This window comes from Scleromatobacter humisilvae (assembly GCF_023231945.1).
GTDB lineage: Bacteria > Pseudomonadota > Gammaproteobacteria > Burkholderiales > Burkholderiaceae_C > Scleromatobacter > Scleromatobacter humisilvae.
This window is the reverse complement of record NZ_JAJLJH010000002.1, coordinates 734873-792543: the sequence shown is the minus strand read 5'-3', so window position 1 is coordinate 792543 and position 57671 is coordinate 734873. Positions and strand designations below refer to the sequence as shown.

42 protein-coding genes (2 of these 42 running past the window's edge) are annotated in these 57671 nt (G+C 69.6%); 31 read left to right on the top strand and 11 right to left on the bottom strand.

The window, feature by feature from the left end:
• The 4 genes from LPC04_RS12765 to LPC04_RS12750 all read left to right on the top strand — a co-directional run.
• Positions 1-1522: the 3' portion of an O-linked N-acetylglucosamine transferase, SPINDLY family protein gene (locus LPC04_RS12765; RefSeq protein ID WP_275682602.1), read on the top strand. The gene continues 494 nt to the left of window position 1, outside the view; the window shows 1522 of its 2016 coding nt (coding positions 495-2016); the start codon falls outside the window, past its left edge; it ends in the stop codon at positions 1520-1522.
• A 5-nt stretch (positions 1523-1527) separates the two neighbouring features.
• Positions 1528-2793, top strand: coding sequence for an O-fucosyltransferase family protein (locus tag LPC04_RS12760; protein WP_275682601.1), 1266 nt, complete (start codon positions 1528-1530; stop codon positions 2791-2793).
• Positions 2794-2803: 10 nt separating this feature from the next.
• On the top strand, positions 2804-4672 hold the full coding sequence (locus tag LPC04_RS12755) for a glycosyltransferase family 4 protein (protein WP_275682600.1): 1869 nt from the start codon (positions 2804-2806) through the stop codon (positions 4670-4672).
• A gap of 268 nt (positions 4673-4940) precedes the next feature.
• Positions 4941-5879, top strand: a complete 939-nt coding sequence (locus LPC04_RS12750) for a transposase (protein ID WP_275682599.1) — start codon at positions 4941-4943, stop codon at positions 5877-5879.
• 127 nt (positions 5880-6006) lie between these two features.
• On the opposite strand, the gene LPC04_RS12745 is transcribed toward LPC04_RS12750, so the two are convergent.
• The 5 genes from LPC04_RS12745 to LPC04_RS12725 form a co-directional block, all read right to left on the bottom strand.
• A complete protein-coding gene (locus LPC04_RS12745) occupies positions 6007-10383 on the bottom strand; it encodes a beta strand repeat-containing protein (protein WP_275682598.1) in 4377 nt (1458 codons plus the stop codon).
• A 55-nt stretch (positions 10384-10438) separates the two neighbouring features.
• Entirely contained in the window at positions 10439-22426 is an 11988-nt protein-coding gene (locus tag LPC04_RS12740; RefSeq protein WP_275682597.1) for a hypothetical protein, read from the bottom strand.
• A gap of 2 nt (positions 22427-22428) precedes the next feature.
• Positions 22429-22581 (bottom strand): hypothetical protein, encoded by a 153-nt coding sequence (locus LPC04_RS12735; protein ID WP_275682596.1) that lies wholly within the window; start codon positions 22579-22581, stop codon positions 22429-22431.
• 276 nt (positions 22582-22857) lie between these two features.
• Positions 22858-24414, bottom strand: coding sequence for an NAD(P)H-hydrate dehydratase (locus tag LPC04_RS12730; RefSeq protein ID WP_275682595.1), 1557 nt, complete (start codon positions 24412-24414; stop codon positions 22858-22860).
• A 10-nt stretch (positions 24415-24424) separates the two neighbouring features.
• Positions 24425-25702 carry an NAD(P)/FAD-dependent oxidoreductase gene (locus LPC04_RS12725; RefSeq protein WP_275682594.1) on the bottom strand — a complete coding sequence of 426 codons (1278 nt, stop codon included), beginning with the start codon at positions 25700-25702 and terminating at the stop codon, positions 24425-24427.
• A 298-nt stretch (positions 25703-26000) separates the two neighbouring features.
• Here LPC04_RS12725 and rpsB point away from each other — a divergent pair, with 298 nt between their 5' ends.
• The 17 genes from rpsB (at position 26001) to LPC04_RS12640 (ending at position 41647) form a co-directional block, all read left to right on the top strand.
• A complete protein-coding gene (gene rpsB / locus LPC04_RS12720; protein WP_275682593.1) occupies positions 26001-26747 on the top strand; it encodes a 30S ribosomal protein S2 in 747 nt (248 codons plus the stop codon).
• Between the two features lie 126 nt (positions 26748-26873).
• Positions 26874-27749, top strand: coding sequence for a translation elongation factor Ts (gene tsf / locus LPC04_RS12715; RefSeq protein WP_275682592.1), 876 nt, complete (start codon positions 26874-26876; stop codon positions 27747-27749).
• Positions 27750-27849: 100 nt separating this feature from the next.
• The gene (gene pyrH, locus LPC04_RS12710) at positions 27850-28560 is read left to right on the top strand and encodes a UMP kinase (RefSeq protein WP_275682591.1); all 711 of its coding nucleotides are present in this window, start codon (positions 27850-27852) and stop codon (positions 28558-28560) included.
• 74 nt (positions 28561-28634) lie between these two features.
• Entirely contained in the window at positions 28635-29195 is a 561-nt protein-coding gene (gene frr / locus LPC04_RS12705; RefSeq protein WP_275682590.1) for a ribosome recycling factor, read from the top strand.
• Between the two features lie 8 nt (positions 29196-29203).
• Positions 29204-29974 (top strand): polyprenyl diphosphate synthase, encoded by a 771-nt coding sequence (uppS, locus tag LPC04_RS12700; RefSeq protein WP_275682589.1) that lies wholly within the window; start codon positions 29204-29206, stop codon positions 29972-29974.
• Entirely contained in the window at positions 29964-30800 is an 837-nt protein-coding gene (locus LPC04_RS12695) for a phosphatidate cytidylyltransferase (protein WP_275682588.1), read from the top strand. The genes uppS and LPC04_RS12695 overlap by 11 nt, the downstream gene beginning before the upstream one ends.
• Before the next feature lie 8 nt (positions 30801-30808).
• Complete coding sequence (gene ispC / locus LPC04_RS12690) at positions 30809-32014, top strand: 1-deoxy-D-xylulose-5-phosphate reductoisomerase (protein WP_275682587.1); 1206 nt, start codon at positions 30809-30811, stop codon at positions 32012-32014.
• A complete protein-coding gene (gene rseP, locus LPC04_RS12685; RefSeq protein ID WP_275682586.1) occupies positions 32014-33402 on the top strand; it encodes an RIP metalloprotease RseP in 1389 nt (462 codons plus the stop codon). Before ispC ends, rseP begins: the two co-directional genes overlap by 1 nt.
• 10 nt (positions 33403-33412) lie before the next feature.
• Positions 33413-35719 (top strand): outer membrane protein assembly factor BamA, encoded by a 2307-nt coding sequence (bamA, locus tag LPC04_RS12680; protein WP_420854716.1) that lies wholly within the window; start codon positions 33413-33415, stop codon positions 35717-35719.
• A gap of 14 nt (positions 35720-35733) precedes the next feature.
• Positions 35734-36240 carry an OmpH/Skp family outer membrane protein gene (locus tag LPC04_RS12675; protein ID WP_275682585.1) on the top strand — a complete coding sequence of 169 codons (507 nt, stop codon included), beginning with the start codon at positions 35734-35736 and terminating at the stop codon, positions 36238-36240.
• Positions 36241-36332: 92 nt separating this feature from the next.
• Complete coding sequence (lpxD, locus tag LPC04_RS12670; RefSeq protein ID WP_275682584.1) at positions 36333-37367, top strand: UDP-3-O-(3-hydroxymyristoyl)glucosamine N-acyltransferase; 1035 nt, start codon at positions 36333-36335, stop codon at positions 37365-37367.
• Between the two features lie 10 nt (positions 37368-37377).
• Positions 37378-37821 (top strand): 3-hydroxyacyl-ACP dehydratase FabZ, encoded by a 444-nt coding sequence (gene fabZ, locus LPC04_RS12665; RefSeq protein WP_275682670.1) that lies wholly within the window; start codon positions 37378-37380, stop codon positions 37819-37821.
• A gap of 13 nt (positions 37822-37834) precedes the next feature.
• Entirely contained in the window at positions 37835-38623 is a 789-nt protein-coding gene (gene lpxA, locus LPC04_RS12660) for an acyl-ACP--UDP-N-acetylglucosamine O-acyltransferase (RefSeq protein ID WP_275682583.1), read from the top strand.
• Between the two features lie 10 nt (positions 38624-38633).
• Positions 38634-39809, top strand: coding sequence for a lipid-A-disaccharide synthase (gene lpxB, locus LPC04_RS12655; RefSeq protein WP_275682582.1), 1176 nt, complete (start codon positions 38634-38636; stop codon positions 39807-39809).
• Positions 39781-40422 carry a ribonuclease HII gene (rnhB, locus tag LPC04_RS12650; protein WP_275682581.1) on the top strand — a complete coding sequence of 214 codons (642 nt, stop codon included), beginning with the start codon at positions 39781-39783 and terminating at the stop codon, positions 40420-40422. The genes lpxB and rnhB overlap by 29 nt, the downstream gene beginning before the upstream one ends.
• Positions 40419-41198 carry a TrmH family RNA methyltransferase gene (locus LPC04_RS12645; protein ID WP_275682580.1) on the top strand — a complete coding sequence of 260 codons (780 nt, stop codon included), beginning with the start codon at positions 40419-40421 and terminating at the stop codon, positions 41196-41198. The genes rnhB and LPC04_RS12645 overlap by 4 nt, the downstream gene beginning before the upstream one ends.
• Positions 41199-41206: 8 nt before the next feature.
• Positions 41207-41647, top strand: a complete 441-nt coding sequence (locus LPC04_RS12640; RefSeq protein WP_275682579.1) for a hypothetical protein — start codon at positions 41207-41209, stop codon at positions 41645-41647.
• Positions 41648-41654: 7 nt separating this feature from the next.
• Here the strand turns inward: LPC04_RS12640 and LPC04_RS12635 are convergent, their stop codons facing one another.
• Entirely contained in the window at positions 41655-41987 is a 333-nt protein-coding gene (locus tag LPC04_RS12635) for a hypothetical protein (RefSeq protein WP_338055440.1), read from the bottom strand.
• 27 nt (positions 41988-42014) lie between these two features.
• Here LPC04_RS12635 and LPC04_RS12630 point away from each other — a divergent pair, with 27 nt between their 5' ends.
• Entirely contained in the window at positions 42015-42695 is a 681-nt protein-coding gene (locus LPC04_RS12630) for a DUF6683 family protein (protein ID WP_275682578.1), read from the top strand.
• A gap of 213 nt (positions 42696-42908) precedes the next feature.
• Here the strand turns inward: LPC04_RS12630 and ppsR are convergent, their stop codons facing one another.
• On the bottom strand, positions 42909-43733 hold the full coding sequence (gene ppsR / locus LPC04_RS12625) for a posphoenolpyruvate synthetase regulatory kinase/phosphorylase PpsR (protein ID WP_275682577.1): 825 nt from the start codon (positions 43731-43733) through the stop codon (positions 42909-42911).
• Positions 43734-43984: 251 nt separating this feature from the next.
• On the opposite strand from ppsR, the gene ppsA reads away from it, so the two are divergent.
• The 8 genes from ppsA to LPC04_RS12585 all read left to right on the top strand — a co-directional run bounded on the left by ppsA (position 43985) and on the right by LPC04_RS12585 (position 50775).
• Positions 43985-46384: a phosphoenolpyruvate synthase gene (gene ppsA, locus LPC04_RS12620; protein ID WP_275682576.1), complete on the top strand. Its 2400-nt coding sequence runs from the start codon at positions 43985-43987 to the stop codon at positions 46382-46384.
• 298 nt (positions 46385-46682) lie between these two features.
• Positions 46683-47051 (top strand): 30S ribosomal protein S6, encoded by a 369-nt coding sequence (gene rpsF / locus LPC04_RS12615; RefSeq protein ID WP_275682575.1) that lies wholly within the window; start codon positions 46683-46685, stop codon positions 47049-47051.
• A gap of 32 nt (positions 47052-47083) precedes the next feature.
• Positions 47084-47368, top strand: coding sequence for a primosomal replication protein N (gene priB / locus LPC04_RS12610; RefSeq protein WP_275682574.1), 285 nt, complete (start codon positions 47084-47086; stop codon positions 47366-47368).
• Positions 47369-47420: 52 nt separating this feature from the next.
• Entirely contained in the window at positions 47421-47705 is a 285-nt protein-coding gene (gene rpsR / locus LPC04_RS12605; protein WP_275682573.1) for a 30S ribosomal protein S18, read from the top strand.
• 13 nt (positions 47706-47718) lie between these two features.
• On the top strand, positions 47719-48171 hold the full coding sequence (rplI, locus tag LPC04_RS12600) for a 50S ribosomal protein L9 (protein WP_275682572.1): 453 nt from the start codon (positions 47719-47721) through the stop codon (positions 48169-48171).
• A gap of 164 nt (positions 48172-48335) precedes the next feature.
• Positions 48336-49751 carry a replicative DNA helicase gene (dnaB, locus tag LPC04_RS12595; protein WP_275682571.1) on the top strand — a complete coding sequence of 472 codons (1416 nt, stop codon included), beginning with the start codon at positions 48336-48338 and terminating at the stop codon, positions 49749-49751.
• 190 nt (positions 49752-49941) lie between these two features.
• Complete coding sequence (locus LPC04_RS12590) at positions 49942-50529, top strand: H-NS histone family protein (protein WP_275682570.1); 588 nt, start codon at positions 49942-49944, stop codon at positions 50527-50529.
• A gap of 114 nt (positions 50530-50643) precedes the next feature.
• Positions 50644-50775, top strand: coding sequence for a hypothetical protein (locus LPC04_RS12585; protein WP_275682569.1), 132 nt, complete (start codon positions 50644-50646; stop codon positions 50773-50775).
• 2 nt (positions 50776-50777) lie between these two features.
• Here the strand turns inward: LPC04_RS12585 and treA are convergent, their stop codons facing one another.
• Positions 50778-52412, bottom strand: a complete 1635-nt coding sequence (gene treA, locus LPC04_RS12580) for an alpha,alpha-trehalase TreA (RefSeq protein WP_275682568.1) — start codon at positions 52410-52412, stop codon at positions 50778-50780.
• 41 nt (positions 52413-52453) lie between these two features.
• Positions 52454-53326 (bottom strand): MIP/aquaporin family protein, encoded by an 873-nt coding sequence (locus LPC04_RS12575; protein WP_275682567.1) that lies wholly within the window; start codon positions 53324-53326, stop codon positions 52454-52456.
• 335 nt (positions 53327-53661) lie between these two features.
• On the opposite strand from LPC04_RS12575, the gene LPC04_RS12570 reads away from it, so the two are divergent.
• A complete protein-coding gene (locus LPC04_RS12570; protein ID WP_275682668.1) occupies positions 53662-54765 on the top strand; it encodes a PA0069 family radical SAM protein in 1104 nt (367 codons plus the stop codon).
• Positions 54766-54817: 52 nt separating this feature from the next.
• On the opposite strand, the gene LPC04_RS12565 is transcribed toward LPC04_RS12570, so the two are convergent.
• Positions 54818-56560: a response regulator gene (locus tag LPC04_RS12565; protein ID WP_275682566.1), complete on the bottom strand. Its 1743-nt coding sequence runs from the start codon at positions 56558-56560 to the stop codon at positions 54818-54820.
• Positions 56561-56701: 141 nt separating this feature from the next.
• Positions 56702-57671: the 3' portion of a molecular chaperone DnaJ gene (dnaJ, locus tag LPC04_RS12560; protein ID WP_275682565.1), read on the bottom strand. 170 nt of this gene lie beyond the right edge of the window; only the last 970 of its 1140 coding nucleotides appear in the window; its start codon lies off the right edge, out of view; the stop codon is at positions 56702-56704.

The following is a 57671-nucleotide window of genomic DNA, read 5'->3' as shown; positions in this document are numbered from 1 at the left end:
CCACGCGGCGATCGACCGCTTCAACCGCGCGCTGGCGCTCAAGCCCGATCACCTGAACGCGATGTCCAACCTCGCGATCATGCTGACCGAGTTCAAGCGCCCGCAGGAAGCCGTGGCGATGTTCGAGCGCCTGCTGCAGCTCAAGCCCGACTTCGACTACGGCGTCGGCTCGATCTGCTACGAGCGCATGCACCAGTGCGACTGGTCGCACTTCGACTCCGACGTCGCCAAGATCCTCGACGGCATCGAGGCCGGCAAGCCGATCGCCAAGTCGCTGGGCGTGATGTCCATCACCGACGACGCCGCCGTCCACCACAAGTGCGCCGAGATCTTCGCGCAGCACCGCTACGCGCCGCGCACGGCGCCGCTGTGGACGGGCCAGCGCTACAAGCACGACCGCATCCGCATCGCCTACGTCTCGCCCGACCTGCGCGAGCACCCGGTGGGCCACCTGATGGCCGGCATCTTCGAGCGCCACGACCGCACGCGCTTCGAGACCATCGCGATCTCGATCGGCGCCAACGACTCGAGCCGCCTGCGCCAGCGCATGGTCGATACCTTCGACCACTTCATCGACGCGCGTCTCATGGAGAGCGCCAAGATCGCGAAGCTCATGCGCGACATGGAAGTGGACGTGGCGATCGACCTCGCCGGATTCACGGCGGATTCGCGGAGTGAAGTGTTCGGCATGCGCCCGGCGCCCGTGCAGGTCAACTACCTCGGCTATCCCGGCACCATGGGCACGCAGTACATGGACTACATCGTGGCCGACCGCCACGTGATCCCGCCCGAGCACGCGCGGCACTACAACGAGAAGGTCGTCTACCTGCCGGACGCCTACCTGCCCGCGGCCTCCGGCCTGAAGATCTCGGATCACACGCCCTCGCGCGCCGAGTGCGGCCTGCCGGAAGAGGGCGTCGTGTTCTGCTCGTTCAACCACGACTACAAGATCGCCCCGCACGTGTTCAACGTGTGGATGAACCTGCTGCGCGAGGTGCCCGGGTCGGTGCTGTGGCTGATGTCGCGCAGCCCGCTGTCGCAGGAGAACCTGCGCAAGGAGGCTGCCGCGCGCGGCGTCGATCCGAACCGCCTCGTGTTCGCCCAGCGTGTGCCGCGCGTGGAGGATCACCTCGCGCGCTATCGCCAGGCCGACCTGTTCCTCGACACCCATCCGTACAACGCCCACACCACCTGCGCCGACGCGCTGATGGCGGGCCTGCCGGTCGTCACCTGCATGGGCGGCGCGTTCCCGTCGCGCGTCGCGGGCAGCCTGCTCCACGCGGCCGGCATCCCCGAGCTGGTCACCGGCTCGCTGGCCGACTACGAGGCGCTCGCGCTGGCGCTGGCGCGCGATCCGCAACGCCTGGCCGGCCTGAAGGCGCACCTGCGCGCCACGCAGTCGACCAGCGCGCTGTGCGATGCCGACGCGTTCACGCGCAACCTCGAGGCGATCTACACCGCGATGTGGCGCAAGACGCAGCTGGGCGGCGCGACCGACGCGCTGAGCGGGGCCGCGCTGTGAACGCGGTGGTCGACGCTCCCGCTGTCTCGCCCGCCGTCGCCGCCAACGACGCGCTCGCGCGCGGCAACCTGCAGCTGGCCGACTATCTCTGCCGCGAAGCCTTGCGCGAGAACCCGCAGGACGCCCTCGCGATGAGCCTGCTGGGCCACATGGCCTCGGGCCTGCGCCGCTACCAGCTGGCCGACGCGTGGTTCACGCGCGCGCTGTCGCTGCGTCCGGACTCGGGCGAGATCGGCGCCTGGCGCGACCGCGCACGCGAGATGGCGCAGGCCGCCCGCGCGCTCGCCGCGTCGACCGCGCCCAAGGCGCTCGCGCGTCCCAGGTACCTGCTGATCAAGGCCTGGGGCTACGGCTTCTGGTCGGACATGGACCACGTCGTCGGCCAGCTGCTGCTCGCCGAACTCACCGGGCGCACGCCCGTCGTGCACTGGGGCGCCAACACGCTGTTCGGCGCCGAGGGTGTCGCCAACGCGTTCGAGCTGTTCTTCCGCCCGGTCTCCGGCGCGACGCAGGACGGCCTCGCCGCCTGGGGCCAGTCGTTCTTCCCGGCCAAGTGGACGGCCGCGACGCTGCGCGACGAGAACGTCAACAAGTTCCAGGGCCCGGGCTCGCGCACCTCCGCGCTGCACCTGCTGGCGCGCGACGAGGACGTGGTCGTCAGCGACTTCCACGGCAAGGTCGTCGACCTGATCGGCTGGATCGAGCCCGACAGCCCCTGGCACGGCCTCGACTATCCGACGATCTACCGCCGCCTCTACGCCAAGTACGTCCAGCTGCAGCCCGCGCTGCAGGCGCGCGTCGACGCATTCGCCAACGAGCGCATGGCCGGCCGCCGCTGGGTCGCCGTGCACGTGCGCGGCAGCGACAAGATCACCGAGCTGCGCGACCTCGAGCTGGTCAACGCGCAATACCAGCACCGCATCGACCGCATGCTGCAGGCCGATCCGGCCATGGGCATCTTCCTGCTGACCGACAGCGAGCACTTCGCGCGCGAATACCGCCAGAAGTATGGCGAGCGCGTGCTGGCCGCCGACGTCGCGCGCAGCTCCGACGCCACCGGCGTGCACTACGCCGGCCACGAAGGCCGCAAGCTGGGCGAGGAGGTCGTCATGGACGCCCACCTCGCCGCGCGCTGCGACGCCTTCCTCGGCAACGGCGCGTCCAACGTGTCGACGGCGATCCGCCATCTGAAGGACTGGGCGCCGGGCTCCTACGAGCTGATCGGCAACGACTTCCTGACGATGCCCAACCTGATGCTGCACCGCTGGTGAGGGAGCGCGCATGACCCCGAACGCTTCTCCCATCGTCATCGACGGCGTCTTCTTCCAGATCGGCCGCTCCGGCATCGCGCGCGTGTGGCAGTCGCTGCTCGGGCTGTGGGCCGGCACGCCATTCGGCGATCGCCTCGTCGTGATGGATCGCGCGCGCACCGCGCCGCGCGTGGCGGGCATCCGCTTCCACGACGCGCCCGGCCTCAACTACAACGACCTCGAAGGCGACCGCCGCGTCGTGCAGGACGTCTGCGACGAGGTCGGCGCGGCGCTGTTCATGTCGACGTACTACAGCTACCCCAAGTCCACGCCGTCGATGGCGATGGTCTACGACATGATCCCCGAGGTGATGGGCTACGACCTCGGCACGCCGATGTGGCGCCAGAAGCGCGAGGCGCTGGCCTATGCGTCCAGCTACACGGCAATCTCGCACAGCACCGCGCGCGACCTGGCGCGCTTCGCGGGCAAGGCGGTCGACGTGCGCGTCGACTACACCGGCAGCGACTTCGCGCCCGTCAGTGCCGAGGAAGTGGCCGACTTCCGCAGGCGCCACGGCATCGTGCGTCCGTATTTCATGACCTCGGGCAGCCGCGCCGACTACAAGAACGCCGCGCTGTTCTTCTCGGCCTTCGCCCGCTTCGGCGACGCGCGCAAGGACTATGCGATCGTCTGCACCGGCGGCGGCCAGCTCGACCCTGCGAGCCAGGCGGCCGCGGGCGAGGCCAGCGTGCACCTCGCGATCTTCGACGACCACGACCTGCGCTGCGCCTACGCCGGCGCGCTGGCGCTGGTGTACCCGTCCCGGTATGAGGGCTTCGGCCTGCCCGTGCTCGAGGCGATGGCGTGCGAGTGCCCCGCCATCACCTCCAACGCGTCCTCGCTGCCCGAAGTCGGCGGCGACGCGGTGCTCTACATCGAACTCGGCGCGAACGAGGAAGCGCAGACCTTCGAGCTGCTGCAGCAGGTGCAGCGCCCCGAGGTCCGCGCGAGCCTGATCGAGCGCGGCCGCGTGCAGGCGCGCAAGTTCAGCTGGCAGACGATGGCCGACGGCGTCGCCTCGGCGCTGCAGGCCGCGGCCGACGCGCGTCCCGCGCCCGCGCCGCGCGTGACGGCGGCGGCAGTCGCTGCCGACGATCAACTGCTGACGCTCGGCAAGCTGCGCTGCCGCCTGCCGGCCACCCATCCGCTGCCGGGGCTGCAACGCGAGCATCCGCTGTTCGGCCGCCTGCCTTCCGCGCTCGGTGCGGTGCTGGACGACGGCGACGGCGTGGTGATCGCCGGTGCGGGCTTCGGATCGACGCTGGCGCAACTCGCCGACGCCCGGCCTGCCCTGAACCTGCTGGGCATCGAGCGCGACGCGAAGCGCTTCGCCTACCTGCGCACGAACGCAGCCGTCTTGCGCGATGGCAGCGTCCAGTTGCTGCATGCCGAACTCGGCTCTTCCGCATTGCCGGGGGTCGACGTGGCACTGCGCGAGATCGCCTCGCGGCCAGGCATGGATCGCGTGCGGCTTGTCGTGTCGACGGCGGGGGCGGGTGGCCCGTCGTTGCTCGAAGGAGCTGCGGGGCTGTGCGCGTCGGCGCGTCCGATGCTGTACTTCAGTTGCCAGCTCGGCGGCGATGCTCAGGCTGCCGATTCCTGGCGCCAGCGGCTGCGCGCGCTGTGGGCCTGCGGGTATGCGGGCTTCTGGGTGTTCGACAACTTCGGCAACCCGATCTGCGAGGTTTCCCAGCCGCGCGTGCTCGATCAGCTGCTCGACTCGTTGCTGCGGCAGAACCAGCGCAAGGCGTCGCGCACGCTCTATTACTACGACGTGCTGGCGTTCGGCGAGCGTGATGCCGCACCGGCGGCGTCGGCTGTCGATCTGCATACGCGCTGACCGCGGCGGCTCCTGCCTGCAGCGCTCGAGGGCCTTGCTTCGCACAGGCGCGGGGTCAAAGCGCGGGGTCAACAAGGGCGGGGTCAGGTCTTGCCTTTTGCCCCCAAAAATCGCTGCTCCCAAGGGCGGGGTCAGGTCTTGCCTTTTGCCTCCGGGTTGGGGTCAGGTCTTGCCTTTTGCCCCCAAAAATCGCTGCTCCTGACGATTGGCGCGGATATCTCGCCATTTGGCTCCCAGGAGCCTGCACGCGCGGCCCTACGCTCGTGCAATGGCCAGACCGTTGCGCATTGATTTTCCGGGTGGCGTGTATCACGTCACGTCACGAGGCGACCGCAAGGAGCCGATCTTCAGGGATGACCGCGACCGCGATCGCCTGATCGCCGTGCTGGCGCAGGCTCTGGAGCGATTCGATGCGACGGTGTTGGCCTACTGCCTGATGGGCAATCACTACCACCTCGTGGTGCAAACAAGGCGGGGCAACCTGTCGAGGCTGATGCGCCACGTCAACGGCGTCTACGCACAGGCGTTCAATCGACGCCACGGCCTGGTCGGCCACCTGTTCCAAGGGCGCTTCACGTCGATCCATGTCGATCGCGATGCCTACCTGCTGGAAGTCTGCCGCTACACGGAACTCAATCCGGTGCGTGCGCAAATGGTGGACGGCGCGGCCGACTGGCGTTGGTCGAGCCATCGGGCCCACTGCGGTCTCGAACAGTCGCCGTCGTGGCTGGACACCCGTGCGTTGCACGCGCAGTTGCTCGGTCGCGATGCCTTGTCGGGGACCGAGCGTCATCTCGCGGCAAGACGCTACGCTCGGTTTGTCTCCGAGGGACGGGGCGTGCCGCTGTGGGAGCGCGAACTGCGTCAGGTCGTCTATCTGGGCGATGAAGACTTCGTCGAAACAGTGCAGGCGCGGGTGCGTCCCGCCGTGTTGCGCGAACGCGAGATCCCTTTTGCGCAGCGGCACGCGCCGAAACGCGCGCTCAGGCAGGCCGCCTCGACCGATTCCCGCGACGAGTCGATCCGCCGCGCCTATGTCAAGGACGGGATGACCATGACGGAGATCGCAAAGGCGGTCGGCCTGTCCGTGTCACGCGTCAGTCGCCTGATGGCGCGGGGTGAGCGCGTAGCGGCTGCTCCTGACGGCTGCGGATCGATTCCTGTCCTGCGGGCTCAGCGAAACAAGCAGGCAAAAGGCAAGACCTGACCCCAGCCTGGGGGCAAAAGGCAAGACCTGACCCCAAGCAGGGAATGACCCCAATCGGGGATGCGCCTCTCGCAACGTGGATCTGGCGACTGCGCCTTGCTTCGCGCAGGATGACGTCGTCCGCCGGTCAGAGCAACGGCGCGTTCCGCCGAGCCTCGTCCTCATCCTGCAGTCGAGCGTGCGCCAACGCTTGATGCGCCATCGCCACCGAGGCATGGTCAGCCGTCGAGTGCACAGGCGAGACGTGCGCAGTCTCGCTCCCAGGCAACAGCTCGGTCGCAGGCGCCGCCAGCAGGTCGTGCAAGGCCGGCGGTGCGCTTGCGGCCGTGGCCGCGGCCGACGTGTCCTTGGCGAACCAGACGTCCGCCATCGCATGCGTCGTGCCATCGGCCGTCGTGTACGACGACGTCAGCCCCAGCAGGTTGCCGTTGTTGGTGGCCGTGCCCGCCAGCCCGTGCAGGTCCAGCGATACGATGCCCAGTTGCGCGAGCGACTTCAGCTCGCCCGGATCGCTCACCCCATTGTGGTTCGCGTCGACCCACACGACGAGATCCTTGAAGTGCGCGTCCTTGGCGTCCAGCACGCCGTCGCCGTTGCTGTCGTAGGCCGCCATCGCCGCATAGCCGTTGGCCGCGCGCTGCCCGTTCGGCAGGGTCATGCCGATGCCGAACAGCTCGCTGCCGTTATCGATCCTGCCGTTGTGGTTGAGGTCGATCGCGAGCAGGCCGTCGGTGGTCGACGTCCAGCCATGTTGCGCGTTGCTGCCGGTCGCCGCGATGTCGAACGCCGTGCCGTGCGCGGCCGAGGTCGTGCTGATGCCGTCGCCGTTGAGGTCCAGCACCACCGGCGTCGCGGCGAACAGGGCGTTGATCTGCGAGGTCGACATCGCGCCCAGCTGGTCGCCCGTGAACGCGGCGGCCTGGTCTGCGCTCATCGCGCTGATGTCGGTGGTCGTCAGCACTTGCACCTGTTCGGTCGACATCGCCACGATGTTGTCGGTGCTCAGCGCGTGCGCCTGCGCGGTCGTCAGCGCCGCGATGTCGACCGTGCCGAGATGGCTGAACTGGTCGACGGTGAGCGCGGAGAACTGGGTCGAGGTCAGCGCCGCGAACTGGGCCGAGTTCAGGCCGTTGAGGACGTCGCTGCTGAACGCCTCGATCTGCGTCGTCGTGAAGGCGGCGATCTGCGCCGTGCCGAACGCGCTGAACTCCGAGCTCGTCAACCAGGTCACCTGGTCGGTGCTCAGCGCCGAAATCGCGGACGTGTTGAAGGCGTGCAGGTCGGCGGTGCTCAACGCCATCAGGTCGTCGGCCGACAGCGACGTGACCTGGCTGCTGCTGATTGCCGACACCTGCGTCGTCGTCATCGCCGCGACCTCGTTGACCGTGAGTGCCGCGATCGCGTCGGGGCTCAGCGCGGCCACCTGCGCGGTGGTCAGCACGCCGAAGTCCGCGGACGACAGCGCCACGATCTGGTCGGTGCTCAGCGCGGCGATGACGTCGGTGGTGAGCGAGCCGAACTGGCGCGTGGTGAACGCGGCCAGGTGCACGTCGTCCAGGCCGGTCACCTGCGTCGACGTCAGCGCGTGGATCTCGGTGGTCGTCAGCGCCGCGACCTGTGCCATCGACAGCGCGTCGAGCTGCGCCGCGACCAGCGCCTGCACGCCCGCGGTGCCCAGCGCGACGACCTCGCTGGTCGTCAGCATCGCGATCTGGTCGGTCGACAACGCCCCGAGCTGGCTGGCCGTCAGCGCCGCGAACTGCGTCGTCGTCAGTTGGCCGATCTCGGTCGACGTCAGCGCCTCGACGCCGGCGACGTCCAGCGCGCGCAACGCCGCGGTGCTCAACGCGCGCAGGTCGAGCGAACTCAGGCCGGCGAGCTGGGCGGGCGTCAGCGCGACGGCCTCGGTCGTCGTCAGCGCCGCGATCTGCGCGGTCGTGAACGCGTTCAGCTGCGTCGACGACAGCGCCGCAAGCTCGCCCGTCGTCAGGCCGGCCACCTGCGCGGTGGTCATCGCGGCGAGCTGCCTCGTCGACAACGCGATGAACTGGCCGGCGCTCAGCGCGTCGAGCGCGGCCACGCCCAGCGCGCGCACGCTGCTGGTGTTCAGCGCCGCGAGCTGCGCGTTCGACAGCGCGGCCACCTCGTCCGTCGACAGCGCCGCGACCTGCACCGAGCGCATGGCCGCGATGTCGGCGGTGCTCAACACCTGGATGCCCGCCGAGCCGAAACCCAGGATCGCGCTGGTCGACAGCGCCGCGATGTCGGCGGGCGGCAGCGCCGCGATCTGCGCCAGCGAGAAGCTCGCGATCTGCGCCGAGGTCAGCGCGCCGATCTGCGTGGTGGTGAGCGCCGAGAACTGCGTCGGCGTCAGCGCGTCGAGCTGCGCGGGCAGCAGGTTGGACAGCTGCAGCGTCGACAGCGACGCGATGGCGGCGGTCGACAGCACCGCCAGCGCGTCGGTCGTCAGCGCGTCGAACTGCGTCGTCGTCAGGCCGCGCAGCTGCGCCGTCGTCATCGAGCCGACGTCGGCGGTCGACAGCGCGGCGACCTGGTCGGCGCTCAGCGACGCGATCGCCGTCGTCGACAGCGCCGCGAACTGGCTGGTCGTCAGCGCCGCGATCTGGTCGCTGCCCAGGACCGTGACCTGCGCGCTGCCGAGCCCGGCGACCTGCGTCGTCGTCAACGCGGCGAGCTGCGTCGTCGACAGTCCCGCGAACTGGTCGGTCGCCAGCGCATCGAGCGTGGCGGTGCGCAGCGCGGCGAGATCGGCGGTCGACAGCGCGGCCAGCTGGTCGGCGCTCAGCACGCCGGCGTCGGCCGTCGTCAGCGCCGCGGCCTGCGCGGTGGTCAGCGCGGCGATGTCGTCCGTGGACAGGCTCATCGCCTGCGTCGTCGTCAGCGCCGCGACCTGCGTCGAGGTCAGCGCCGCGAACTGGCTGGTCGACAACGCGGCCAGCGTGTCGACCGACAGCCCGGCCACCTGCGTCGTGGTCAGCGCCGGGATGCTGGCCGTCGAGATCGCGGCGAGCTCGTCGGTGGTCAGCGCCGCGAACTGCGCCGTCGACAGCGCGCGCAGCTGCGTGCTGGAGAGCGCGCCCACGACGTCGGTCTCGAGCGCGCCGATCTGGTCCGTCGTCAGCGCGCCGATCTGGCGCGTGGTCAGCGCCAGGATCTGCGAGGACGACAGCGCGTCGAGCGTGTTCACGGCCAGCGCGGCGACCTGCGCGGTCGTCAGCGCCGCGACCTGCGCCGTCGTCAACGCCGCCAACGACACTGCCGACAGCCCGTCCAGCTCCTGCGACGGCAGCGCCGCGATCACGCTGGTGGTCAGCGCGCGCAGGTCCGTGGTCGTGAGGCTGTCCAGCTGGTCGGCGCTCAGCGCCAGCGCCTGCGTCGAGGTCAGCGCCGCGACCTGGGCGGTGCGCAGGCCCTGCAGCTCGGCGGTCGTCAGGGACGCAACCTGCAGCGTGCTCAGCGCGTGGATGTCGGTCGTCGACAGCCCCGCGACGCCGCTGCTGCCCAGGCTGGAGATCAGCTCGGTGCTCAACGCGGCGACCTGCGTCGTCGTCAACGCGGCCACCTGCTGCGAGCTCAATGCGTGGAAGTCAGTGGTGCTCAGCGCGCCGACCTGGTCGGTGGTGAGCGAGGCGATCTGGCGCGTGGTCAGCGCGCCGACCTGCGCTGTCGTCAGCGCCATCACGTCGTCGGCCGACAGCGCCGCGACCTGCACGGTGCTCAACGCATGCACCTGCGTCGTCGTCAGCGCGGCGATCTCATCGGTGGTCAGGATCGCGATCTGCGCGGTGGCGAGCGACGCGACCTGCGCCGTCGTCAGCGCGGCGATTTCGGCACTCACCAGCGCCTGCCACTGGTCGCTGGTGAGCGCGGCCAGGTCGGCCGTCGACAGCAGCTGGACCTGCGCGCTGGTGAGCGCCGCCACGTCGTCGGTGGTCAGCGCGGCGACCTGGTCGGTCGTCAGCGCCGCGAGCTGGCTGCTGGAAAGCGCGTGCACCTGCGCCGTCATCAGGCCCTGCAGGCCGGTCGTCGTGAGCGCGACGACGTCGGCCGTCGTCAACGCCACGACCTGCGCCGTCGTCAGCGCGGCCACCTGGTCGCTGCTCAGCGCGGCGGCCTGGTCCGTGTGCATCGCGTGGATGTCCGCAGTGCGCACGCTGGCGATCTGCTGCGGCGTCAGCGCCGCGATCTCGGCCGGCAGCAGCTGGACGAACTGGCTCGTCGAGAGCACGTTCAGCTGCTCGCTGGAGAACCCGATCAGCGCCGCCGTGTCGAAGAACACCATGTCCGCCGCCGCGATCGAACGCAGCTGCGCATCGGTGAGCGCGGCCACGTCCGCCGACGTCAGCGCGGCGATCTCCATTGAATGCAGCGCGCCGGTGACGGTGGTGGCCGTCGTGTCGGTCGATGCATGGGCGTGATGGGTCCAGCGGTCGAACGCGCGACCGATGACGGGACCCAGCAACAGCCGCGAGAAGAAGCTCATGTCGGTGGCGGCTGGGCCGGCCCTCGCGCTTGCTTCGGGCCGGCCTCGCCGTCGATCAGATCAGCGGGTTGCTGTTGTGGTTGCGATGGCGTTCCTCTTCTTCCAGCAGGCGCTGGTCGACCAGGCCGGCCGCGTGGCTCGTGCTCGCGTGCGTCGTCGAGACCGCTGCGTTCTCCACGTGACCCGGCAACAGGTCGGTGGCGGGCGCGGCGAGCAGGTCGCTCAGGTGCGGGATGGCCGTGGTCGCGGTCGTCGAGGTGGTGGACGTGTCGCTCTTGGTGAGGTTGACGTCCGCCATCTCGTGGGTCGCGCCGGAAGCCGTCGTGTAGCTGGACGTCAGGCCGATCGAGTTGCCGTTCTCGGTCGCGTGGCTCGCCGTCGCGTGCAGGTCGAGCGACGTGATGCCCAGCTGCGTCAGCGACTTCATCTCGCCGGCCTCGACCTTGCCGTCGCCGTTCGCGTCGACCCACACCTGCAGCTGCTTGAAGATCGCGTCGTGCGAATCGATCCTGCCGTCGTGGTTGGTGTCGTACTGCGACAGGGCGGCGTAGCCGTTGGCCGCGCGGGTGCCGTCCGGCATCAGCATGCCGGTGCCGAACATCTCGTTGCCGGTGATCTGGCCGTTGTGGTTCTTGTCGAGGACGAGGAAGCCCTCGGTCGAACCCGTCGTCCACGCCGTCTGCTGCGCGGTGCCCGTGTTGGCGACGTCGAAGTTGACGCCCGCGGCCGCCGTCGTCGTGTGGATGCCGGCGCCGGTCAGGTCGAGCACGATCGGGTCGGCCGTGATCAGCGCGTTCACCTGCGCATCCGTCATCGACGGGATGTCGCTGCTGAACGCGTTGGCCTGGGTCGAGGTCAGCGAGTGCAGGTCGGTCGTGGTGAACGACTGGATCGTGTCCGTCACGAAGGCGGCGATCTGGTCGGTCGACAGCGCGTGCATCTGCGCGGTCGTGAACGCCACGATTTCCGTCGTCGTCAGGTGCGCGAGCTGGTCGGTCGTGAACGCGGCGATGTGGGCCGTGCTCAGGGCGGCGAACTCGGCGCTCGTGAAGGCCGCGGCCTCCGCGGTCGTCAGCGCGGCGATGTGATCCGTCGTGAAGGCCGCGACGTGCGCGGTCGTCAGCGCCTGGATGTCGCTCGTGGTGAAGGCCGCGACCTGGTCGGTGGTCATCGCATGCAGTGCCGTCGTCGACATCGCATGGACTTCCGCCGTCGTCAGCGCCGCGATCTGGTCGGTCGTGAACGCGTGGAACTGGCTCGTCGACATGCTGGCGATGTCGGCCGTCGTCAGAGAGGCGACCTCCGTCGTCGTCAGCGCGGCGATCTGGTCGGTCGTGAACGCATGGAACTGCGTCGTCGACAGCGCGGCCAGGTCGGCGGTCTGCAGCGCGGCGACCTGGTCGGTCGTCATCGCCGCCACTTCGGCCGTCGTCAGCGCGGCGAACTGCGCGGTGCCGAAGGCGTCGAGGTTGGCCGTCGTCAGGCTGGAGATCTGCTCCGTGCTCAGGGCCGCCACCTGCGCGGTCGTGAACGCGGCGATGTGATCCGTCGCCAGCGCGTTGAGCTGGTTCGTCGTGAACGCCTCGATCGAGGCGGTGCTCAGCGCGTGCACGTCGCTCGTCGACAGCGCGGCCACCTGGTCGGTGGTCAGCGCGGCGATCTGCGTCGTCGACAGCGCGTTGACCTGCGTCGTCGACAGCGCGGCGACGTCGGTCGTCGTCAGCGCGACGATCTCGGCCGTGCTCAGCGCGCGGATCTGGTTCGTCGTGAAGGCGGCGACGTCGGCCGTCGTCAGGTTGGCGACCTGATCCGTCGTCAGGGCGGCCACCTGCGTGGTCGTCAGGGCGGCGAACTGGCTGGTCGTCAGCGCGTCGAGACTGGTCGTGCCGAGGTTCGACAGCTGCGTCGTCGTCAGCGCGGCCACCTGCGTGGTCGAGAAGGCGGCGATGTGATCCGTCGCCAGCGCGTTGAGCTGCGCCGTCGTCAGCGCATCGACCGCCGCCGTGCCCAGGGCACGCAGGTCGGCCGTGCTCAGCGCGTGGGCCTGGTCGGTCGTCAGCGCCGCGATCTGCGTGGTCGACAGCGCGAAGGCCTGGGCCGTCGTCAGGGCGGCGACTTCCGTCGTCGTCAGGGCGGCGACCTGGTCGGTCGTCAGCGCGTGCACCTGGGCGGTGGTCAGCGCGACGAACTGGCTGGTGGTCAGCGCGTCGAGGTTGGCCGTGCTCAGGTTGGAGACCTGGCTCGTGGTCAGCGCGGCGACCTGCGAGGTCGACAGCGCGGCCACCTGCGTGGTCGTCAGCGCGTTGAGCTGCGTCGACGTGAAGGCGTCGACCGCCACGGTGCCGAGCGCGCGCAGGTCGCTCGTCGACAGCGACGACACCTGGTCGGTGGTCAGCGCGGCGATCTGCGTGGTCGTCAGCGCGTTCGCGGCGGCCGTGGTCAGGGCGGCGACTTCCGTCGTCGTCAGCGCCTGGATCTCGGTCGTGTTGAGCGCGCGGATCTGCGTCGTCGTCATCGCGGCCAGGTCGGCCGTCGTCAGGTTGGCGACCTGATCTGTCGTCAGGTTGGCGACCTGCGCCGTCGTCAGCGCGGCGATCTGTTGCGTGGTCAGCGCGTCAAGGTTGGTCGTGGAGAGGTTGGCGACTTGCGAGGTCGTCATCGCGGCCACTTGCGTGGTCGTGAGGGCGGCCATCTGGGTCGTCGACAGGGCGTTCAGCTGCGTCGAGGTCAGCGCGTCGACGGCGGCGGAGCCGAAGGCGCGCAGGTCGCTCGTCGTCAGCGCGGCGAGCTGGTCGGTCGTCAGCGCAGCCACCTCGGCGGTCTTCAGCGCCGCGGCCTGGGCCGTGGTCAGCGCGTGGATCTCGTCGGTGGTCAGGTTGGCGACCTGCGTGGTCGACAGCGCACCGATCTGCGTCGTCGTCATGGCGGCGAACTGCGTCGTCGTCAGGGCGTCGAGGTTGGCCGTCGACAGGTTGGACACCTGCGCCGTCGTCATGGCGGCCACCTGCGTGGTCGACAGCGCGGCCACCTGCGTGGTCGTCAGCGCGTTGAGCTGGTTGGACGTCAGCGCATCGATCGAGACGGTGCTCAGCGCGCGCAGGTCGCTCGTCGTCATCGCGGCGACCTGGTCGGTCGTCAGCGAGGACAGCTGGGCGGTGCTCAGCGCGTTGGCCTGGGCCGTCGTCAGCGCGGCGACTTCCGTCGTCGTCAGGGCCTGCAGCTCCGTCGTGTTGAGCGAGCGGATCTGCGTCGTCGTCAGCGCGGCGACGTCGGCGGTGGTCAGGTTGGCGACCTGGTCGGTCGTCAGGTTCGAGACCTGCGCCGTCGTCAGCGCGGCGACCTGGGCGGTCGTCAGCGCGTCGAGGTTGGTCGTCGACAGGTTGGCGACCTGCGAGGTCGTCATCGCGGCCACCTGCGTGGTCGAGAGGGCGGCCATCTGCGTGGTCGTCAGCGCGTTCAGCTGCGTCGTGGTGAACGCGTCGATCGCGACCGTGCCGAGCGCGCGCAGGTCGGCCGTGGTCATCGCGGCGACCTGGTCGGTCGTCAGCGAGGACACCTGGCTGGTCGTCAGCGCGTTGGCCTGGGCGGTCGTCAGCGCGGCGACTTCCGTCGTCGTCAGCGCCTGCAGGTCCGTCGTCGTGATCGCGCGGATCTGCGCGGTCGTCAGCGCGGCGACGTCGGCCGTCGTCAGGCTGGCGACCTGGTCGGTCGTCAGCGCGGCGATCTCGGTCGTCTTCAGCGAGGCGATCTGTGCCGTGGTCAGCGCGTCGAGGTTGGTCGTCGACAGCGCGGCCACTTGCGACGTCGTCAGGCTCGAGACCTGCGTCGTCGTCAGCGCGGCCATCTGCGTGGTCGACAGCGCGTTGAGCTGGTCGGACGTGAACGCGTCGACGGCCGCCGTGCCGAGGGCACGCAGGTCGTTCGTCGTCAGCGCGGCCAGCTGGTCGGTCGTCAGTGCGGCGATCTCGGCGGTCTTCAGCGCGGCGGCCTGGGCCGTCGTCATCGCCGCGATCTCCGACGTCGTCAGCGAGGCGACCTGGTCGGTCGTCAGCGCACCGATCTGCGAGGTCGTCAACGCGACGAACTGGGCCGTCGACAGCGCGTCCAGCGGCGAGGCCGTGGCCAGCGCGGCGATCTGCGCCGTCGTCATCGAGGCGAGCTGCGCCGTCGTCAGCGCGGCGACCTGGGTCGTGGTCAGCGCGTTGAGCTGGTTGGACGTCAGCGCATCGATGGCGGCCGTGCCCAGGGCGTGCAGGTCGGAGGTGGTCAGCGCGGCGACCTGGTCGGTCGTCAGCGAATGCACCTGGGTCGTCGTCAGCGCGTTGGCCTGCGCCGTGGTCAGCGCGGCGACTTCACTCGTGGTCAGCGCCTGCAGGTCGGTGGTGTTGATCGCGCGGATCTGGCTGGTCGTCATGGCGGCGACATCCGTCGTCGTCAGGGTCGACACCTGCGCCGTGGTCAGCGAGGCGACCTGCGTGGTCGTCAGCGCGGCCATCTGCTGGGTCGTCAGCGCGTCGAGGCTGGCACTGCTCAGGCTGGCGATCTGCGTCGTCGACATCGAGGCCAGCTGGGCCGTCGACAGCGCGGCGATCTCGGTCGTCGTGAAGGCGTCGAGCTGGGCCGTCGAGAACGCGTTGATGGCGGCGGTGCCCAGCGCGTGCAGGTCGGTGGTGGTCAGCGCGGCGACCTGGTCGGTCGTCAGCGCATGCACCTGGGTCGTCGACAGCGCGTTGGCCTGGGCCGTCGTCAGCGCGGCGATCTCGGTGGTCGTCAGTGCCTGCAGCTCCGTCGTGTTGAGCGCGCGGATCTGCGTGGTCGTCAGCGCGGCCACGTCGGACGTGGTCAGGCTGGCGACCTGGTCGGTCGTCAGGTTGGCGACCTGCGTGGTCGTCAGCGCGGCGACCTGCTGCGTCGTCAGCGCGTCGAGGTTGGTCGTCGACAGCGCGGCCAGCTGCGTGGTGGTCAGGTTGGCGACCTGGGTGGTCGTCAGCGCGGCCATCTGCGTGGTCGACAGCGCGTTGAGCTGGTCGGACGTCAGCGCATCGACCTGCGTCGTGCCGAGCGCGCGCAGGTCGGCGGTCGTCAGCGCTGCCAGTTCGTCGGTGGTCAGCGCGGCGATCTCCGTGGTCTTCAGCGCGGCGGCCTGGGCCGTCGTCAGCGCCGCGATCTCGGTGGTCGCCAGGTTGGCGACCTGGTCGGTCGTCAGCGCGCCGATCTGCGTCGTCGTCAGGGCGGCGAACTGCGTGGTCGTCAGCGCGTCGAGCGTGGCGGTCGCCAGGCTGGCGATCTGCGAGGTCGTCAGCGACGCGACCTGGGCGGTCGAGAAGGCGGCGACCTGCGTCGTGGTCAGCGCGTTCAGCTGGTTGGACGTGAAGGCGTCGACCGAGACCGTGCCGAGGGCGCGGAGGTCGGCCGTCGACAGCGCGGCCACCTGGTCGGTGGTGAGCGCGGCGATCTGCGTCGTCGACAGCGCGTTGGCCTGGGCCGTGGTCAGCGCGGCGACTTCGGTCGTCGTCAGCGCCTGCAGGTCGGTGGTATTGAGCGAGCGGATCTGGCTGGTGGTCAGCGCGGCGAGGTCCGTCGTCGTCAGGTTGGCGATCTGGTCGGTCGTCAGCGCGTTGAGCTGCGCCGTCGTCAGCGCGGCGATCTGGGCGGTGCCCAGCGCGTCGAGGTTGGACGTGCTCAGGTTGGCGATCTGCGTGGTCGTCATCGAGGCGACCTGGGCGGTCGACAGCGCCGCGATCTGCGTGGTCGTCAGCGCGTTGAGCTGGTCGGTGCCGAAGGCGTCGATCGAGGCCGTGCCCAGCGCGCGCAGGTCGGCCGTCGACAGCGACGTGATCTGGTCGGTGGTGATGGCGGCGATCTGGGCCGTCGACAGCGCGTTGGCCGCGGCGGTCGACAGCGCGGCGAGCTCGGTCGTCGTCAGGGCCTGGATGTCGGCGGTCGACAGCGCGCGCAGCTGGCTCGAGCTCAGCGCGTTGAGGTCGGCCGTCGTCAGCGCGGCGACCTGGTCGGTCGTCAGCGCCGCGATCTCGCCCGTCTTCAGCGAGGCGATCTGGGCGGTGCTCAGCGCGTCGAGGTTGGTGGTCGACAGCGCGGCGACCTGCGAGGTCGTCAGGTTGGACAGCTGCGTCGTGGACAGCGCGGCCATCTGCGTGGTCGACAGCGCGTTGAGCTGGTCGGTCGTCAGCGCATCGATCTGCGTGGTGCCGAGGGCGCGCAGGTCGGCGGTCGTCAGGGCGGCCAGTTCATCGGTGGTCAGCGCGGCGATCTCGGCGGTCTTCAGCGACGCGGCCTGGGCCGTCGTCAGCGCGGCGACTTCCGAGGTCGTCAGCGCGGCAACCTGGTCGGTCGTCAGCGCGCCGATCTGCGTCGTCGTCAGCGCGGCGAACTGCGAGGTCGTCAGCGCATCGAGCGTGGCGGTCGCGAGGTTGGCGATCTGCGAGGTCGTCAGCGCGGCGATCTGCGCGGTCGAGAAGGCGGCGACCTGCGTCGTCGTCAGCGCGTTCAGCTGGGTCGAGGTCAGCGCGTCGACCGACACGGTGCTCAGCGCACGCAGGTCGGCCGTCGACAGCGACGTGATCTGGTCGGTCGTGATCGCGGCGATCTGCGTCGTCGACAGCGCGTTGACCGCGGCCGTCGTCAGGCCCGCGATCTCGCTGGTGGTGAGCGCCTGGATGTCGGCGGTCGACAGCGCGCGCAGCTGGTTGGAGCTCATCGCGCCGAGGTCGGCCGTGGTCAGCGCGGCGACCTGGTCGGTCGTCAGCGCGGCGATCTCCCGGGTCGTCAGCGCGGCGAACTGGCTGGTCGTCAGCGCGTCGAGGTTGGTCGTCGTCAACGCGGCGACCTGCGAGGTCGTCAGGTTGGCGACCTGCGTCGTCGTCAGCGCGGCCATCTGCGTCGTCGACAGCGCGTTGAGCTGGTCGGACGTCAGCGCGCCGACCTGCGTCGTGCCGAGCGCGCGCAGGTCGCTCGTCGTCAGCGCGGCGAGCTGGTCGGTCGTCAGCGCGGCGATCTCGGTCGTCTTGAGCGAGGCGGCCTGCGTGGTCGACAGCGCGCCGATCTCGGCGGTGGTCAGCGCGACCACCTGGTCGGTCGTGAACGCGCCGATCTGCGCCGTCGTCAGCGCGGCGAACTGCGCGGTCGTCAGGGCATCCAGCGTCGCGGTGGCGAGGCTGGCGATCTGCGACGTGGTCAGCGCGGCGATCTGGGCCGTCGTGAAGGCGGCGACCTGGTCGGTGGTGAACGCGTTGAGCTGGCTGGAGGTCAGGGCATCGACGGACGCCGTGCCCAGCGCGCGCAGGTCGGCGGTCGTCAGGGCCACGACCTGGTCGGTCGTCAGCGCGGCGATCTGCGTGGTCGACAGCGCGTTGGCCTGCGTGGTCGTCAGCGCGGCCACCTCGGCCGTCGTCAGCGCCTGCAGGTCGCCGGTGGTGATCGCGCGGATCTGCGTGGTCGTCAGCGCGACGACGTCGGCCGTCGTCAGGTTGGCGACCTGGTCGGTCGTCAGCGTCGCGATTTCCTTCGTCGTCAGCGCCGCGATCTGCGCCGTCGTCAGCGCGTCGAGGTTGGTCGTCGACAGCACGGCGATCTGGCCGGTCGACAGGTTGGCGACCTGCGTCGTCGTCAACGCGGCCATCTGCGAGGTGGTCAGCGCGTTGAGCTGGTCGGAGCCCAGCGACTGCAGCGCGGTCGTGCCGATCGCGCGCAGGTCGGTGGTCGTCAGCGCCTGCACCAGGTCGGTGGTCAGGTTGCTGATCTGCGTGGTCGTCAGCGCGGCCGCCTGGGTCGTCGTCATCGCGGCGATCTGGGCGGTGGTCAGCGGCGCGGTGATCTGCGTCGAGGTCAGCGAGGCGATCTGCGTCGTCGACAGCGCGGCGAACTGCGCCGTCGTCAGCGCGTCGACGTTGGTCGTGCCGATGTGCGACAGCTGCGCCGTCGTCAGCGCGGCGATCTGCTGCGTGCTCATCGCGGCGATCTGCGTCGTGGTCAGCGCGTTGAGCTGGTTGGACGTCAGCGCATCGACCGCCGCGGTGCCGAGTGCACGCAGGTCGTTCGTGGTCAGCGCGGCGACCTGGTCGGTCGTCAGCGCGGCGACCTGCGTCGTCGACAGCGCGTTGGCCTGCGCCGTCGTCAGCGCCGCGACCTCGTCGGTCGTCAGCGCCGCGAGGTTGGTGGTCGTGAACGAGCGGATCTGCGCGGTCGACAGCGCGGCCACTTCGGTCGTGGTCAGCGCGGCGACCTGGTCGGTCGTCAGGTGCGCCAGCTGGTTGCTGGTCAGCGCGGCGACCTGCGCGGTCGTCAGCGCGTCGAGCTGCGTCGTCGACAGGTTGGCGACCTGGCTGGTCGTCAGCGCGGCGATCTCGGTCGTCGACAGCGAGTCGAGCTGCGTCGTCGTCAGCGCGTTGAGCTGGTCGGACGACAGCGCGTCGAGCGCCGTCGTGTTCAGCGCGCGCAGGTCGGCCGTCGTGATGGCGGCGATCTGGTCGGTCGTGAACGCGGCGATCTGCGTGGTCGTCAGCGCATTCATCGTCGCGGTCGTCAGCGCGGCGACCTGCGTGGTCGTCAGGGCCTGGATATCGGAGGTGTTCAATGCGTGCACCTGGTTGGAGCTCATCGCGGCCAGGTCCGACGTCGTCAGGTTGGCCACCTGGTCGGTCGTCAGCGAGGCGATCTGCGTGGTGGTCAGGGCGGCGAACTGCGTGGTCGACAGCGCGTCGAGGTTGGTCGTCGACAGCGCCGAGAGATCGGCGGTCGTGAGGGCGGCGACCTGCGTGGTGCTCAGCGCAGCCATCTGCGTGGTCGACAGCGCGTTGAGCTGGTCGGACGTCAGCGCCTGGACGGCGGCGGTGCCGAAGGCGCGCAGGTCGGCGGTGGTGAGCGCCGCGAGCTCGTCGGTGGTCAGGGCGGCGACCTCGGCGGTCTTGAGCGCGGCGGCCTGCGCCGTGGTCAGCGCGTGGATCTCGTCGGTGGTCAGCGCGGCGACCTGGTCGGTCGTCAGCGCGCCGATCTGCGCCGTGGTCAGCGCGGCGAACTGCTGCGTGGTCAGCGCGTCGAGGGTGGCGGTCGCGAGGTTGGCGACCTGGCTGGTCGTCAGCGACGCGATCTGCGCGGTGGAGAACGCGGCGACCTGCGTGGTCGTCAGCGAATTCAACTGGTTCGAGGTGAACGCGTCGACGGCGGCCGTGCCCAGCGCGCGCAGGTCGGCGGTCGACAGCGAGGACACCTGGTCGGTGGTCAGCGCGGCGATCTGCGTCGTCGTCAGCGCGTTGGCGGCGGTGGTGGTCAGCGCGGCGATGTCGGACGTCGTGATCGCCTGGATCTCGGTCGTGTTGAGCGAGCGGATCTGCGTCGTCGTCATCGCGGCCAGATCGGCCGTGGTCAGCGCGGCGACCTGGTCGGTCGTCAGGTTGGCGACCTGCGCGGTCGTCAGCGCGGCGATCTGCGCCGAGGTCAGCGCGTCGAGGTTGGTCGTGTTGAGGGACGCGACCTGCGTCGTCGTCATCGCCGCGATCTGCGCGGTGGTGAGGGCGGCGACCTGCGAGGTCGACAGCGCGTCGAGCTGCGCGGTCGAGAACGAATCGAGGGCGGTGGTGCCGAGGGCGCGCAGGTCGCTGGTGGACAGCGCGGCGACCTGGTCGGTGGTCAGCGCGGCGATCTGCGTGGTCGACAGCGCGTTGATCGCGGCGGTCGTCAGGCCCGCGACCTCGCTGGTCGTCAGCGCCTGGATCTCGGTCGTGTTCAGCGAGCGGATCTGATTGGTGCTCAGCGCGGCCAGGTCGGCCGTCGTCAGCGCGGCGACCTGGTCGGTCGTCAGGTTGGCGACCTGGGTGGTGGTCAGCGCGGCGAGCTGCGAGGTGCTCAGCGCGTCGAGGTTGGTCGTCGACAGGGCCGACAGCTGCGTGGTGGTGATGCCCGCGACCTGCGCCGTGGTCAGCGCGGCCATCTGGGTCGTCGACAGCGCGTTGAGCTGGTCGGTGGTCAGCGCGTCGATCGCGCCGGTGCCGAGCGCCCGCAGGTCGCTGGTGCTCAGCGCGGCGAGCTGGTCGGTGGTGAGGGCGGCGATCTCGCTCGTCTTGAGCGCGGCGGCCTGCGCCGTCGTCAGCGCGTGGATCTCGTCGGTCGTCAGCGCGACGACCTGGTCGGTGGTGAGCGAGCCGATCTGCGCGGTGGTCAGCGCGGCGAACTGCTGTGTGCTCAGCGCGTCCAGCGTCGCGGTGGCGAGGTTGGCGACCTGCGCCGTGGTCAGCGAGGCGACCTGCGCCGTGCTCAGCGCGGCGACCTGCGAGGTCGTCAGCGCGTTCAGCTGGTTCGACGAGAACGCGTCGAGCGAGGCGGTCGCCAGCGCGTGCAGGTCGGCGGTGGTCAGCGCGGCGACCTGGTCGGTCGTCAGCGCGGCGATCTGGGTGGTCGACAGCGCGTTGAGCTGCGAGGTGCTCAGCGCGGCGACTTCATCGGTGGTCAGCGCGGCGATGTCGGCGGTGGCCAGCGCGCGGATCTGCGTGGTGCTCAGCGCGGCGAGGTCGGACGTCGTCAGGTTGGCGACCTGGTCGGTGGTCAGCGCGGCGACCTGCGCCGTGCTCAGGGCGGCGAGGCGCGAGGTGGCGAAGGCGTCGAGGCTGGCGGTCGACAGGCTGGCGATCTGCGTGGTCGACATCGCGACGACCTGGGCCGTCGTGAACGCGGCGATCTGGCTCGTGCCCAGCGCGTTCAGCTGGTCGGTGCCCAGCGCGTGGACGACCGCGCTGCTCAGGACGGCCACGTCGGCGGTCGTCAGCATCGCGATCTGGTCGGTGGTCAGCGCGGCGGCCTGCGTGGTGGTCAGCGCGGCGGCCTGGGCCGTGGTCAGCGCGACGATCTCGCCGGTGCTCATCGCGACGATGTCGGCGGTGTTGAACGCGCGGATCTGGTTGGAGCTCAGCGAGGCCAGGTCGGCCGACTCTAGCGCCGCGACCTGCGCGGTCGTCAGCGCGTTGATCTGCGTCGTCGACAGCGCCGCGAACTGCGAGGTCACGAGCGCGTTGAGGCTGTCGGTGGCGAGGCTGGACAGCTGGCTGGTCGTCAGCGCGGCGACCTGCGCGGTCGTCAGCGCGCCGACCTGCGTGGTCGTCAGCGCGTTGAGCTGGTCGGTTGTGAACGCGTTGATCGCGACGGTGTTGAAGGCGCGCAGGTCGCTGGTCGACAGCGCGGCGACCTGGTCGGTCGTCAGCGCGCCGATCTGCGAGGTCTTGAGCGCGACCGTCTGCGCCGTCGTCAGCGCGAGGATCTCGTTGGTGGTCAGCGACGACACCTGGGTCGTCGACAGCACGCCGATCTGCGAGCTGGTCATCGCGGCGAGCTGCAGCGTGCCGAGGTTGCTGATCTGCGTCGTGGTCAGCGCGCCGATCTGGCTGGTCGTCAGCGCGGCGATCTGCGAGGTCGCGAACGAGTCGAGCGCGGTGGTGCCGAGGTTGCTGACCTGCGTCGTCGTCAGCGCCGTGATCTCGCTGGAGGTCAGCGCGACGATCTGGTTGCTGGTCAGCGCGTTGAGCTGGTCGGAGCCCAGCGACGTGAACGCCGAGGTGCCGATCGCGCGCAGGTCGGTGGTCGAGATCGCGGCGATCTCGCCGGTGGTCAGCGCGGACAGCTGCGTCGTGGTCAGCGCGGCCGTCTGCGTCGTCGTCAGCGCGCCGATCTCGGCGGTCGTCAGGCCGGCGACCTGGTCGGTGGTCAGCGCGGCGACCTGCGAGGTCGCGAGCGAGGTGAGCTGCGTGGTCGTCAGGCCCGCGACCTGGTCGGTGCCCAGCGCCGCGATCTGCGACGTCGTCAGGCCATGCAGGCCGGTCGTCGTCAGCGCGGCCACGTCGGCCGTCGTCATCGCCGCGATCTGCGCGGTGCCGATCGCCGACAGCGCGGTGCTCGAGATCACGTTGACCTGCGCCGTCGACAGCGCCTGGATCTGGGCCGTGTTGAACGCGGCCCAGTCAGCCGTTCCGAGTGCGGAGATCGTCGTCGTGGTGAGGGCGGCGATCTGCGAGGTCGACAGCGAGGTGATGAGGGACATTGTTATTCCTGAACGTTGATTTCAAGGCGACGGTCGGCAGCGGACGGCCGCGCCTGTCGTGTCAGAAGAAAAAGGGCTCCGGCGACCCATGCCTTGTCCGCCGCGCCGCGTTCGGCGGGCGTCGGAATGGGCAGGGCATGGGTCGCGAGAGTCATCGGGCGTTGCAAAAGCGGGACGGTTCCAACAGGGCTTGTCGGCAAAAAAGTGCACAGGCTTAAGCAGCGCTTGCGACCTTTTTCCGGTTTCACCCGGACTATCGACTGGACAAGGCCTCGGCTTTGGCCCGAAAAGAAAGGCAAAACCGGCCGTCTCGTCAGCAGATGTGAACGGGCGCGAACAAAGTCACGGGGCCCGGACGGGCGTTCCGTGACAGTCCCGGGACGGTCGGCTAACCAGCCAGTGAGGCAGTCGGACGCGGCTCCCGCCGCGGCTCAATCGGCGAGCGAGTGCGCGGCGCGCGCCATGTGCGCGGCCAGCTCGCCGGCCACCAGCGGCAGGCGGGCGCCGGCCGTGAAATCGCAGGCGCGGCCGTGGATCCATGCCGCGGCGCGGGCCACATCGAAGGCGAGATCCACGACGGCGTCGGTGGCCGGCTGCGCCGACCACAACCCGGCGATCCAGCCGGCCAGCACGTCGCCGGTGCCGGCCGTGGCCAGGCGGGCGTCGCCGCTCGGGTTGACCGCGACGCGGCCGTGCGGCGTCGCCACCAGCGTGCCCGAACCCTTGAGCACGACGACGGCGCCGGTGTCGGCGGCAAGCCGGCGCGCGGCGGCGAGGCGGTCGGCCTGGACCTCGGCCGCGGTCGACGCGAGCAGCCGCGCGGCTTCGAGCGGATGCGGCGTCAGGATCGTCGGCAGCCCGCGCGCGCCTCGCGCACGCAGTTGCGCGCGCAAGCCCGCGTCACGCGCGATCGCATTGAGCGCGTCGGCGTCGAGCACGAGGCGGTGCGCGTTGGACAGGCCGCCGGGCAGCTCCGAGGCGACGTCGTCGCCGCCTCCGCAGCCGGCGACGACGGTCGCCTTGCGGTTGTCGCGGATCGCCTGCTGCAACTCGGCGACGGGCCGCAGCATCAGCTCCGGATGGCGCACGTCGACCGGCAGCACGCCGCCCTTGTCGCTCGAATGCGCGTGCACCAGCACGCGGCCCGCGCCGGCCAGCGAGGCCGCGTGCGCCGCCAGCAGCGACGCCCCGACCATGCCCGCCGCGCCGCCGGCCACGTGGACATCGCCGAACGTGCCCTTGTTGGCCACCTGGCCGCGCCTCGGCAGGCGCTTGGCGGCGGTGCCCGCGCCGGTCAGCCAGGCGCTGGCCGGCTCGTCGTCCGCCGGATGGACGTCGAGGTCGTCGAACCAGATCTCGCCGCAGGCCTCGCGGCCGGCGCCGGTGAACAGGCCGGGCTTGGCGGTCAGCAGCGCCAGCGTGTGCGTGGCGCGGACGACGGCGTCGCCAAGCTTCGCGCCGGTGGCGGTCGACAGGCCGGTGGGCGCGTCGACGCTCATCACCGGCCCGCGCAGGCCGTTCAACGCGGCGATGGCGTCGGCGAGGGCGCCTTCGGGCGCGCGCTTCTGGCCGAATCCCAGCAGTGCATCGATGCCGAGGTCGATGCGGGCGCGCGTGGCTGCGTCGGGCAGGTCCTCGCGCAGCGTGACGCCGGCGGCGCGCGCCTCGGCGAGCGCCCAGGCGGCGTCGGGCGGCAGCGTGCGGCCGGCGTGGCCGACGAGCGTGACGCCCACTGCCATGCCGGCGCGCTGCAGCCAGGTCGCGAGCACCAGGCCGTCGCCGCCGTTGTTGCCGGGGCCCGCGGCGATCCAGGCGCTGCGCGCGTGCGGCGCGATCGCCCGCGCGAGACGCAGCAGCCCGACGCCGGCCCGCGCCATCAGCGCGTGCTCGGGCCGTCCCGCGGCGGCACGCTGCTCGATGCGCCGCGTCGCCGCGTCGTCGAACAGCGCGATGTCCTGGGAACTTGCGAGCAGTCGGCGGGGCGTCATGGACAGGAGGCTAGCGCAGTCGTTGCGGGGCGAGGGCGGCCGCTTCCGGCGGCGCCGGCTCGCCGGCAATCATCGCGCAGAGCAAGCCGGCCGCGGCCTGGCTCAGCGCCCAGCCGTGGTGCGCATGGCCGACGTCGAGCCAGACGCCCGGCACGCCGCTCGCGCCGACGGCCGGCAGCCCGTCGGCCAGCGCGGCGCGCGCCGCCTGCCAGACCTGTGCCTGCTGCCAGTTGACGGCGCCGGGGAAGCCGTTGTCGACGGCGTCGTACAGCGGCTGCAGCGCCTTGCGGGTGGGCGGCGCGGCGGGCGCCGCGGCCGTCGCCGGCACCGACTCGTGGCCGCCGGCGACGCGGACGCGCGCGCCCAGCCGGCTGATGGAGATGCCGCTGCGCACGTCCAGCAGCGCCGCGCGCGGCCCCGAGTCCGGCGCGGCCTCGCGCACGTGCTGCGCCACCGTCACCGAGTAGCCGCGGATCGGCTTCCACGGCAGCTTCACGCCCAGCGGCGCCAGCAGCCGCGAGGACTCGAGCGCGGCGCAGACGACGACGGCGTCGAAGGTCTCCGCGCGCGCCGGTTCGTCGGCGGCCGCGAAGCTCACGGTCGGTCGGGGGCCGGCGCTGATCGCCGCGACCTCGTGCTGGAACAGGAAACGCACGCCCAGGTGCTGCGCGTGGGCGCGCAGCAGCTGCGTCCATTCGCGGGTGTTGCCGATGCGGGCGTTCGGCAGGTGCACGGCGCGCGGCGCGTCGTCGGCCACCGCGCGGCCGGGCTCGAGCTGGCGCTGGCGCGCGGCGTCGGCCCATTCGGCCGCCTCGCCGCGTTCCCGCAGCCAGGCGACGGCGGCCTCGGCCTGCGTGGCACAGGCGCCGTCCGGCAGCGTCAGCAGCAGGCCGTCGCCGCGTTCGAAGTCCAGGCCCAGCGCGCGCGACAGCTCGTCGATGCGCTCGACGCCCAGCGCGAGCAGTCCGTGCAGCGCGAGCGCGCGCTCGGCGCGCCGCGCCGCCTCGGGGCCGTCGCCCTTGCCGAACAGCGACGGCGCGGCGAACGCGGCGCCGATGCCGCGCAGCCGGCCCGCCTCGTCGACGCTGCCGGACATCGCCTGCAGCCGGCTCGGCGCGGGGAGCCACGGCGCGGCCAGGCCGGCGGCGGCGATGCCGGCGGGCGCGAAGCTGGTTTCCTCGGCGACGCTGGAGCGGCGCTCGACCACCGTCACCTCGTGGCCGTCGGATGCGAGCGCCTGCGCGGCCGCGACGCCGGCCATGCCGGCGCCGATCACCGCGATCTTCATCGGACCTCCATCTCGAAGTGGAAGTCGACGGTGGAAATGGTGCAGAAGCGCTTACGTCCTGCTATACTCTTTGGGTTTTTCTGGGTGGCCATTCGGCGGCGCAAGTCGCGGAACACGAAAGTGAGCATGAAAGTGCGCGGTTGCTCGGCAAGAACGGGGCTGAGAAGTCCCAAATCCGCGAACCCGGCAATCAAGGTGTTGTGGTCGAGGCGACGTAGAAAGGCTGGTTAAGAACCGTAAGCCGTGTCACTCGATGCAATGTATGCCGGGATTCTAGACCCAACCTTTGGAGTACTCCATGTCTGTATCCATGCGCGAAATGCTGGAAGCCGGCGTCCATTTCGGACACCAGACCCGCTTCTGGAACCCCAAGATGGCCCCGTACATCTACGGCCATCGCAACAAGATCCACATCATCAATCTCGAGAAGACCCTCCCGGCTTTCGAGAATGCGCTGAAGTTCATCCGCACGCTGAGCGCCAAGCGCGGCACCGTTCTGATGGTCGGCACCAAGCGCCAGGCGCGCGAAGTCGTCGCGATGGAAGCCCAGCGTTGCGGCATGCCCTACGTCGACCAGCGCTGGCTCGGCGGCATGCTGACCAACTTCAAGACGGTCAAGGGTTCGCTGAAGAAGCTCAAGGACATGCAGGCCGCCAAGGATTCCGGCACGCTGGCCGTGATCAAGAAGGAAGCCCTGATGTTCGAGCGCGAGCGCATGAAGCTCGAGAAGGACATCGGCGGCATCCAGGACATGGCCGCGCTGCCGGACGCGATCTTCGTGATCGACGTCGGCTACCACAAGATCGCCATCCAGGAAGCCAACAAGCTGGGCATCCCGGTGATCGGCGTCGTCGACACCAACCACTCGCCGATCGGCATCGACTACGTCATCCCGGGCAACGACGACTCGGCCAAGGCCGTGGCGCTGTACGCCAAGGCCGTCGCTGACGCCGTGCTCGAAGGCAAGGCCAACGCCACGAGCGAAGTCGTGCAGCAGGTCTCGGCCGCTGGCGACGAATTCGTCGAAGTCGGCGCCGAAGGCTGACCACCCCCTCCCGGCACGAGCCGGGGCTGTGTTCAAGGGGGCTTCGTGGCCCCCTTTTCACAGGACGGAAGCAATTTGTTCACTGTCGGCCACAACAATGGCCGGCGCAGATGATGGAGTTTGAAGATGCCCGCGATTACCGCAAGCATGGTTGCTGACCTGCGCGCCAAGACCGACGCGCCGATGATGATGTGCAAGAAGGCCCTGACCGAAGCCGACGGCGACGCCGTCAAGGCCGAGGAGATCCTGCGCGTCAAGCTCGGCACCAAGGCGGCCGGCGCCGGCACGCGCGTCACGTCGGAAGGCGTGGTCGCCGCGTACGTCGCCAACGGCGTCGGCGCGATGGTCGAAGTCAACTGCGAGACCGACTTCGTCACCAAGAACGACGATTTCATCGCCTTCGCCAACAAGATGGCCAAGCTGGTCGTCGAGAAGAACCCGGCCGACGTCGCCGCGCTGTCCGCGCTCGAGTTCGAGGGCTCGACGGTCGACGCCGTGCGCCTGGCGCTGGTCGGCAAGATCGGCGAGAACATGTCGATCCGCCGCTTCCAGCGCGTCGAGAACGCCGGCCTGGCGCACTACCTGCACGGCACGCGCATCGGCGTGGTCGTCCAGTTCGAGGGCGACGACACGGCTGCCAAGGACGTCGCGATGCACGTCGCCGCAATGAAGCCGAAGGCGCTGTCGCAGGCCGACGTGCCGGCGCACCTGGTCGAGACCGAGCGTTCGGTCGCCACCGCCAAGGCCGCCGAGTCGGGCAAGCCGGCCGACATCGTCGCCAAGATGGTCGAAGGCTCGGTCACGAAGTACCTGAAGGAAGTCTCGCTGCTGAACCAGACTTTCGTGAAGAACGACAAGCAGACCGTCGAGCAGATGCTCAAGGCCGCGAACACGACGATCAAGGGCTTCACGCTCTACGTCGTGGGCGAGGGCATCGAGAAGAAGGTCGACAACTTCGCCGACGAAGTCGCCGCGCAGGTCGCCGCGGCCCGCGGCCAGTAAGGCTGCAGAGCAGACCGCAGGAACGAGTCGGGGCCTTCGGGCCCCGGCTTACACTGCGAGACCGAACAACGAACCCTAGCGCCTTCGGGAGCCCCCATCCATGCCGGCGTACAAGCGCATCCTTCTGAAACTTTCCGGCGAAGCGCTGATGGGCGACGACGCCTACGGCATCAACCGGGCCACGATCGTCCGCATGGTGCAGGAGGTGCAGGAAGTCACGCGCCTGGGCACCGAGGTGGCGGTGGTGATCGGTGGCGGCAACATCTTCCGCGGCGTCGCGGGAGGGTCGGTCGGCATGGACCGCGCCACGGCCGACTACATGGGCATGCTCGCGACGGTGATGAATTCCCTCGCGCTGGCCGACACGATGCGCCAGGAGGGCATGGTCGCCCGCGTGATGTCGGCGATCTCCATCGAGCAGGTCGTCGAGCCCTACGTGCGGCCCAAGGCGCTGCAGTACCTCGAAGAGGGCAAGGTCGTCGTCTTCGCCGCCGGCACCGGCAACCCGTTCTTCACCACCGATACCGCGGCCGCGCTGCGCGGCGCCGAGATGGGCGTCGAGATCGTGCTGAAGGCGACCAAGGTGGACGGCGTGTACACGGCCGACCCGAAGAAGGTGCCCGACGCCACTCGCTATACCTCGATCACCTTCGACGAGGCGATCGGCAAGAACCTGCAGGTGATGGACGCCACCGCGTTCGCGCTGTGCCGCGACCAGAATCTGCCCATCAAGGTGTTCAGCATCTTCAAGCCGGGCGCGCTCAAGCGCGTCGTGCAGGGCGAGGACGAAGGCACGCTGGTGCACGTCTGACCAGCGCCTGGACGCAAGTTCCAAGCACGGTGCCGGCCAGCGGCGCGTGCGTCAGTGAGGAGTGACGAGAGATCATGAGTACCGCCGACATCAAGAAGACCGCCGAGACCAAGATGGGCCGCACCATCGAGTCGTTCAAGGGCGAACTGCAGAAGATCCGCACCGGCCGCGCCCACCCGGGCATGCTGGACCAGATCCACGTCGACTACTACGGCTCGCCGGTGCCGCTGAGCCAGGTGGCGCAGCTGTCGCTGCTCGACGCCCGCACCATCGGCGTGCAGCCGTGGGAAAAGCCGATGATCTCGAAGGTCGAGAAGGCCATCCGCGAGTCGGACCTGGGCCTGAACCCGTCGACCACCGGCGAGATCATCCGCGTGCCGATGCCCGCGCTCACCGAGGAGCGCCGCAAGGACCTCACCAAGGTCGTCAAGGGCCTGGGCGAGGATTCCAAGGTCGCGGTGCGCAACCTTCGCCGCGAAGCCAACGAGCACGGCAAGAAGCTGCTCAAGGACAAGGAAGTCACCGAGGACGAGGAGCGCCGCCTGGTCGACGACATCCAGAAGCTGACCGATCGCACCATCGCGGAGATCGACAAGCTGGTGCAGACCAAGGAAACCGAGATCCTCGCGGTTTGAAGCGCGCCGTGAACCCGCCCGTGTCCACCTTCGGGACCTCGACGCGCGACCCGAACGTCCCGCGCCACGTGGCCATCGTCATGGACGGCAACGGCCGCTGGGCCAAGAAGCGCTTCATGCCGCGCATCTTCGGGCACAAGCACGGCGTCGACGCGCTGGTCCACACCATCAACGCCTGCGCCAACCGCGGCGTCGAGCACCTCACCGTGTTCGCGTTCTCGTCGGAGAACTGGAAGCGGCCCGAGGAAGAGGTGTCGGGCCTGATGGGCCTGGTGCTGAGCGCGATGACGCGCTACCTCACCAAGATCGCCGGCGACGGCGTGCGCGTGCGCATCATCGGCGACCGCGGCGCGGTCTCGCAGACGGTGCGCAACGCCTGGGAGCGCGCCGAGGCCACCACCGCGCACAACACGCGCATCACCGTGTGGGTGGCGTTCAACTACGGCGGCCGCTGGGACATCGTCCAGGCCTGCCAGCGCGCGATCGCGGACGGCGTGCCCGCCACGGAGCTCTCCGAGGACACGCTGTCGCGCTACATGGCGCAGCGCGAGGCGCCGGATCCCGACCTGTTCATCCGCACCGGCGGCGAAGTGCGCATCAGCAACTTCCTGCTGTGGCAGGTCGCCTATTCCGAGCTGCACTTCACGGACTGCCTCTGGCCGGACTTCGACGAGGTGGAACTGGACCGCGCGTTCAAGATCTACGCCACGCGCGACCGCCGTTTCGGCGGCGTGAAACCCGAAGCGGCCGTGCTGGCCGGGAGTTCCGATGCTGCGTGAACGCGTGATCACCGCGCTGGTGCTGCTGGCGCTGCTCATCCCGGCCGTGATGGCCAGGTCGCCGCTTCCGTTCGCTCTCCTGACCATCGTCCTGATCGCGGCCGCCGGCTGGGAGTGGGGCCGCCTCTGCGGCCTGCCGCGCGCCGCGGCGGTCGCCTCCGGTGTCGTGCTGGGCCTGGCCTGCGTCACGATCGCGCCGCTGGGCGGCGGCGTCGGCGGCGTCGTCGTCCCGGCCGAGGCCTGGGCCGGCGTCACGGTGCTGTGGGTGCTGGTCGGCGCGGTGTCGCTGCGGGCGGGCCCCGACGGCTTCCGGCAGGTCAGCGCCGGACTGCGTTTCGTGGTCGGCTGGGTGCTGATCGGCGCGGCCTGGGCGGCGCTGATGGCGTCCTGGGAGCGCGGCCTGGCCTACCTGGCGACGGTCTGCGCGCTCGTCTGGGCCGCGGACATCTTCGCGTACTTCGGCGGCCGCGCCTTCGGCAAGCGCAAGCTCGCGCCGACCATCAGTCCCGGCAAGAGCTGGGAAGGCGCGATCAGCGGGCTGCTGGCGGTCATCGTGCTGGCGGTCATCGTCGTCATCGTGACGGCGCGCCCGCACGGCAACCTGTTCTGGCTCCTGCGCGAGCGCCTGGGCTTCGCCGGCATGGTCGGCGCGTGTGCTGCGCTCGTCGCGATGGCGATCATGGGCGACCTGGTCGAATCGCTGGCCAAGCGCTCGGCCGGCATCAAGGACTCGAGCCAGCTGCTGCCGGGCCACGGCGGCGTCCTCGATCGCATCGACGCGCTGCTGCCCGTGTTTCCCGCCGCGCTCGCGCTGGTGACGATCTGAGTGCCGCAATGACTTCCTCTGCCCGGCGCCAACGCGTCTGCATCCTCGGCTCGACGGGCTCGATCGGCACCAGCACGCTCGACGTCATCGCGCTGCATCCCGACACCTTCGAGGTCTTCGCGCTCACGGGCCAGCGCCGCGTCGACGAGCTGTTCGCGCAGATCGTGCGCTGGCGCCCGCGCTTCGCCGCCGTGCCCGACGCCGCCGCCGCCAACGAGCTCGGCGCGCGGGTGAAGGCCGCGGGCATCGCGACGGAGGTGCTCGCCGGCGCGAAGGCGCTCGAGGAACTCGCGTCGCATCCGGACGTCGACCAGGTGATGGCCGCCATCGTCGGCGCCGCCGGCCTGCCGTCCTGCCTCGCAGCTGCGCGCGCGGGCAAGCGGCTGCTGCTGGCCAACAAGGAGGCGCTGGTCGTCGGCGGGCAGCTGTTCGTCGACGCGGTGAAGCAGGGCGGGGCGACGCTGATCCCGATCGACAGCGAGCACTCGGCGATCTTCCAGTGCCTGCCCACCGATCCGGCGGCGTGGAACGACACCGTCGACCACATCATCCTGACCGCCTCGGGCGGCCCGTTCCGCACGCGTGATCCCGCGACGCTGGGCGACGTCACGCCCGACCAGGCGTGCGCACATCCGAACTGGGTCATGGGCCGCAAGATCTCGGTCGACTCGGCCACGATGATGAACAAGGCGCTCGAGGTCATCGAGGCGCGCTGGCTGTTCGACCTGCCGCCCGAGCGCATCCAGGTCGTGATCCATCCGCAGAGCATCATCCACTCGATGGTGGTCGCGCGCGACGGCGCGGTGCTGGCGCAGCTCGGCACGCCCGACATGAAGGGCCCGATCGCGTTCGGCATGTCGTGGCCCGCGCGCATGGACTCCGGCTGCGAGCCGCTCGACTTCATGAAGATGAAGGCGCTCACGTTCGAGGAAGCCGACGCGGTGCGTTTCCCGGGCCTGCACCTGTCGTGGGCCGCGCTGCGCGCCGAGCCGGGGTCGACCACGGTGCTCAACGCCGCCAACGAGATCGCCGTCGAGGCCTTCCTCGCCGGCCGGCTGCGCTTCGACGGCATCCACCGCGTGAACGCGCAGGCGCTGGAGCAGGTGCTGCCGGCGGGCGGCGACGCGTCCTCCGTCGAGGCGCTCATCGCGCTCGACGCCCGCGCGCGCGACGCGGCGCGCGCGCACGTGGGCCGCTTGGCGGAGCAGCGTTGATGGATCTCCTGCTCGGCCTCCCGTACTACCTGGTGATGCTGGGCATCCTGATCACCGTCCACGAATACGGCCACTACCGGGTGGCGGTGGCCTGCAACATCCGCATCTATCGCTTCTCGCTGGGCTTCGGGCCGGTGCTGTGGCGGCGGCCGTTCGGCGAGCCGGGCTGCGAGTTCACGCTGAGCGCGATCCCGCTGGGCGGCTACGTGCTGATGCTCGAGAAGCCGGACGCCGACACGCCGCCCGAGGACGTCGACCGCGCGCTCGGCCGGCGCCCGCTGTGGCAGCGCGCGGCCGTGATCCTGGCAGGGCCGCTGGCCAACCTGGTCCTCGGCGCGGTGTTCTACGCGGCCGCGCAATACGTCGGCATCAAGGAAGTGGTGCCGGCGCTGAGCCAGCCGCCGGCCGGCAGCATGCTGGCCGCGGCCGGCGTGCGCTCCGGCGACCGCATCGTCGCCTCGAGCGAGGACGATCTCGACACCCCCGGCGGCGTCGACTGGCGCCCCGTGCATTCGTTCGACGACTTCTTCGTCGGCGCGATCGTCGCGCTGATGGACGGCAAGCCGCTGAGCCTGCAGATCCAGCATCGCGGCGAGCAGGGCACGCGCGACATCACGCTGCCGCTGGACACGCTCGGCAAGACCGAGCTCGACGAGGAGGCCGCGACGCGCATCGGCCTGACGCGGCCGTACGCGCCGCCGCTGATCTCCGACGTCGTCGCGTCCGGCCCGGCGGCGCTGGCCGGCGTGCGCGCGGGCGACGTGGTCGAGCGCATCGACGACGATGTGATCGCCGACGCCTTCGGGCTGCAGACGCGCATCCGCGCCGCGGCCGCGGGCGGCAAGCCCAGGACGATGCAGTGGCACGTGCTGCGCGCCGGCACGCCGCTGACCCTCGCGGTGACGCCGCGCATCGTCAGCGAAGGCGGCGTCACGGCAGCCAAGGCCGACGTCGTCCTCGGCGCCTATCCGGCCGAGCTGGTGCACCTGGGGCCGGTCGACGCCGTCGTCTACGGCGCGCAGCAGATGGGACGCCATGCGGTGCTGAGCCTGCGCATGTTCGGCCGCATGCTCACCGGCAAGGCCTCGCTGAAGAACCTGAACGGGCCGATCACGATCGCCGACGGGGCCGCCAAGTCCGCCAAGCTGGGGCTGTCGCATTTCCTGACCTACCTGGCGCAGGTCAGCGTGGGCATCGGCGTGCTGAACCTGCTGCCTATCCCGGTGCTCGATGGGGGACGGCTGCTGTATTATCTCTTCGAGGGTGCGACCGGTCGTCCGGTCTCGACGCCGTGGCAGACGTGGCTGCGGTATGGCGGGGTCTTCGCGATCCTGTTGTTGATGTCTCTCGCCCTTTCCAACGACTTGGTCCGCTTCCTGGGCCGGTAAAAAACTCCTGATGTCTTCACTCTTCCCGAGCCTGATGCGCCCTGTCGCTGCCTGCGTGATCCTCGCCGGTGCCGCGTTGCCCCTTGCCGCACTGGCGATCGAACCCTTCCAGATCCGCGACATCCGCGTCGAAGGCCTGCAGCGCACCGACCCCGGCAGCGTGTTCTCGGTGATGCCGTTCCGCGTCGGCGACAGCTACTCCGACGAGAAGGCCGCCGCCGCGCTGCGCGCGCTGTTCGCAACGGGCCTGTTCAAGGACGTGCGCATCGACGTCGAAGGCGACGTGGTGGTGGTGATCGTCGACGAGCGCGCCACGATCGCGTCGGTGAACTTCCTCGGCACCAAGGAGTTCGACAAGGACACGCTGGTCAAGGCCCTGAAGGACGCCGGCATCGGCGAGGGCCTGCCGTTCGACAAGGCCATCGTCGATCGCGCCGAGCAGGAAATCAAGCGCCAGTACCTGGGCCACAGCCTCTACGCGGCCGAGGTCGTCACCACGGTCACGCCGCTGGAGCGCAACCGCGTCAACGTCACGTTCAAGGTGTCGGAAGGCGACGTCGCGCACATCCGCGACATCCGCATCATCGGCGCGAAGGCGTTCTCCGAATCCAAGCTGATCGACCAGCTGGACCTGACCACGGGCGGCTGGCTCACGTGGTACACGAAGTCCGACCGCTACTCGCGCACCAAGCTCAACGCCGACCTCGAGAAGCTGCGCGCGTTCTACCTCAACAAGGGCTACCTCGAGTTCGACATCACGTCGACACAGGTCACGATCTCGCCGGACAAGCAGACGATCAGCGTGACGATCGCCGTCACCGAAGGCCAGCCCTACGTCGTCACGGCGGTGCGCCTGGAAGGCAACTACCTCGGGCGCGACGCGCAGTTCAAGAACCTCATCACGATCAAGCCTGGCGCCTCGTACCACGGCGACGACGTCACCGCCACCACGCGCGCGTTCACCGACCTGTTCGGCACCTACGGCTACGCGTTCGCGCACGTCGAGCCGCGCACCGAGGTCGACCGCAAGACGGGCCAGGTCGTGGTCGTGCTCGTCGCCGACCCGGGTCGCCGCGCCTACGTGCGTCGTGTCAACCTGTCGGGCAACACGATCACGCGCGACGAAGTCATCCGCCGCGAGTTCCGCCAGTTCGAATCGGCGTGGTACGACGGCTCCAAGATCAAGCTGTCGCGCGACCGCGTCGACCGCCTCGGCTTCTTCAGCAGCGTGGACGTCGACACCAACGACGTGCCGGGCGCCCCCGACCAGGTCGACCTCACCGTCAACGTCGTCGAGAAGCCCACCGGCAACCTGACGCTGGCCGCCGGCTATTCGCAGGCCGACAAGATCTCGCTGACCGGCTCGATCAAGAAGGAAAACGTGTTCGGCTCGGGCAACTACATCGCGCTCGACGTGAGCACGGCCCACACGAACAAGAACCTGTCGATCAGCGAAACGAATCCGTACTTCACGGACGACGGCATCTCGCGCACCTTCGACATCTACTACCGCACGTCGCGCCCGCTCAACAGCTCGGGCGACGCCTACGCGGTGTCGACGCCGGGCTTCGATGTCCGCTTCGGCCTGCCGTACTCGGAGTACGACACGGTGTTCGTGGGCATCGGCGCCGAGCAGACCCACATCGGCTCGCTGCAGGGCGTGCCCAACAGCTACTTCGACTTCGTCGGCCAGTTCGGCTCGTACGCCAACTCCTACCCGATCACCGCGGGCTGGTCGCGCGACGAGCGCGACTCGGGCATCTCGCCGACGGCCGGCCGCTACATCCGCGCCAACACCGACTTCTCGCTGTGGGGCGACGTGCAGTACGCGCGCATGAACGGCCAGGTCACGCAGTATTTCGACCTCGGCAACCACTTCTCGCTGGGCGTCAACGCCGAAGTCGGCTACGGCACCGGCCTGAACGGCAAGGAATATCCGGTCTTCAAGAACTTCTACGGCGGCGGCCTGGGCTCGGTGCGCGTCTTCGAGCAGGGCTCTCTCGGCAAGGGCACGGTGGACGTCACCGGCGCCTTCATCGGCGGCTCCAAGAAGCTGAACATCAACAACGAGCTCTACATCCCGGTGCCGGGCGCCGACAAGGACAAGAGCCTGCGCCTGTTCGCGTTCCTCGACGCCGGCAACGTCTGGACCGAGCACGACCACATGGACCTGGGCACGCTGCGCGCCTCGGCCGGCCTGGGCCTGAGCTGGACCTCGCCGGTGGGCCCGTTCAAGCTGAGCTACGGCCTGCCGATCCGCGCCGAGCCAAACGATAGAATTCAACGGTTCCAGTTCCAAGTCGGTACCGCGTTTTGATGAAAGCCCGTTCCATGAAATTGATTTCCGCCCTGTTGCTGGCCTCCGTTTCGTCGATCGCGGTGTCGGTCCAGGCTCAAGAACTGAAGATCGGCTATGTCAACGGCGAGCGCGTGCTGCGCGAGGCCGAGCCGGCCAAGCGCGCGGCGGCCAAGCTCGAGGCCGAGTTCGGCAAGCGCCAGAAGGAACTCAACGACCAGAGCGCCGCATTCCGCGCGCAGGCCGACAAGCTCGATCGCGACTCGCCCACGCTGTCCGAAGCCGAGAAGGCGCGCCGCCAGCGCGAGCTGATCGAGCTCGACCGCGACCTGCAGCGCAAGCAGCGCGAATACCAGGAAGACCTGACGCAGCGCAAGAACGAGGAAGTCAACAACGTCTCGGAACGCGCCCAGCGCACGATCAAGGCCATCGGCGAGGCCGAGCACTTCGACCTCATCGTGCAGGATCAACTGGTGTTCTACGTCAGCCCGCGCATCGACCTGACCAAGAAGGTCATCGACGCGCTGAACGCCGGCAAGTGAAATGACAGCACCCCTGGCGCTTCGCGCCGCCCCGCCAGGCGGGGGCACTCGCCCTTCGGGCGGCCGTGCGGGCTCGTAGTTGAAGTCGCGACATGAACTCAGTTCGCCTGGGTGAGATCGTTGCGGCGCTGGGCGGAGAACTGCGGGGAGACCCCGCGCAGGCGATCGCACGCATCGCCCCGCTGGAGACGGCGGGCGGCGATGCGATCACCTTCGTCGCGCAGGCGAAGCTGCGCACGCTGCTCGAGGCCAGCCAGGCCGGAGCCATCGTCGTCGCGCCCTCGCTCGTCGCCGCCGCGCCCAACGACCGCTCGCTCGTCGTCACCGACGACCCCTATCTGTACTTCGCGCGCCTGACGCAATGGTGGGCGCAGCGGCTGCGGCCCGTGCCGCCGGCCGGCGTGCATCCGTCCGCGTATGTCGCTCCCGACGCGCAGGTCGCCGCGAGCGCCGTCATCGGGCCGATGGCGGTGGTCGAGTCCGGCGCCGTCATCGGCGAGCGCGTGCAGCTGGGCGCTCATTGCGTCGTCGGCGCGGGCTCGCGCGTGGGCGCGGACAGCGTCATGCATCCGCGCGTGACCATCGCGGCAGGCTGCAGCGTCGGCGAACGCTGCGTGTTCCAGAGCGGCGCGGTCATCGGCGCCGACGGCTTCGGCATCGCGCCGACGCAAGGGCGCTGGGAGCGCATCGAGCAGCTGGGCGGCGTGCGCATCGGCAACGACGTCGACATCGGCGCCAACACCTGCGTCGACCGCGGCGCGCTCGAGGACACCGTGCTGGAAGACGGCGTCAAGCTGGACAACCAGATCCAGATCGGCCACAACTGCCACATCGGTGCGCACACGGTGATGGCCGCCTGCGTGGGCATCGCCGGCTCCACGAAGGTCGGCCGCAACGTGATGATCGGCGGGGCCGCGATGATCCAGGGCCACATCGAGATCGTCGACGGCGTCACCGTGTCGGCGTCGACGATGGTGATGCACTCGCTGCGCAAGAAGGGCGTCTACACGGCGATCTTCCCGGTCGACGAGCACGCCAGCTGGGAAAAGAACGCAGTCACGCTGCGCAACCTGTATGCCCTTCGCGAGCGCGTGCGTGCGCTCGAGAAGGCGCAAAAGAAAGAATGAGACTGCCATGTTGATGGACATCCACCAGATCATCAAGAAGCTGCCGCACCGCTATCCGTTCCTGCTCGTCGATCGCGTGATCGAGTTCGAGAAGGATGTGCGCATCAAGGCGCTGAAGAACGTCACGATCAACGAGCCGTTCTTCAACGGGCACTTCCCGAACCGCCCGGTGATGCCCGGGGTGCTGATGCTGGAGGCGCTGGCCCAGGCCTCGGCGCTGCTGTCGTTCTCGTCGGAAGGCGAGGAGTCGGACGGCTCGCGGCTCTACTACTTCGCGGGAATCGACGGCGCGCGCTTCAAGCGCGTGGTGGAGCCGGGCGACCAGCTGGTCCTCGAGTCGACGATCACGCGCAAGAAGGCCGGCATCTACAAGTACTCGACGCGCGCGACCGTCGACGGCGAGCTGGCCGTCGAGGCCGAGCTGATGTGCACGGTCCGGGCGGTCGCCGCCTGAGTCGGAGCCGCGCATGAGTCTCATCCATCCGACGGCGATCGTCGATCCGGCCGCCGTGCTCGACGCGACGGTCAGCGTCGGCCCGTACGCCGTCATCGGCCCGCACGTGCGCATCGGCGCGGGCACCAGGGTCGGTCCGCACTGCGTGATCGAGGGCCGCACGACGATCGGCCGCGACAACGTCTTCTACCAGTTCGGCTCCATCGGCGCGATGCCGCAGGACATGAGCCACAAGGGCGAGCTGACCGAGCTGCACATCGGCGACCGCAACACGATCCGCGAGTTCTGCACGCTCAACACCGGCACGCACAAGGAAGAGGGCATCACCCGCGTCGGCTCGGACAACTGGATCATGGCCTACGTGCACGTCGCCCACGACGTGCGCCTGGGCGACCGCACCGTGCTGGCCAATGGCGTGACGCTGGCCGGGCACGTGCGCGTCGGCGACTGGGCCGTCGTCGGCGGGCTGTCGGGCGTGCACCAGTTCGTCCACATCGGCGCCCACGCGATGATCGGCTTCCAGGCCCACGTGAGCCAGGACGTGCCGCCCTACATGGTCGCCGAGGGCAATCCGATGGCGCTGCGCGCGGTCAACCTCACCGGCCTGAAGCGGCGCGACTTCACCCCCGCGCAGATCGCTGCGATCCGCGACATGCACAAGGCGCTGTACCGCAAGGGCCAGACGCTGGAGCTGGCCAAGGCGGAGATCGAGGCGATGCGCGGCGACGATGCCCGCGTCAACGGCGACATCGACGCGATGCTGGGCTTCATCGCGTCCGGCACGCGCGGCCTGGTCCGCTGAACACGTGTCGATGAGCCCCGAGCCCGCGCGAACGAATCCCCCCGAGCCCGACGCCCTGCGCCTGGGCATGGTCGCCGGCGAGACCTCCGGCGACCTGCTGGCCAGCCTGCTGCTGCAAGGCCTCAAGGCGCGCTGGCCCGCGCTGACCGCCGGCGGCATCGGCGGCCCGAAGATGGTCGCGCTCGGCTTCGACGCCTGGTGGCCGGCGGAGAAGCTGTCGCTGTTCGGCTACGTCGACGTGCTGATGAACTACCGCGAGCTGGTGGGCATCCGCAACGCGCTGGGCGACCGCCTGATCGCCGGGCGTCCTGACGTCTTCATCGGCGTCGATGCGCCCGACTTCAACTTCGGCCTCGAGAGGCGGCTGAAGCAGGCCGGCATCAAGACCGTGCACTTCGTCTGTCCGTCGATCTGGGCCTGGCGGCCGGAGCGCGTCGAGACGATCAAGGCCTCGGCCGACCACGTGCTGTGCCTGTTTCCGTTCGAACCCGAGCTGCTGCATGCGCACGGCATCCCGGCCACGTATGTCGGCCATCCGCTGGCGCAGGTGATCCCGCTGGAGCCGGATCGCGCGGCCGCGCGCGGCGCGCTGAACTTGCCGGAGACGGCCCAGGTGGTGGCGTTGCTGCCGGGAAGCCGGCGCTCCGAGATCAAGCTGATCGCGCCGCGCGTGCTGGCGGCGGCCGCGATCCTGCATCGACAGCGCGCCGGCCTGCGCTTCGTGCTGCCGGTCGCCCCGGGCATGCGCGCGCTGGTCGAGCCGCTGCTGGAGCGTCACGCGCCGGGCGTGCCGATCGACCTGCTGGACGGGCGCTCGCACGATGCGCTGGCGGCCTGCGACGTCACCATCGTCGCCAGCGGCACTGCCACGCTGGAGGCCGCGCTGTACAAGCGCCCGATGGTCATCACCTATGTCGTCGGCTGGTTCAACGCGTTGCGCATGAAGCGCTTGCGCCTGCAGCCCTGGGCGGGCCTGCCCAACGTGCTGTGCCGCGAATTCGTCGTTCCCGAACTCATTCAGGAAGACGCCACCCCGGACGCGCTCGCGCGAGCGACAATCGAGTGGCTGGACGACGAGGCGCGCCGCGAGACCGTGCGCGTCCGTTTCAACGAACTACACCACCTGCTGCGCCGCGACACGGTGCGGGAGTCCGCCGATGCCATCGCGCAAGTTGTCAAAGCCTGAGCAGATCTCGCTGCGCTTCGATGCCAACGAGGGGCTCGTCGCCGGGGTCGACGAGGCCGGCCGCGGCCCGCTGGCCGGGCCGGTCGTGGCCGCCGCGGTCATCCTCGACGACATGAAGCGCATCAAGGGGCTCAACGACTCCAAGCAGCTGACCGCGCTGCGGCGCGAGCGCCTGTTCGACGAGATCCGCGCGCACGCACTGGCGTTCTGCGTCGCCGAGGCGAGCGTGGCCGAGATCGACGAGCTCAACATCCTGCACGCCACGATGCTGGCGATGAAGCGCGCCGTCGAGGGCCTGCGCCTGCCGCCGCACAAGGTGCTGGTGGACGGCAACCGCCTGCCCAAGATCCGCATCCGCGCGGAGGCCGTCATCGGCGGCGACGCGACGGTGGCGTCGATCTCGGCGGCGTCCATCCTGGCCAAGGTCACGCGCGACCGCATCTGCGTCGAGCACGAGCTGCACTACCCCCAATACGGCTTCGGCACGCACAAGGGCTACGGCACCGCGGCGCACCTGGCCGCGCTCGACGAGCACGGGCCATGCGCCTGGCATCGCCGTTCGTTCGAGCCGGTGCGGGTGGCGGCGCTGCGTCGAGCCTGTCTCGAAGAATGACGATCGTCCGCCAGGTCACGTCGCGCCACAACGACCTGTTCAAGGACCTGCGCAAGCTGCTGGCCGATCCGGCGGCCTACCGCAAGCTGGGCCGGGTCTGGCTGGAGGGCGACCACCTGTGCCGCGCGCTGCTGGAGCGGGGACGCACGCCCGCGCGCGCGATCGTCACCGAGTCCGGCTGGGCCGTGCCCGCGCTCGAGGCGCTGGCGCGCAACGCGCCGGAGGTCGTCTGCGTGCCCGATGCATTGATGCGCGAGCTGAGCGGGCTGGAATCGCCGGCACCCATCGGCTTCCTGATCGACGCCGGCACCGCCGTCGTGCCGCAGCCCGCCCGCGACACGATCGTCCTCGACCGCCTGCAGGATCCTGGCAACGTCGGCAGCATCCTGCGCACGGCGTCGGCGATGGGCTTCGCGCAGGTGATCGCGCTCAAGGGCAGCGTCGCGCTGTGGTCGCCCAAGGTGCTGCGTGCCGGCATGGGCGCGCATTTCGCGCTGGCGCTGGTCGAGGGCGCGGCGATCGGCGACGTCGCCGCGCTGGGCCTGCCCATCGTCGGCACGCACCTGCGCGACGCGCGGTGGCTGCACGAGACGACGCTGCCGACGCCGCTGGCCTGGGTGTTCGGCCATGAAGGGCAGGGCATGAGCGACGCGGTGACCGCGGCCTGCACGCTGCGCGTGCGCATCGCGCAGCCGGGCGGCGAGGAGTCGCTCAACGTCGCGGCGGCGGCGGCGATGTGCCTTTACGAGTCAGCGCGGCAACGGCGGCCGGCCTAGGAGCTTCCATGCAGCGACGACGGCTGCTCGCGCTCCCGGCGCTGGCATTGACGGGCCTGGCGTCGGGCAAGTCCAGGCCGAGCTACCGATTCGGCATCCTGGCCCAGGATGGCGACGGGGACTGGCGCCTCGCCACCGAGACGACACGCATCCCGCGCCGCTACAAGGCCTCGGGCTTTCGCTTCGGCATCGAGTTCACGAACTGGGATCGGGCGCCGCTCGAGTGGTACGAGGTCGTGCGCCTGCCGTCCGGGACGAAGGCGGCCACCGGCAACATGAGTCTCGCCGAGCCGCGGGTGCTGCGCACGAAGCCGCAGTCGTCGGACCAGGCGCGGATCACCGACGACTTCTGGTTCGACGAGGGCGACCCGCTCGGGCGGCATCGTCTGGAGCTGGTGGTCAACGGCGTGCAGGTCTTCGCCGTCGACTTCGAGGTCGTCGCGGCCTGACGCCCGCCTAAAGTTTGCGTTCGTAGTTCTCGCGCACCTGCTGCGAGACGAAGGTGCTCAGGCCACGGCCTGCCTTCGCGAGCGCCTTCATCCGATCGACGGCCGCGCGTCCGGGCCGGGCATGCGTGTACACGTATCGGTCGCCGTTGACGAAGGTCAGCGTGATCGAGTCGCGGGTCGTTTCGTACGAGACGACGCCGGAGTCGCCGGAGAGATTGCCGTAGCGGGGCATGTTGCTGGGGCCGATCGAGGGATTGACTGGGCAGGCGCGCGCCGCGGCGGCCCGGACGCCGTTAGCATCCGCCGCCACGACGCGGCACAGGGAGAGGCCGCGCGACAACGCCGGATGACCCACCTCATGCAAGCCGTGTTCCTTCGCTCAGTCCTTCTCGTCGCCGCGCTCGCCGTGGCCGGCGCCGCGCGCGCCCAGTCCATGCCCTTCCAGGGCTACGTCGAGATGCCCGCCAACCTCGCCCCGATGGTGATGGGCAACCAGGCCAGCGAGATGCTGCGCCAGGTCAACAGGAAGCACGCGCAGGGCGGGGCGAGCACGCTGGCGCGGGCCGGCGGCGCGCCGTCCGGCCCGCACGCGCTCGCGGCCGCGGCCGCGCCCGACAAGCGGGCCGACCTGGAAGCCCGGCTGACCCGCGTGCTGGCCGCCTGGCAGCAGATCTCGACCGCGCTGCAACTGCCGCCCGACGACGTCGCCGGGCCGGTGGCGGCCTGCATCGCGGGCAGCTACATGGTCGTGCACGACGTCGACCTGCCCGACGCCGACTTCGTCGCGCTGGTCGGCCAGATGCGCGCGGTGCTGCAGGACAATCCGCGCTTCACGCAGGCCTCGCCGGCGCAGCGGCGCGAGATGTACGAGGAGCTCGCGATCATCGGCACGCTGCTGGCCACCGGCCGCGAGGCCGTGCGGCGCGGGCAGGCGGGTCCGCAGGCCGGCGAGGCGCTGCGCCGCAACGCCCGCACCAACCTCGACCGGCTGCTCGGGCAGGACGCCGACCGCGCGGCGATCGGCGAGCACGGCCTGGCGTTCCGCTGAGGCGCTGCAGTCGCGGCTTCTTCCTGACGGTGCGCCGAAAGAGGACCCTCGCCTGCGTTCGCATGCACTTCTGGCCGCCGAAGTCCCGCGAGCGGCTGGCCCGCTACCTGGGCGTCACGATGGGGGGCTTCGACGACTGCTGGCGAACGCGCGCCGCGATGCCGCGTGGGCCATGAAGGAGGCGCGCCAGTCGAGGCCGCGCACTCGGCAGGCTCAGTAGATCAGCTTGTCCGGCCGGATGTCGCGCAGGATGGTCGCGGCGATCTCCTCGATCGACTTGTGCGTCGACGACAGCCACGCGATGCCGTTGCGCTTCATCATCGACTCCGCCTCGCGCACCTCGTAGCGGCAGTTCTCGAGCGCCGCGTACTTGCTGTTGGGGCGGCGCTCGTTGCGGATCTGCGTCAGGCGCTCGGGGTCGATCGTCAGGCCGAAGCACTTGGCCTTGTACGGCGACAGCGTCGACGGGAACTGGCCGCGCTCGAAGTCCTCGGGGATCAGCGGGTAGTTGGCCGCCTTGATGCCGTGCTGCATGGCCAGGTAGAGCGTCGTCGGCGTCTTGCCGCAGCGGCTGACGCCCACCAGGATGACGTCGGCCGAGGCCAGGTTCTTGGCCGACTGGCCGTCGTCGTGCGCCAGCGAGAAGTTGATCGCCTCGATGCGCTCGTTGTATTCCTCGCTCTTGGCCGCATCCGAGAAGCGGCCGACGCGGTGGTTCGACTTCATGCCGAACTCGTGCTCCAGCGGCTCGACGAAGGTGCGGAACATGTCCATCACGACGCCGGCGCAGGCGGGGTCGACGATGATGTCGCGCACGTCCTCGGTGGCCATCGTGATGAAGACGATCGGCTTCTTGCCCTCGGCGTTGGCGGTGTGGTTGATCTCCTCGACCACGGCACGGGCCTTCTCGATGGTGTCGATGAAGGGCCGGCGCACCTTGCGCGGCTTGCCCGGGAACTGGGCGAGGATCGAGCTGCCGAAGGTTTCGGCGGTGATCCCGGTGCCGTCGGAGATGAAGAAAACGGTGCGATTGGGCATTTGGTGGGGTCGCCTTGCTGGCGTTAGGGCGTCTGTCCTACCCGATGATAGGCAGATCCTCCGTAGAATCCCGCCCAACTGAACCATAAATCTGCCTGACGTCCCGTTTCCATGGCCCTCCTCGACGAACAACACGAACAACACGCTGTCGAGGCGCGTGGCATGAATATGCGAGCAGAGCTCGCATTTTTCCCGCTGCGCGGGGAAACGACGCTTGGGCGCCCGGTTTTTCATCATCAAGGAGCTTTCCCATGTCCAACCCCGCACTGGCCACCAGACTGGTAGTCCCGTTCGAAGAGCTGAGGATGACCGACGTCGACGTCGTCGGCGGCAAGAACGCCAGCCTCGGCGAAATGATCAGCCAGCTGGCCGCCACGGGCGTGCGCGTCCCCGGCGGATTCGCCACGACCGCCCACGCGTTCCGCGAGTTCCTTGAGTTCGGCGGCCTGACCGAGCGCATCGCCGCGCGCCTGAAGTCGCTCGACACCGACGACGTGCGCGCGCTCGCCGAGGCCGGCACCGAGATCCGCCGCTGGATCGAGGACGCGCCGTTCCCGCCGGAACTCGAGAAGGGCGTCCGCGAGGAGTTCGCGCGCCTGTCCGCCAGCGACCCGAACGCCTCGTTCGCGGTGCGCTCGTCGGCCACCGCCGAAGACATGCCCGACGCGTCCTTCGCCGGCCAGCAGGAAACCTTCCTCAACGTCGTCGGCATCGACGGCGTGCTGCACAAGATGCGCGAGGTCTTCGCGTCGCTCTACAACGACCGCGCCATCAGCTACCGCGTCCACAAGGGCTACGCCGACACCGAAGTCGCCCTGTCCGCCGGCGTGCAGCGCATGGTGCGCTCGGACCTCGGCGCGGCGGGCGTCATGTTCACGCTCGACACCGAGAGCGGCTTTCCCGACGTCGTCTTCATCACCTCCAGCTACGGCCTGGGCGAGACGGTGGTGCAGGGCGCGGTCAATCCCGACGAGTTCTACGTGCACAAGCCGGCGCTGGCTGCCGGCAAGGTCGCCGTCATCCGCCGCAGCCTCGGCTCGAAGCTGATCCGCATGGAGTTCGCGACGCCCGAGGAAAAGGCGAAGGACGGCAAGCTGGTGCGCACCGTCGACACGCCGCCCGAGCAGCGCAACCGCTATTCGTTGAACGACGCCGACGTGACCGAGCTCGCCAGGTACGCGGTGATCATCGAGAAGCACTACGGCCGCGCGATGGACATCGAGTGGGGCAAGGACGGCGGCGACGGCCTGCTCTACATCCTCCAGGCGCGTCCGGAGACGGTCAAGAGCAACGCCGGCAACCAGGCCGAGCACCGCTACAAGCTCAAGGGCTCGGGCACCGTGCTGGTCGAGGGCCGCGCGATCGGCCAGAAGATCGGCACCGGCCCCGTGCGCGTTTGCCGCAACATCTCCGAGATGGACCAGGTCCAGCCGGGCGACGTGCTCGTCGCCGACATGACCGACCCGAACTGGGAGCCGGTGATGAAGCGCGCCGGCGCCATCGTCACCAACCGCGGCGGGCGCACGTGCCACGCGGCCATCATCGCGCGCGAGCTGGGCATCCCGGCCGTGGTCGGCTGCGGCGACGCCACGGACCTGCTCGCCGACGGCGCGCTCGTGACGGTGGTCTGCTCGGAAGGCGACACCGGCTTCGTCTACGACGGCCTGCTCGAGACGGAAGTCAGCGAAGTGGTGCGCGGCGAGATGCCGTACAGCGCGATCAAGATCATGATGAACGTCGGCAACCCGCAGCTGGCGTTCAACTTCTCGCAGCTGCCCAACTCCGGCGTCGGCCTGGCCCGCCTCGAGTTCATCATCAACAACAACATCGGCGTCCACCCGAAGGCGATCCTCGACTATCCCAACATCGACGTCGACCTGAAGAAGGCCGTGGAATCGGTGGCCCGCGGCCACGCGTCGCCGCGCGCGTTCTACGTCGACAAGCTCGCCGAGGGCGTCGCCACGATCGCCGCCGCGTTCTGGCCCAAGCCGGTCATCGTGCGCCTGTCGGACTTCAAGTCCAACGAGTACAAGAAGCTGATCGGCGGCTCGCGCTACGAGCCGGACGAAGAGAACCCGATGCTGGGCTTCCGCGGCGCGTCGCGCTACATCAGCGGCGAGTTCCAGGACGCCTTCGCGATGGAGTGCGAAGCCCTCAAGCGCGTGCGCCACGACATGGGCCTGACGAACGTCGAGATCATGGTGCCGTTCGTGCGCACCGTGCGCCAGGCCGAGCGCGTGGTGGGCATGCTTGCCGAGCGCGGACTGAAGCGCGGCGTCGACGGCCTGCGCGTCATCATGATGTGCGAGGTGCCCAGCAACGCCATCCTGGCCGACCAGTTCCTGGAGCACTTCGACGGCATGTCGATCGGCTCCAACGACCTGACGCAGCTCACGCTCGGCCTGGACCGCGACTCCGGCCTGGCCCAGCTGGCCGAGGACTTCGACGAGCGCGACCCGGCCGTCAAGGCGATGATCTCGCGCGCGATCAACGCCTGCCGCTCGGTGGGCAAGTACGTCGGCATCTGCGGCCAGGGCCCCAGCGACCACCCGGACTTCGCGGCCTGGCTGGCCGACGAGGGCATCGTGTCGATCTCGCTGAATCCGGATTCGGTGGTCGATACCTGGAACGCCTTGGCGGCCCGCAAGTAGCTCGACCCGAAGCGCAGCAGCCCGGCCAGCCGGGCTGCTTTCGTTTGGCTCCGGCGCTGCCGCTCGGGCGCCCACTGGAAGTTCGAGGGAGCGGCGGATCGGGCTCTGCCGGGCCGCTCGCGGCCGGCCCCTCGGGGGCAGGGAGCGCTGGCGCCCGTGGGGCCAACATCTTGTGCTATGATCGCAGGCTTTCCTTGCCGCACCCGTGGGTGTTTTGTGTCCCAGGACGCGAAATGCCGTAGTTGACGCTTTCGGGGCGGCTTCCTTCCAGCTCGCTGGAAATCCACAAGGAGTGTTCATGCGTCACTATGAAATCGTTCTGCTGATCCATCCGGATCAAAGCGAACAGGTTCCGGCCATGCTGGAACGCTACAAGGCCCTCGTCACCAATTCCGGTGGCAAGGTGGTCCGACTGGAAGACTGGGGCCGCCGCCAGCTGGCCTACACGATCCAGAAGCTTGCCAAGGCTCACTACATCTGCCTCAACATCGAGTGCGGCAAGGAAGCCCTGGCCGAGCTGGAAACCGGCTTCCGCTTCAACGATGCCGTCCTGCGCCACCTCACGGTGCTGCGCGACAAGGCCGACACTAACCCGTCCGTCATGATGAAGGCCGTGGAGAAGGAAGAAGCCCGCAAGTCGGCATCGTCGCAGGAGGCGACGGCCTGAAGGCAACCGCCGCGAACTGCTGAGCAGCAGCGATGAATCGACTGATTCTCTCTGCCGAGCTGGTGGAACGCGGTGCGACACGGTACACCCCGGCCGGACTTCCCGCGCTCGACCTGAGCCTGAAGCACGAATCCGAGGTGATCGAGGACAAGCAGCCGCGCAAGGTCGTCATGACGATCCGTGCGGTGGCGATCGGTGGAATCACGCGACAGATCGCGACCCTGGCCCTCGGGCAGGTCGCCAGCTACGCCGGCTTCATCGCTCCCTCTCGCAACGCGAAAGGGCTTGTCTTCCACGTGACCGAGGTCGACGCCTGACGGATACGTCCCCCACGCCATTCAATCGGAACCATTTTCAGAGGTCATCACCATGCCCCCGCCGAAGTCTCGTTTTTCCAAGGACAAGCGTCCGAAGCGCAACCAGCAATCGCTGCTGTTCCGCCGCAAGCGCTTCTGCCGTTTCACGGTCGCCAAGGTCGATCACATCGATTACAAGGATGTCGACACCCTGCGCGACTTCATCGGTGAGAACGGCAAGATCACGCCGGCCCGCCTGACCGGCACCCGCGCGTTCTACCAGCGCCAGCTGACGGTCGCCATCAAGCGCGCCCGCTTCCTGGCCCTGCTGCCGTACAGCGATCAACACCGCGTCTGAGGAGACACCCACCATGCAAATCATCCTGCTGGAAAAGGTCGCCAACCTCGGTAACCTGGGCGACGTCGTCAAGGTCAAGGACGGCTTCGCACGCAACTTCCTGATCCCGAGCCGCATGGCGCGCCGCGCCACCGCGACCGCGATCAAGGAATTCGAAGACAAGCGCGCCGAGCTCGAGAAGGCCGCCGCGGAGAAGCTGGCCACCGCGCAAGCGTTCGGCGAGAAGCTGGCCGGCAAGACCGTCCGCATCTCGCAGAAGGCCGGCGTCGACGGTCGCCTGTTCGGTTCGGTCACCAACGCCGACATCGCCGAAGCGCTGACCAAGAACGGCTTCGAAGTGGCCAAGTCGCAGATCCGTCTGCCGAACGGCCCGCTCAAGACGGTCGGCGAGCACGCCGTGTCCGTTGCCGCCCACACGGACGTCGTCGTCGACGTCACCGTGCAGGTGGTTGCCGAGCAAGACTGAAGTTTCGCGCGGGCTTGTCGCCCGCCTGCAGCTCGAAAGGGTCGACTCGCGTCGGCCCTTTTTCATTGGCGCGCCAATATTTCGACTTGTTCTCACAAGCTCCCCAGGCTGTCCACAAGCTTGTCCACAGACGATTTCCTGCGCGCCCTTAAGATCGACGACACATGACCACCGTCTTTGACTCCGCACTGCCCAGCCGCGGCGAATCCCGCGACGACGAGGTCGCCAAGCTGCGCGTGCCCCCGCAATCCATCGAGGCCGAACAGAGCGTGCTGGGCGGCCTGCTGCTCGACAACGGCGCCTGGGATCGCGCGGCCGACATCGTCACCGAGGCCGACTTCTATCGCTTCGAGCACAAGGTGATATTCGGCGCGATCGGGGCGCTCATCGGCGCGAGCAAGCCCGCCGACGTCATCACCGTCTACGAGCAGCTGCAGATGGCCGGCAAGGCCGCGGACTCCGGCGGCCTGCAATACCTCAACGCGCTCGCGCAGAGCGTGCCGAGCGCGGCCAACATGCGCCGCTACGCGGAGATCGTGCGCGAGCGCGCGATCCTGCGCAAGCTGATCGCCGCCTCGGACGAGATCGCCACCAACGCGTTCAACCCGCAGGGCCGCGCGGTCACGCAGATCCTCGACGAGGCCGAGGGCAAGATCTTCAAGATCGGCGAGGAAGGCAACCGCAACAAGCAGGGCTTCCACAGCATGGACGTGCTCGCGGTGCAGCTGATCGACCGCGTGACCGAACTGGCCGAGAACGGCGCCGAGGACGTCACCGGCGTGCGCACCGGCTTCTACGACCTCGACAAGAACACCGCCGGCCTGCAGCCGGGCGACCTGATCATCCTGGCGGCGCGGCCGTCGATGGGCAAGACGGCCTTCGCGCTGAACATCGCCGAGAACGTGTCCGTCAACGAAGGCCTGCCGGTGGTCGTTTTCTCGATGGAAATGGGCGCGTCCCAGCTCGCGCTGCGGATGGTCGGCTCGCAAGGCCGCATCGACCAGCAGCACCTGCGCACGGGCCGCCTCGAGAACGACGAGTGGGGCCGCCTCACCGAAGCGGTGGAGCGCCTGTCGAAGTCCTCGGTCTTCATCGACGAAACGCCGGGCCTGACCGGCCCGGAACTGCGTGCCCGCGCGCGCCGCCAGGCCCGCCAGTGCGGCCGCCTCGGCCTGATCGTGATCGACTACCTGCAGCTGATGACAGGCGCGGGCAACGGCGAGAACCGCGCCACCGAGATCAGCGAGATCTCGCGCGGACTGAAGGCGCTGGCCAAGGAGCTGAACTGCCCGGTGATCGCGCTGTCGCAGCTGAACCGCAGCGTGGAATCGCGTCCGGACAAGCGCCCGATGATGTCCGACCTGCGCGAATCCGGCGCCATCGAGCAGGACGCGGACATCATCATGTTCATCTACCGCGACGAGTACTACAACAAGGAATCGAAGGAGCCGGGCGTCGCCGAGATCATCATCGCCAAGCAGCGGAACGGCCCGGTCGGGACGACAAAGCTCGCCTTCCTGCGGCAGTGGACGAAGTTCGAGAACCTGGCGCCGGACTACCAGGGGCCCGGCGAGTACTGAGCGATGTCGCCGGCGCGCGGCGGTCGTCGGCGGTCATGTGTTCTCAGGGTGGTTCTGGCAGCGAGCCTGGCGAGGATCTCGTGCGTCGCGCCGACTGCACGCGCATGCACTCGCGCCTTGAATCGGCCCGGCGAAGCCTCCGCTCGCGCCACGGACTAGACTAGCGCTTCTGCAACTCACGTCCAAGCCCATGTCAAAGCTCACTGCCATCAGGAAGCAAATCGCCGCACTCGAGGCCGAGGCCGAACGCATCACCAGGCAGGAGATGGCCGGGGCGATTGCCAAGGTCAAGGAGATCATGTCGACGTTCGGCCTGACGATCGAACAGCTTCAGTCCGTCGTCACGGGCAAGGGACGACCTGCCGCGAGGAAGGCGACGCCGAAGCGCGCAGGCGGTGGCGTCGCGAAGTATGCAGATCCGAAGACGGGCAAGACCTGGTCGGGTTTCGGGCGCGCACCGGCATGGATCGCGGGCGCCAGGAGTCGCGATGCGTTCCTGGTCGACAAGGGCGCAGCCAAGGCGCCCGAGGCAGCCGTCAAGGCGAAGGCCGCGAGCAAGAAGGCCGCTGGCAAGAAGGCCTCGGCCAGGAAGGTGGCGAAGCCTGCGGCGAAAAAGGCAGTGGCCGTGGCCAAGAAGGCCGCCCCTGCGGGTGCGGTCAAGAAGAAGCCGTCGGCCAAGAAGGCGTCCGCCAAGGGTGCGGCGAGGAAGAAGACGTCGCCCGCCGGTGCCGCGGGCGCCTCGGCGGCTGCAGGCGGGGCTGCGCCTGCTGCGACCTGATCCTGCAGGCGGCCGGTCCATCCCCATCGGGCGCCAGCGTGATCGAGTTCACGGATCGGCGCGGATGACCATCGCTGTCACGCGGCCGTCGTCGACGCACCCGACACTGGGGCCATGACGACATTCATCCAGCAGACCCTGCACAGCGTGCGCAACGACCGCGACGTCCAGGACGCCCTGTTCTGCACGGCCTGCTGGCTGGGCTTCGCCAGCGTCGTGGTCGCCTCGGTGGCATTGCCGGCCTGACTTCAGCGCGCGCAGCGCGCGGGCGTCCTGCGCGGCGCCGGCGCGGCACGATCCTGGTCGCGCAGATCGAGCAGGCTCACGACGACACCGTTCGTCCACCCGAAGCCGTCCTGCAGCGGATATTCGCCGCCGCCGCCCGAGCCGCCGCTGCCGTCGACGACGTATTTCTCGACCAGCTTGTGCTCGCTGCCGTAGACCCGCTCGACGCTCGCGAGGAAGCGCGCATCGAGCGCCTGGGCGAGATCCGGCCGGCCGTAGCGGCGCGCCGACTGGTCGGCGATCCATTGCAGCGGCGCCCAGCCATTCGGGGCGTCCCACTGCTGGCCGGTGTGCGCGGTCGTCGCCGCGAGGCCGCCCTGGCCCAGCAGCGCGCATTCGGCGGTGCGCAGCGTGCGTGCGGCGCGGTCGCGCGGCGCGGCGCCGACGAACAGCGGATAGAGCATCGCGGCCGACGGCTCGTCGCGCAGCTTGCCGAGCCGCCAGTCGTAGTCCGCGTAGTAGCCGTGCGGGTGCCACAGGTGATGCTCGATGGCCGCGACTCGGTGCTTCGCGAAGCCGTCGAACTGCGCCGCGCAGGCCTGGTCGGCCGCGAGCGTGCAGCCCTTGGCGATCGCGCGTTCGAGTTCCAGCAGCAACGCGTTCAGGTCGACGGGCACGATGGCGGTCGTGCGGATCGTCGCCAGCGAGCGGCCGTCGCCGAACCAGCGCGAGCTGAAGTCCCAGCCGCTCTCGGCGGCGGCGCGCAGGTCGCGCCAGACCTCGGCCGGCGGCCGATCCGGGGACTGCTTCGCGGTCGCGACGTCCTGCAGGTACGACTCGGGACGCGGCGTGTCCTCGTCGTCCCAGTAGCGATTGAGCAGCGCGCCGTCTGCCAGCCTGACGACGCGGGCCGCGGCCTGGCCGGGCTTCAGGGCCTCGGCGCCGCGCATCCAGTACGCGTGTTCCCGCCGCATCTCGGGCAGCCAGCGTTCGACCACCGCGTCGCCTTCCCGCGCGGCCGCGAGTTCCACCATCAGCGCGAAGAACGGCGGTTGCGAGCGGCTCAGGTAGTAGCTGCGGTTGCCGTTGGGAATGTGGCCGAAGCGGTCGATCTCGGAGGCGAAGTTCTCGATCATGTCGTCGACGAGATCCTCGCGGCCGGCCTCCTGCAGGCCCAGCATCGTGAACCAGCTGTCCCAGTAGTAGCCCTCGCGGAAGCGGCCGCCGGGCACGACGTAGGGCCGGGGCAGCGGCAGCAGCGAGCCGCCGGGCGGCGCGTGGGCCGTGTCGCGGGTCAGGGCGGGCCACAGCCAGGCGATGTGCTCGCGCAGGCCCTGGCCGGAGGGTGGGTCGACCGGCGTGTCGGCAGGCGGCTCGAAATGGGCGTCGACGAAGGCCTTCAACGAGAAGCCCGGTGCGCCGCGCTGTGCCCGGTAGCTCGCGAGGATCGTGGCGGGGTCGTCCCTGGGCGTGGCGTCGACGAAGGTCTTCTGGTCGGCATAGACCTGCGCCGTCTGCACGTCGACGAACAGTTCGGCGTAGAGCTTGTCGGGCGGCGCGGGCCACGGCGTGGCCACTGCGCGCTGCGCCGCGGCGGGCAGGGCCGACACCAGCAGGGCGGCCAGGGCAAGCGCGGCGGACAACGGGCGGGGTGGCATGAGGGAGTCTCCGGCGTCGGGCGCGTACGCGCCGCGCGTCGTCAGGCGCGCCGTTGCGTGCGCCGCTTGATCGCCTCCATCGCCAGCGCCCGCGTCTGGTACGGATGCTGGCAGCGGAAGATGCAGCGGCCGTGCGTGTTGTGCGCGAGCTTGGCGCACAGCACCTGCGTGCGTCCGGTGAACAGCCGGTAGGCCTCGACCGCGAGCTGCATGCCCAGCAGCGGCGGCAGCAGGTTGAGCCAGTTGGCGCTGGCCGGATCGCCCCAGGCATCGACGGCCAGCAGGCGCGCCAGGTTCATCCCGAAGCCCGCCAGCGGCCCCGCGCAGGCGACGATCAGCATGACCAGCAAGCCGTAGATCAGGCCCGTCGCCCGGAACCAGCGCTCGTGGTTGCTGGTGAACAGGATCAGCAGCATGGCCAGGCCGGACAGCACGAACTGCGCCAGGAAGGCGGCCCAGGGGTTGCTGGGGCCGATCGAGACCGACAGCATCGACGGCGGTGCCGCGGCCGGCAGCCAGGCGCCATGGCGCAGCAGCCAGACGGCCGCGAAGCCGCCGGCGACCTGCGCGAGCGGGTAGAACAGGGCGTCCCAGCGGCCGATCTTGCCGAGGCGCACGTAGGCGAGGGTGATGGCCGGGTTGAGGTGCGTGCCGGAGCGGCGGCCCCACGGCGAATAGATCATCGCGACGAGCGCCAGTCCCGTCGCGACCCCGACGGCCAGGCGCCGGACGGCGAACTCGGACGCCGGCGCGTCCGGCCCCAGCAGCCAAGCCGAGACGACGCCGGCGCAGAGCAGGAACGCGGCGAGGAAGCCGGCCTCGATGAGGTATTCCGGCCAGTGCCGCCGCAGCGTCTCGCCCAGCGACAGGTCGGCCTCGGTCGTCAGCGCGGCGCCGGGCTCCGGGCGTGGCATCGCCCGGCGGTCCCGGAAGAGACGGCCGTTGGATGACGTGGGGGGTGTCGAGGTGGTCAAGCGGGCGTGACGAGCAATCGATGTTCCGGCCTCCAGCATGCACCAATCGACGCGAATCGTTGCCTCGAAAAACGATGGATCGTTAGGGATGCGCGACGCCGGAGGGCCGATGATCTGTTTCCGTTGCGCAGGTTGGCGATACTGTATATATTCACAGTATGCCTGAGCGCCGCACGATCCCGATCGCACCGCTCCCGCTGGCGCCCGCCGGCGGCGGCTTTCGCGTGGTCGACCCGGCCGACGCCAGTGCCGGTCCGGCCACGGGCCCGGCGGCGATGTTGAAGGGGCGCGGCACCGCCTGGGCCATCGCGCACCGGTTCGAGAAGGATGCCCGCGAGGCGGTCGACGACGGGTGGGGTGCGCTGGACCAGATCGCCGACGAACAGCGCTTGGCGCCCGACACGACCGTCATCGAGGAACACTGCCGGCGCATCCTCAGCACCAACGATTCGCCCGACATCAGCTTCGATGTCGCGATCAATCCGTACCGCGGTTGCGAGCACGGCTGCATCTACTGCTTCGCGCGGCCGACGCACAGCTACCTCAACATGTCGCCCGGCCTCGACTTCGAGACACGCATCATCGCCAAGGTGAATGCCGCGGAGCGCCTGCGCGAGCAGCTCGCGAAACCGGGCTACGAGGCGTCGTGCATCAACATCGGCTCGGCCACCGATGGCTACCAGCCGATCGAGCGCAAGCTGGGCATCACGCGCGCCATCATCGAGGTGCTCGCCGAGACGCGGCACGGCTTCGCGATCGTCACCAAGTCCTCGGGCGTCGAGCGCGACCTGGACCTGGTGGGCGAGATGGGGCGCGCGGGGCTGGCGGCGGTCTACATGTCGCTGACCACGCTGGACAGCCACCTGTCGCGCGTGATGGAGCCGCGCGCGGCGGCGCCGCACCGGCGCCTTCGCACCATCGAGACGCTCGCGCGCGCGGGCGTGCACGTGGGCGTCAGCGCGTCGCCGATGATCCCGTTCATCAACGAGCCGGAGCTGGAACACATCCTGGCGGCCGCGCGCGACGCCGGGGCCAGCAGCGCGTTCAGCACCGTCGTGCGGCTGCCGTGGGAGGTCAACCCGCTGTTCCAGCAATGGCTGGAAGCGCACTTCCCCGATCGCGCGGCACGCGTGATGGCGCGCGTGCGCGACATGCGCGGCGGCAAGGACTACGACGCCACCTTCGGCACGCGCATGCGCGGCACGGGCCTGTGGGCGCAGATGCTGCGCGACCGCTTCAACCTGGCGGTGACGCGCCTGGGCTTCAACCGCGAACGCATCGCGATGGACATGACGCAGTTCGTGCGACCCGCGCCGCCGGCGCGCATCCGGCCGGCCGACGTGGCCGAGGCGGACCACCGACAGGGGAGTCTCTTTTGAACCGACATGAAGAATCGCGGCGCGCCGAGGTCGCGCGACGGCCGTGGCCGTTCTACGCGGGGCTGCCCGCGGCGGCGGCGTCGTCGCCGGCCTCGCCCGCGGCGTCCTTGTCGCGCGCGCGCAGCACCAGTCCACCCGATTGCCGTCCGTTGTCGCCGACGAGCGGCGCGACCGGCGGGCCGCCGCAATAGCGCTGCTTCAGCTCGTCGGCCATGCCCATCAGGTCGTTCGCATCGGCGATCTTGTCGGCATGACGCTGCAGCACCATGCGCGCCATGTCGATCAGCTTGGCGTTCATCGTGCGGGCGCCGGCCGTCAGCAGCGACTTCGCGGCCGCGCGCGGCTCGCCCGCCAGGCTGTGCGAGATCGCCTGTTCCGCCAGTTGCGTGATGGCATTGTGCTGCTCGCGGATGCGCGTGGCGTAGGGCTCGTGCACCTGGCCCGCGCGCGCCAGCAGCTCCGACAGGCTGCGCGTGGTGCAGAAGCGCAGGGCGAGCGTGTCGATCCAGCCCTCGGCGGCGTCCAGCTGCAGCTCGGCGGCCGTCAGGTAGGCCAGCATGGCCACCATGTTGGAGGCGGCCTCGAAGTCGAAGTTGCCTTCCTTGATGTCCTTGGCCATTGCACGGATCTCGGCCACCACCTGCGCGACCTGGCGCTGCAGCATCAGGTTGAAGATGGTGATGACGCTGGCGAAACGCTGCAGGCGCAGGCTCTTGGGCGCCTTTTCCAGCGCGTGGTTCATGTTGTCCAGGCAGCGCTGCAGGCCCTTGGAATCGCGGTCGGTGAAGCGCGTCACTGCCAGCAGCACGATGGTCTGGTAGTCGAACATCTTCGAGCTGATGCCCATCAGCGTCGCGCGTTCCAGCGCCTGCTTGGCCTCGGCGTTCTCGCCGAGGTAGAAGGCCAGCATGCCCTGGCGCTGCAGGCGCGTGATCGAGCCGGGCGTCAGCTGCGTGGCGGTGCGATACGTGGCGAGCGCCTCGGCGAACTGGCCCTGGTCGACCTGGACGCGGCCCATCACGTCGTAGGCGTCGGCGAAGCCGGGCTGGTCGGTGATCAGGCTCTCCAGCGTGCGCTTGCCCGCCGGCGCGGAGCCGCCCTCGATCTGCGCGCGCGCGACGCCCAGCCGCGCCCACGGCAGCGCCTGCGTGGCGATCACGGCCTCGTACATGGCGCGGGCCTCGTCGTGCTTGCCCACGCGCAGCAGCAGTTCGGCGCCGATGCGCGCGGCGTAGAGCCAGTAGGCGGCCTTGACCTCGAAGCGGCGCACGCACAGCTGCGCCGCGAGGTCGAACTGGCCGTCGTCGATGGCGATGAAGATGTCCTTGAGGATCTTCTTGCGATGGCGCGCCTGCTGGATGCGTTCCGACAGCGCATGCGCCGTGTGCGGCTTGAGCAGGTAGCTGTCGAGCGCCGACTCCGCAGCCTCGGCGACCGCCGCGTAGCTGGCTTCGGACGTCACCATGACGAACACGGTCGAGAACGGCAGCAGCTGCGCCCGGCGCAGGTCGTTGAGCAGATCCTGGCCGGAGTAGTTGCCGCCGTGGAAGTCCTGCTCGCACAGCACGATGTCGAACTCGCGCGCCTCGAGCTGGCGCCGCGCGTCCTGCACGCGGCCGCACTGCACGATCGTTCCGACGCCGAGGTCGCGAAGTTGCGCGGCCTGGATGCTGCGCGCCGTCGGGTTGGCGTCGATGACCAGCGCGCGGCAGTTGACGATGTCCGGGTCGTAGGCCGGCTGCCCGCCGAAGGCGGCTGGCAGGCGCGGTTTCATCTCCGACTGGACACTCTTCATGACGCGAATCACCCATTGCGGGGCGCCGGATGGACGCCCGTCAAATGGGTATCGGCCCGCCTGGTCGGAAACTTGAAGCCTGGCTTGAGAGGGGAATCCCGGACAAGCAAAAGGCCGCACGAGGCGGCCTTCAGGGGGCGATTACTTGAACAGATCCTTGACCCGATCCGTCCACGTCTTCGAGTTGGGCGAGTGCTTGTCGCCGCCCTTGCGCAGCGATTCGTCCAGCTCCTTGAGCAGCTTGCGCTGGTGCTCGGTGAGCTTGATCGGCGTCTCGAGCGTGATGTGGCAATACAGGTCGCCCGGGTAGCTGGAGCGGATGCCCTTGATGCCCTTGCCGCGCAGGCGGAAGGTCTTGCCGTGCTGCGTGCCTTCCGGCAGCTCGATCTCGACCTTGCCGCTGAGCGTGGGCACCTCGATCGTGCCGCCGAGCGCGGCCTGGGTCATCGGCACCGGCACCGTGCAGTGCAGGTCGTCGCCGTCGCGCTCGAAGATGTCGTGCTGCTTGATGCGGATCTCGATGTAGAGATCGCCCGGCGGCCCGCCGTTGGGGCCCGGCTCGCCGTTGCCCGACGAGCGGATGCGCATGCCTTCGTTGATGCCCGCCGGGATCTTGACTTCCAGCGTCTTCGTCTTCTTGATGCGGCCCTGGCCCGAGCAGGTGGGGCAGGGCTCGGGGATGATCTTGCCGGTGCCGTGGCAGTTCGGGCAGGTCTGCTGGATCGAGAAGAAGCCCTGGCGCATGTGCACCGTGCCGGCGCCCGAGCAGGTGGGGCAGGTCTTGGGCGAGGTGCCCGGCTTCGCGCCCGAGCCCTTGCAGGTCTCGCAGTTCTCCCAGCTCGGCACGCGGATCTGCGTGTCCTTGCCGGTGGCCGCCTCCTCGAGCGTGATCTCCATCGCGTAGCTGAGGTCGTTGCCGCGGTAGACCTGCTTGCCGCCCGCGCCGCGGCGTTGTCCGCCCTGGCCGCCGAAGATGTCGCCAAAGATGTCGCCGAACGCCTCCGCGAAGCCGCCGAAGCCTTCCGCACCCGCGCCATGGCCCATGTTCGGGTCGACGCCGGCGTGGCCGTACTGGTCGTAGGCCGCCTTCTTCTGCGGATCCGAGAGCATC

Excerpts from the sequence above, each read along its gene's own strand:
- ppsA (WP_275682576.1), top strand. The coding sequence starts at position 43,985 with ATGTCCAACCCCGCACTGGCCACCAGACTGGTAGTCCCGTTCGAAGAG.
- frr (WP_275682590.1), top strand. The coding sequence starts at position 28,635 with ATGAGTACCGCCGACATCAAGAAGACCGCCGAGACCAAGATGGGCCGC.
- lpxD (WP_275682584.1), top strand. The coding sequence starts at position 36,333 with ATGAACTCAGTTCGCCTGGGTGAGATCGTTGCGGCGCTGGGCGGAGAA.
- pyrH (WP_275682591.1), top strand. The coding sequence starts at position 27,850 with ATGCCGGCGTACAAGCGCATCCTTCTGAAACTTTCCGGCGAAGCGCTG.
- LPC04_RS12730 (WP_275682595.1), bottom strand. The coding sequence starts at position 24,414 with ATGACGCCCCGCCGACTGCTCGCAAGTTCCCAGGACATCGCGCTGTTC.
- LPC04_RS12640 (WP_275682579.1), top strand. The coding sequence starts at position 41,207 with ATGCAGCGACGACGGCTGCTCGCGCTCCCGGCGCTGGCATTGACGGGC.
- LPC04_RS12745 (WP_275682598.1), bottom strand. The coding sequence starts at position 10,383 with ATGAGCTTCTTCTCGCGGCTGTTGCTGGGTCCCGTCATCGGTCGCGCG.
- LPC04_RS12590 (WP_275682570.1), top strand. The coding sequence starts at position 49,942 with ATGTCAAAGCTCACTGCCATCAGGAAGCAAATCGCCGCACTCGAGGCC.
- LPC04_RS12675 (WP_275682585.1), top strand. The coding sequence starts at position 35,734 with ATGAAATTGATTTCCGCCCTGTTGCTGGCCTCCGTTTCGTCGATCGCG.
- LPC04_RS12725 (WP_275682594.1), bottom strand. The coding sequence starts at position 25,702 with ATGAAGATCGCGGTGATCGGCGCCGGCATGGCCGGCGTCGCGGCCGCG.
- LPC04_RS12740 (WP_275682597.1), bottom strand. The coding sequence starts at position 22,426 with ATGTCCCTCATCACCTCGCTGTCGACCTCGCAGATCGCCGCCCTCACC.
- LPC04_RS12755 (WP_275682600.1), top strand. The coding sequence starts at position 2,804 with ATGACCCCGAACGCTTCTCCCATCGTCATCGACGGCGTCTTCTTCCAG.
- rpsF (WP_275682575.1), top strand. The coding sequence starts at position 46,683 with ATGCGTCACTATGAAATCGTTCTGCTGATCCATCCGGATCAAAGCGAA.
- rpsR (WP_275682573.1), top strand. The coding sequence starts at position 47,421 with ATGCCCCCGCCGAAGTCTCGTTTTTCCAAGGACAAGCGTCCGAAGCGC.
- priB (WP_275682574.1), top strand. The coding sequence starts at position 47,084 with ATGAATCGACTGATTCTCTCTGCCGAGCTGGTGGAACGCGGTGCGACA.
- ispC (WP_275682587.1), top strand. The coding sequence starts at position 30,809 with ATGACTTCCTCTGCCCGGCGCCAACGCGTCTGCATCCTCGGCTCGACG.
- ppsR (WP_275682577.1), bottom strand. The coding sequence starts at position 43,733 with ATGCCCAATCGCACCGTTTTCTTCATCTCCGACGGCACCGGGATCACC.
- rplI (WP_275682572.1), top strand. The coding sequence starts at position 47,719 with ATGCAAATCATCCTGCTGGAAAAGGTCGCCAACCTCGGTAACCTGGGC.
- LPC04_RS12575 (WP_275682567.1), bottom strand. The coding sequence starts at position 53,326 with ATGCCACGCCCGGAGCCCGGCGCCGCGCTGACGACCGAGGCCGACCTG.
- bamA (WP_420854716.1), top strand. The coding sequence starts at position 33,413 with ATGTCTTCACTCTTCCCGAGCCTGATGCGCCCTGTCGCTGCCTGCGTG.
- rnhB (WP_275682581.1), top strand. The coding sequence starts at position 39,781 with ATGCCATCGCGCAAGTTGTCAAAGCCTGAGCAGATCTCGCTGCGCTTC.
- LPC04_RS12750 (WP_275682599.1), top strand. The coding sequence starts at position 4,941 with ATGGCCAGACCGTTGCGCATTGATTTTCCGGGTGGCGTGTATCACGTC.
- dnaB (WP_275682571.1), top strand. The coding sequence starts at position 48,336 with ATGACCACCGTCTTTGACTCCGCACTGCCCAGCCGCGGCGAATCCCGC.
- lpxA (WP_275682583.1), top strand. The coding sequence starts at position 37,835 with ATGAGTCTCATCCATCCGACGGCGATCGTCGATCCGGCCGCCGTGCTC.
- rpsB (WP_275682593.1), top strand. The coding sequence starts at position 26,001 with ATGTCTGTATCCATGCGCGAAATGCTGGAAGCCGGCGTCCATTTCGGA.
- LPC04_RS12645 (WP_275682580.1), top strand. The coding sequence starts at position 40,419 with ATGACGATCGTCCGCCAGGTCACGTCGCGCCACAACGACCTGTTCAAG.
- lpxB (WP_275682582.1), top strand. The coding sequence starts at position 38,634 with ATGAGCCCCGAGCCCGCGCGAACGAATCCCCCCGAGCCCGACGCCCTG.
- LPC04_RS12585 (WP_275682569.1), top strand. The coding sequence starts at position 50,644 with ATGACGACATTCATCCAGCAGACCCTGCACAGCGTGCGCAACGACCGC.
- LPC04_RS12735 (WP_275682596.1), bottom strand. The coding sequence starts at position 22,581 with ATGACTCTCGCGACCCATGCCCTGCCCATTCCGACGCCCGCCGAACGC.
- tsf (WP_275682592.1), top strand. The coding sequence starts at position 26,874 with ATGCCCGCGATTACCGCAAGCATGGTTGCTGACCTGCGCGCCAAGACC.
- rseP (WP_275682586.1), top strand. The coding sequence starts at position 32,014 with ATGGATCTCCTGCTCGGCCTCCCGTACTACCTGGTGATGCTGGGCATC.
- LPC04_RS12695 (WP_275682588.1), top strand. The coding sequence starts at position 29,964 with ATGCTGCGTGAACGCGTGATCACCGCGCTGGTGCTGCTGGCGCTGCTC.
- treA (WP_275682568.1), bottom strand. The coding sequence starts at position 52,412 with ATGCCACCCCGCCCGTTGTCCGCCGCGCTTGCCCTGGCCGCCCTGCTG.
- LPC04_RS12565 (WP_275682566.1), bottom strand. The coding sequence starts at position 56,560 with ATGAAGAGTGTCCAGTCGGAGATGAAACCGCGCCTGCCAGCCGCCTTC.
- LPC04_RS12570 (WP_275682668.1), top strand. The coding sequence starts at position 53,662 with ATGTTGAAGGGGCGCGGCACCGCCTGGGCCATCGCGCACCGGTTCGAG.